Source organism: Streptomyces sp. NPDC054786 (assembly GCF_053611685.1).
Genome location: NZ_JBSHAW010000008.1, coordinates 1 through 57,671 on the forward strand (window position 1 = coordinate 1; position 57,671 = coordinate 57,671).

Annotated in this window: 33 protein-coding genes, 4 tRNA genes and 1 riboswitch (1 of these 38 running past the window's edge); of the genes, 21 read left to right on the forward strand and 16 right to left on the reverse strand. The window is 70.6% G+C overall.

Annotation, left to right across the window (positions count from 1 at the left end):
* Positions 1-564: 564 nt before the first annotated feature.
* Complete coding sequence (locus tag ACWGI6_RS09030) at positions 565-1,125, reverse strand: MarR family winged helix-turn-helix transcriptional regulator (protein WP_453266874.1); 561 nt, start codon at positions 1,123-1,125, stop codon at positions 565-567.
* Positions 1,126-1,314: 189 nt separating this feature from the next.
* Here ACWGI6_RS09030 and ACWGI6_RS09035 point away from each other — a divergent pair, with 189 nt between their 5' ends.
* Positions 1,315-2,613, forward strand: coding sequence for an MFS transporter (locus tag ACWGI6_RS09035; RefSeq protein WP_453267000.1), 1,299 nt, complete (start codon positions 1,315-1,317; stop codon positions 2,611-2,613).
* Between the two features lie 114 nt (positions 2,614-2,727).
* Here the strand turns inward: ACWGI6_RS09035 and ACWGI6_RS09040 are convergent, their stop codons facing one another.
* Positions 2,728-4,563 (reverse strand): ATP-binding SpoIIE family protein phosphatase, encoded by a 1,836-nt coding sequence (locus tag ACWGI6_RS09040; RefSeq protein WP_453266875.1) that lies wholly within the window; start codon positions 4,561-4,563, stop codon positions 2,728-2,730.
* A gap of 308 nt (positions 4,564-4,871) precedes the next feature.
* Positions 4,872-6,251: an NAD(P)/FAD-dependent oxidoreductase gene (locus ACWGI6_RS09045; protein ID WP_453267001.1), complete on the reverse strand. Its 1,380-nt coding sequence runs from the start codon at positions 6,249-6,251 to the stop codon at positions 4,872-4,874.
* A 446-nt stretch (positions 6,252-6,697) separates the two neighbouring features.
* On the opposite strand from ACWGI6_RS09045, the gene ACWGI6_RS09050 reads away from it, so the two are divergent.
* A complete protein-coding gene (locus ACWGI6_RS09050; RefSeq protein WP_453266876.1) occupies positions 6,698-7,582 on the forward strand; it encodes a TetR/AcrR family transcriptional regulator in 885 nt (294 codons plus the stop codon).
* A 324-nt stretch (positions 7,583-7,906) separates the two neighbouring features.
* The gene (locus ACWGI6_RS09055) at positions 7,907-9,934 is read left to right on the forward strand and encodes a sigma-70 family RNA polymerase sigma factor (RefSeq protein WP_453266877.1); all 2,028 of its coding nucleotides are present in this window, start codon (positions 7,907-7,909) and stop codon (positions 9,932-9,934) included.
* Here ACWGI6_RS09055 and ACWGI6_RS09060 read toward each other — a convergent pair.
* On the reverse strand, positions 9,921-13,328 hold the full coding sequence (locus ACWGI6_RS09060) for an AfsR/SARP family transcriptional regulator (RefSeq protein ID WP_453266878.1): 3,408 nt from the start codon (positions 13,326-13,328) through the stop codon (positions 9,921-9,923). The genes ACWGI6_RS09055 and ACWGI6_RS09060 overlap by 14 nt on opposite strands.
* 209 nt (positions 13,329-13,537) lie before the next feature.
* Complete coding sequence (locus ACWGI6_RS09065; RefSeq protein ID WP_393909360.1) at positions 13,538-15,637, reverse strand: asparagine synthase-related protein; 2,100 nt, start codon at positions 15,635-15,637, stop codon at positions 13,538-13,540.
* Between the two features lie 824 nt (positions 15,638-16,461).
* Here ACWGI6_RS09065 and ACWGI6_RS09070 point away from each other — a divergent pair.
* The 6 genes from ACWGI6_RS09070 to ACWGI6_RS09095 all read left to right on the forward strand — a co-directional run bounded on the left by ACWGI6_RS09070 (position 16,462) and on the right by ACWGI6_RS09095 (position 24,116).
* Positions 16,462-17,910 carry an MFS transporter gene (locus ACWGI6_RS09070; protein WP_327225871.1) on the forward strand — a complete coding sequence of 483 codons (1,449 nt, stop codon included), beginning with the start codon at positions 16,462-16,464 and terminating at the stop codon, positions 17,908-17,910.
* Between the two features lie 260 nt (positions 17,911-18,170).
* Entirely contained in the window at positions 18,171-19,382 is a 1,212-nt protein-coding gene (gene lhgO, locus ACWGI6_RS09075) for an L-2-hydroxyglutarate oxidase (RefSeq protein ID WP_453266879.1), read from the forward strand.
* Between the two features lie 109 nt (positions 19,383-19,491).
* Positions 19,492-20,415 (forward strand): tRNA (guanosine(46)-N7)-methyltransferase TrmB, encoded by a 924-nt coding sequence (gene trmB / locus ACWGI6_RS09080; protein ID WP_453266880.1) that lies wholly within the window; start codon positions 19,492-19,494, stop codon positions 20,413-20,415.
* 28 nt (positions 20,416-20,443) lie between these two features.
* Positions 20,444-21,751 carry a PrsW family intramembrane metalloprotease gene (locus ACWGI6_RS09085; protein ID WP_453266881.1) on the forward strand — a complete coding sequence of 436 codons (1,308 nt, stop codon included), beginning with the start codon at positions 20,444-20,446 and terminating at the stop codon, positions 21,749-21,751.
* A 185-nt stretch (positions 21,752-21,936) separates the two neighbouring features.
* Positions 21,937-22,875, forward strand: coding sequence for a DNA cytosine methyltransferase (locus ACWGI6_RS09090; protein ID WP_453266882.1), 939 nt, complete (start codon positions 21,937-21,939; stop codon positions 22,873-22,875).
* A gap of 122 nt (positions 22,876-22,997) precedes the next feature.
* The gene (locus ACWGI6_RS09095; protein WP_453266883.1) at positions 22,998-24,116 is read left to right on the forward strand and encodes a DNA cytosine methyltransferase; all 1,119 of its coding nucleotides are present in this window, start codon (positions 22,998-23,000) and stop codon (positions 24,114-24,116) included.
* A 14-nt stretch (positions 24,117-24,130) separates the two neighbouring features.
* On the opposite strand, the gene ACWGI6_RS09100 is transcribed toward ACWGI6_RS09095, so the two are convergent.
* From ACWGI6_RS09100 to ACWGI6_RS09110, 3 genes are read right to left on the reverse strand one after another with little or no spacing between them, the layout of a single operon-like run.
* On the reverse strand, positions 24,131-25,033 hold the full coding sequence (locus tag ACWGI6_RS09100; protein ID WP_453266884.1) for a DUF6339 family protein: 903 nt from the start codon (positions 25,031-25,033) through the stop codon (positions 24,131-24,133).
* Complete coding sequence (locus tag ACWGI6_RS09105) at positions 25,030-26,004, reverse strand: hypothetical protein (protein WP_453266885.1); 975 nt, start codon at positions 26,002-26,004, stop codon at positions 25,030-25,032. Before ACWGI6_RS09105 ends, ACWGI6_RS09100 begins: the two co-directional genes overlap by 4 nt.
* Positions 26,001-28,100 (reverse strand): helix-turn-helix domain-containing protein, encoded by a 2,100-nt coding sequence (locus tag ACWGI6_RS09110; protein ID WP_453266886.1) that lies wholly within the window; start codon positions 28,098-28,100, stop codon positions 26,001-26,003. Before ACWGI6_RS09110 ends, ACWGI6_RS09105 begins: the two co-directional genes overlap by 4 nt.
* A gap of 297 nt (positions 28,101-28,397) precedes the next feature.
* On the opposite strand from ACWGI6_RS09110, the gene ACWGI6_RS09115 reads away from it, so the two are divergent.
* From ACWGI6_RS09115 to ACWGI6_RS09140, 6 genes are all read left to right on the forward strand, one after another.
* Positions 28,398-33,293, forward strand: coding sequence for a DEAD/DEAH box helicase (locus ACWGI6_RS09115; RefSeq protein ID WP_453266887.1), 4,896 nt, complete (start codon positions 28,398-28,400; stop codon positions 33,291-33,293).
* On the forward strand, positions 33,290-35,194 hold the full coding sequence (locus ACWGI6_RS09120) for a UvrD-helicase domain-containing protein (RefSeq protein WP_453266888.1): 1,905 nt from the start codon (positions 33,290-33,292) through the stop codon (positions 35,192-35,194). Before ACWGI6_RS09115 ends, ACWGI6_RS09120 begins: the two co-directional genes overlap by 4 nt.
* A gap of 5 nt (positions 35,195-35,199) precedes the next feature.
* Positions 35,200-38,448: a helicase-related protein gene (locus ACWGI6_RS09125; protein WP_453266889.1), complete on the forward strand. Its 3,249-nt coding sequence runs from the start codon at positions 35,200-35,202 to the stop codon at positions 38,446-38,448.
* Position 38,449: 1 nt separating this feature from the next.
* The gene (gene drmB, locus ACWGI6_RS09130) at positions 38,450-40,309 is read left to right on the forward strand and encodes a DrmB family protein (protein WP_453266890.1); all 1,860 of its coding nucleotides are present in this window, start codon (positions 38,450-38,452) and stop codon (positions 40,307-40,309) included.
* 24 nt (positions 40,310-40,333) lie between these two features.
* On the forward strand, positions 40,334-40,828 hold the full coding sequence (locus tag ACWGI6_RS09135) for a very short patch repair endonuclease (RefSeq protein WP_453266891.1): 495 nt from the start codon (positions 40,334-40,336) through the stop codon (positions 40,826-40,828).
* 111 nt (positions 40,829-40,939) lie between these two features.
* Positions 40,940-41,245, forward strand: a complete 306-nt coding sequence (locus ACWGI6_RS09140; RefSeq protein WP_453267002.1) for a hypothetical protein — start codon at positions 40,940-40,942, stop codon at positions 41,243-41,245.
* A gap of 139 nt (positions 41,246-41,384) precedes the next feature.
* Here the strand turns inward: ACWGI6_RS09140 and ACWGI6_RS09145 are convergent, their stop codons facing one another.
* Together ACWGI6_RS09145 and ACWGI6_RS09150 are read right to left on the reverse strand one after the other, a co-directional pair.
* The gene (locus tag ACWGI6_RS09145; RefSeq protein ID WP_453266892.1) at positions 41,385-42,341 is read right to left on the reverse strand and encodes an aldo/keto reductase; all 957 of its coding nucleotides are present in this window, start codon (positions 42,339-42,341) and stop codon (positions 41,385-41,387) included.
* A 70-nt stretch (positions 42,342-42,411) separates the two neighbouring features.
* Positions 42,412-43,527 (reverse strand): M23 family metallopeptidase, encoded by a 1,116-nt coding sequence (locus ACWGI6_RS09150; protein ID WP_453266893.1) that lies wholly within the window; start codon positions 43,525-43,527, stop codon positions 42,412-42,414.
* A gap of 11 nt (positions 43,528-43,538) precedes the next feature.
* Positions 43,539-43,685, reverse strand: a riboswitch (cyclic di-AMP (ydaO/yuaA leader).
* 292 nt (positions 43,686-43,977) lie between these two features.
* Between ACWGI6_RS09150 and ACWGI6_RS09155 the strand changes: the two genes are divergently transcribed.
* Positions 43,978-45,153, forward strand: coding sequence for a DUF2332 family protein (locus ACWGI6_RS09155; protein ID WP_453266894.1), 1,176 nt, complete (start codon positions 43,978-43,980; stop codon positions 45,151-45,153).
* Positions 45,154-45,210: 57 nt separating this feature from the next.
* Here the strand turns inward: ACWGI6_RS09155 and ACWGI6_RS09160 are convergent, their stop codons facing one another.
* The 5 genes from ACWGI6_RS09160 to ACWGI6_RS09180 all read right to left on the reverse strand — a co-directional run bounded on the left by ACWGI6_RS09160 (position 45,211) and on the right by ACWGI6_RS09180 (position 50,501).
* Positions 45,211-46,353: a PP2C family protein-serine/threonine phosphatase gene (locus ACWGI6_RS09160; RefSeq protein ID WP_453266895.1), complete on the reverse strand. Its 1,143-nt coding sequence runs from the start codon at positions 46,351-46,353 to the stop codon at positions 45,211-45,213.
* A gap of 265 nt (positions 46,354-46,618) precedes the next feature.
* A tRNA-Lys gene (locus ACWGI6_RS09165) sits at positions 46,619-46,694 on the reverse strand.
* Positions 46,695-46,872: 178 nt separating this feature from the next.
* The gene (locus tag ACWGI6_RS09170) at positions 46,873-49,023 is read right to left on the reverse strand and encodes a DEAD/DEAH box helicase (RefSeq protein ID WP_453266896.1); all 2,151 of its coding nucleotides are present in this window, start codon (positions 49,021-49,023) and stop codon (positions 46,873-46,875) included.
* Between the two features lie 271 nt (positions 49,024-49,294).
* The gene (locus ACWGI6_RS09175; protein ID WP_453266897.1) at positions 49,295-49,954 is read right to left on the reverse strand and encodes a hypothetical protein; all 660 of its coding nucleotides are present in this window, start codon (positions 49,952-49,954) and stop codon (positions 49,295-49,297) included.
* 196 nt (positions 49,955-50,150) lie between these two features.
* Complete coding sequence (locus tag ACWGI6_RS09180) at positions 50,151-50,501, reverse strand: metallopeptidase family protein (protein ID WP_453266898.1); 351 nt, start codon at positions 50,499-50,501, stop codon at positions 50,151-50,153.
* A gap of 120 nt (positions 50,502-50,621) precedes the next feature.
* Between ACWGI6_RS09180 and ACWGI6_RS09185 the strand changes: the two genes are divergently transcribed.
* The 4 genes from ACWGI6_RS09185 (at position 50,622) to ACWGI6_RS09200 (ending at position 52,702) form a co-directional block, all read left to right on the forward strand.
* Complete coding sequence (locus tag ACWGI6_RS09185) at positions 50,622-52,346, forward strand: metallophosphoesterase family protein (protein WP_453266899.1); 1,725 nt, start codon at positions 50,622-50,624, stop codon at positions 52,344-52,346.
* An 82-nt stretch (positions 52,347-52,428) separates the two neighbouring features.
* Positions 52,429-52,501, forward strand: a tRNA-Glu gene (locus ACWGI6_RS09190).
* 48 nt (positions 52,502-52,549) lie between these two features.
* A tRNA-Asp gene (locus ACWGI6_RS09195) sits at positions 52,550-52,624 on the forward strand.
* A 4-nt stretch (positions 52,625-52,628) separates the two neighbouring features.
* Positions 52,629-52,702: transfer RNA gene (locus tag ACWGI6_RS09200), tRNA-Phe, on the forward strand.
* Between the two features lie 185 nt (positions 52,703-52,887).
* On the opposite strand, the gene ACWGI6_RS09205 is transcribed toward ACWGI6_RS09200, so the two are convergent.
* Positions 52,888-54,000, reverse strand: coding sequence for an ABC transporter permease (locus ACWGI6_RS09205; RefSeq protein WP_453266900.1), 1,113 nt, complete (start codon positions 53,998-54,000; stop codon positions 52,888-52,890).
* Positions 54,001-54,135: 135 nt separating this feature from the next.
* On the opposite strand from ACWGI6_RS09205, the gene hrpA reads away from it, so the two are divergent.
* Positions 54,136-57,671: the 5' portion of an ATP-dependent RNA helicase HrpA gene (gene hrpA, locus ACWGI6_RS09210; protein WP_453266901.1), read on the forward strand. Its footprint extends 571 nt past the window's final position; only the first 3,536 of its 4,107 coding nucleotides appear in the window; the start codon lies at positions 54,136-54,138; its stop codon lies beyond the right edge, outside the window.

A 57,671-nucleotide genomic window follows, 5' to 3' on the forward strand; every position in this document is an offset into this window, starting at 1 on the left:
TCTGGCGTTGACTTTTGGCACGCTGTTGAGTTCTCAAGGAACGGACGCTTCCTTTGTGCCTGTTTCACCAGGCTCTCCGGGCGCTTCCCTTCGGTCTTGCGTTTCCGACTCTATCAGATCCTTGCGGGCCCGATTTTCGCCGGTGCGTTTCCGCCTTTCGGCTTCTTCGCGTTTCCGACTCTACCAGATCCGTTTCCGTGTCTGGCCCCTGTCGGAGCGGGGTCGGCCGTTCGGCTTTCGCTTTCCGGCCTTTCCGACTCTATCAGATCCTATTTCGTTCCGTTGCCGGTCCGAATTCGTTTCCGATTCCCCGTCGGAGGGGGTCCGCCGTGGTGCGGCTATTTGATCTGCCGCGCCTTTCGGCGTGATCACTACTTTAGCGGAATTCCTCGTTGACGCATAATCACGTCACGGTCCGAATTTCGGCATACCGAAATCAGTCCCGGTGAGGGGCCGTGCAGTAGTGGTGTGCCGCGAAGCGGCGGGATGGTCGCCTCAGAACCGTTTCGGCTCTGTGGCAACTCGGAGAACACTACGGATCGGGAAGGGCAGTGTCAACTCGCGTCAGTCAAGGTCACTCAGACGCCCGTCGGCGTCCGGCTGGGCGTCCTCGACGCGGCGCAACAGACGGGTCAGGACCTGGCCGAGGAGTTGACGGTCCTCGCCGGAGAGGTCCTGGAGGAGGTCCTCCTCGAAGACCGTCGCCAGGCGCATCGCCTCGAGCCACTTCTCGCGACCCTCGTGGGTCAGCGCGACGATGACGCGGACGCGGTTGGTCTCGTCGCGCTCTCGCGTGACCAGCCCCTCGTTCGCCATGCGGTCGATGCGGTGGGTCATGGCGGCCGGCGTGAGGCCGAGGAGCTTGGCGAGTTCGCCGGGGCCCATTTGGTAGGGGGCTCCGGAGACGACGAGGGCCTTGAGGACCTCCCACTCGGCGTTGCTCAGTCCAAGGGTGGCGGTCTGCCGCCCGTAGGCGACGTTCATCCGCCGGTTGAGGCGCTGAAGTGCGGAGACGACCTGCTCCACCTGGGGGTCGAGGTCTTGGAATTCGCGCTGGTAGGCCGCGATCTGTTCCTCGAGGCTCGGCTCGGCAGCGTCGGCGGCCGCATCTGAGGGCTCAGGCATGCGGCGCAGTATGACATGGAAGTCATTGGCGTTGAAGTTCTTCGGCGTGTACTCTTTAGCTTCGAACTTTAGAGTTGAAGTCTTCAGGGTGAGACTGTCCGGTTTCGGACGGTCCTCGCCCTGGCGTCTGTGGCAGCTCCTCGGTTCGTCCCCTTATCCCGTTCGATGACCTGACCTAGGTAGGTGAGTGTGACCACCGCGATGGGCGCCGCGTTGCGCCGGATCCAGCTCGGGAACGCGCTGAGCGCGTTCGGGAGCGGCTTCACCGTTCCGTATCTGTACGTCTACGTGGCGAAGGTGCGGGATCTCGGCGCGAGCACTGCCGGTGCGGTGCTGGCGATGCTTGCGGTGGCCGCGCTGGTCGTCCTGCCGCTGACCGGTCGTGCCATCGACCGGCGCGGGCCGCTGCCGGTGGCCATCATCGGTACGGTCTCCGCCGCCATCGGTTCGCTGGGGATCGGGCTGTCCGCCACCGAGCCGCTGGTCATCGCGTCGGCCATCGCCCTCGGCGCCGGGATAGCGGTCATCCAGCCGGCGCTCGCGACGATGATCGTGTGGTGCTCGACGACGCTGACGAGGTCGCGGGCGTTCGCCACCCAGTTCTTCATGAACAACCTGGGGCTGGGCGTCGGTGGACTCGTCGGCGGGCTGCTGGTCGACGAGACGCATGCGTCGAGCTTTGTGCGGCTGTTCGCGATCGAGGCCGTGATGTTCCTGGTGCTCGGCGCGGCGGTGGCGACCGTACGGCTGCCGCGGGTGCCGAAGGTCGAGGACGCGGTGCCGACCGAGGAGCGGGCCAAGGGTGCCTGGCGGGCGATGTTCGCCGACCGGCGGATGGTGTGGCTGTGCGTCCTGGGGTTCGTGCTGTTCTTCGCCTGCTACGGGCAGTTCGAGTCGGGGCTGGCGGCCTACGCGACCGAGGTCACCCGGATCGCGCCGTCGAGCCTGGGTATTGCGCTGGCGGCCAATACGGCGGCGATCGTGGCGGCTCAGTTCGTGGTGCTCAAGCTGGTCGAGCGGCGGCGGCGCAGCCGGGTGATGGCGCTGGTCGGGATGGTCTGGACGGTGGCGTGGACAGCCGCCGGGCTGTCCGGGCTGGTGCATGGCGCGCAGGTGGTGGCGACGACGCTGCTGATCTCGACGTATGCGCTGTTCGGTATCGGTGAGTCGATGCTGTCGCCGACGGTGGCTCCGTTGGTGGCCGATCTGGCGCCGGCTTCCCTGATCGGCCAGTACAACTCGGCATTCGCCCTGGTCAAGCAGCTGGCGCTGGCGGTCGGTCCGGCCGTGGGCGCGCTGATGGTGGGGCACGGGATGTATGTGACGTACATCGGGATGCTCGTGGTGTGTGCGCTGGGGATCACGGGGTTGTCGTTGTGGCTGGGGCGGATGCTGCGTCCGGCGCAGGACAATCCGCACCGGGCGGTGGCGCCCCTGCCCGCGGCGCGGGTGCCGGCCGAGGCGGAAGCCGTGGCCTGCGGCGCCTGAGCCTCGGGCCGTCGGGGTCGGGCCTTGAGCCCACGCGACCGGCGCCGTCCGTGGCGCCGCGTCTTCATGCCAACGGCCCCGGTCCGATCGGACCGGGGCCGTTGGCGTATGTCGCTATCCGCGAGGCAGCGCGAATTCGCACCAGACGGCCTTGCCGCCGCCCGGGGTGCGGCGGGAGCCCCAGGACGAGGCGATGGTGGCGACGATGGAGATGCCCCGGCCTGCCTCGTCGGCCGGTTCGGCGCGGCGGCGGCGCGGGAGATGGTCGTCGCCGTCGGTGACCTCGACGATCAGACGGCGGTCCGTGCGGCGCAGGCGGAGGCGCATGGGCGGGGTGCCGTGCTGGAGGGAGTTGGCGACCAGTTCACTGGCGGCCAGCACGCCGAGGTCGTGCAGCTCGGTCGGGAAGCGCCAGGAGGCGAGGACCCCGGAGGCGAAGGCGCGGGCGCGCGGGGCCGCTTCGGTGCCGCCGTGGAGTTCGAGCGCGGCGTTGTGGAACAGCTCGGCTTCATGGCCGGTCCGTTCGGGGTGCTGCAGGACCAGGATGGCGACATCGTCGTCGTGACTGGCGGTGATGCCCAGGGAGCGCAGCAGGCGGTCGCAGACGATGTCCGGGGCGCCGGCCGCACCGGCGAAGGCGCGCTCCAGGGCCTCGACGCCGTGGTCGATGTCCTTGTCGCGGCGCTCGACCAGGCCGTCGGTGTAGAGGACGGCGCTGCTGCCGGGGCTCAGGGGTACCGAACCCGAGGTGTGCAGCCAGCCGCCGGTGCCCAGGGGCGGTCCGGTCGGCTCGGCGGCGCGGCGGACCGTGCCGTCCGGGTCGCGTACGAGGATGGGCAGATGGCCGGCCGAGGCGTAGACGAGCCGGCCCTCGTTCGGGTCGTGGACGGCGTAGACGCAGGTGGCGATCTGGCTGGCGTCGATCTCGGCGGCCAGGCCGTCCAGGAGCTGCAGGACCTCGTGCGGCGGGAGGTCGAGGCGGGCGTAGGCGCGGACCGCGGTGCGCAGCTGGCCCATGACGGCGGCGGCGCGCACCCCGCGGCCCATGACATCGCCGATGACCAGGGCCGTACGGCCGGCGCCGAGGGTGATGACGTCGTACCAGTCGCCGCCGACCGCGGCGTCCGTGCCGCCGGGTTGGTACGTGGCGGCGACACAGAGGTCGTCGGGCTGCTCCAGTTCCTGGGGCAGCAGGGAGCGTTGGAGGGTGACCGCGGCCTCGCGCTGGCGGGCCTCGCTGGCCCGCAGCCGCTCGGCGGACTCGATCTGGTCGGTGACCTCGGCGCCGAATACCAGGACGCCTTTGTGCGGGGCGACGCAGGCGACCTCGGGGTCGGGTGCCGGGCCGCTCGCCGCGACCTCGATCGGGGTGCAGGTGAAGGTGTAGTAGCCGTCGCGGGAGCGGTCGCCGCCCGCGCCGCCGGAGACCTTGCGGGACTTGACCGTCCGCGGTTTGCCGCTGCGCAGGACCTGGTCCATCAGGGGGAGCAGGCCGAGCGTGTCGAGCTCGGGGAGGGCTTCGCGGGCGGTGTGGCCGGCCGGCCGGGAGCCGAAGACGCCGGCGTAGGCGCCGTTGACGTAGGCGAGGCGGTGCTCGGGGCCGTAGACGACGGCGACGAGGGCGGGGATGGTGCCGAGGATGTCGTGGACGGACAGCGCGTCGACCGTGGGCGGCAGGGCCAGGGGGGCGGCTTCCCGGGGCGGCGCCGTTTCCGCGTGCTCGGCGCGGGCCGCGGGGACGGAGCCCGTGGTCGCGGCCGTCGGGGCGGCCGGCGTGTCGTTGTCCGCCGCGGGCACGGCGGACGGCGCGGGTACGGCGGACGGGCCCGGGGACGCGGCGGGCGGGACCGCCGGCGTGCCGGACGCGGGGCGGGGTGCGGCGCGGTCGGACCGCGCGGCGGCACGCCGTTGTGTGCCGGGGAATTTGGCGCTCCAGCGCGTGAAGATCACGGAGGGGTACCTCTTACTTCGCGTCGTCGCGCGGGCTCGGGCCGTCGGCATGGCGGGACCTCCCGGCCGGGGGCCGGGGAAAGGTCGGCTGGGGACACTCTCGGCGCCCTTTTGCGGAATGCAGCAAACGTCCAGAATCCTCGTGATTGTCACTCTTTGCAGATACGAGCCCACCCATGGTCACACGTCCAGTGTGGCCGACCGGACGGACATCCGTCAGTGTCCGGGTGCCGGTGTGGAGTTCCGCACTCCGGAACCTCCGGCCGTTCCAGGCCTGACGGCACGTCAACTCTGTGCGGTACGGCGGGTCAACTGGCTTCGTTGTGCCGTCCGGTTCCCGCGGCGAGTTCGAACTCGGCGCGCGGATTCTCCAGCGAGCCGAGCGAGACGATCTCGCGTTTGAACAGGCCGGCGAGCGTCCATTCGGCGAGCACCCGCGCCTTGCGGTTGAAGGTCGGCACCCGGCTGAGGTGGTAGGCGCGGTGCATGAACCACGCCGGGTAGCCCTTCAGCTTGCGCCCGTAGATGTGCGCAACGCCCTTGTGCAGGCCGAGCGAGGCCACCGAGCCGGCGTATTTGTGCTCGTAGTCCTGGATCGGGCCGCCGCGCACCGCCGCCGCGATGTTCTCGGCGAGCACCTTGGCCTGGCGGACGGCGTGCTGTGCGTTGGGCGCGCACAGCACGCGGGGCTCGTCGGGCTTGGCGGGCGGCGGCGCCGTCAGGTCGGGGACCGCGGCCGCGTCGCCGGCGGACCAGGCGTGTTCGACGCCGTCGACCTGGAGCGCGGCGGTGCACTGCAGGCGACCGTGGGCGTTCAGCGGCAGCTTGGTCGCGGCCAGGATGGGGTGCGGTTTGACGCCCGCGGTCCACACCAGGGTCCGGGTCGGGAAGCGGGAGCCGTCGCTGAGCTGGGCGACCCGCTTCTCACAGGAGTCCAGCCGGGTCTCCAGCCGTACGTCGATATTGCGGGCGCGCAGCTCACGTACGGCGTAGCGGCCCATGTCGGGGCCCACTTCGGGCAGGATCCGGTCGGTCGCCTCGACCAGGATCCACTTCATGTCCTCGGGCTGGATGTTGTGGTAGTAGCGGACGGCGTAGCGGGCCATGTCCTCCAGTTCGGCCAGCGCCTCGACGCCCGCGTAACCGCCGCCGACGAAGACGAAGGTGAGCGCGGCGTCGCGGACCGCGGGGTCGCGGGTGGAGGAGGCGATGTCGAGCTGTGCGAGGACGTGGTTGCGCAGTCCGATGGCCTCTTCGACGGTCTTGAAGCCGATGCCGACGTCGGCCAGGCCCGGGACGGGCAGGGCGCGCGAGACCGAGCCCGGCGCCAGGACCAGCTCGTCGTACTCCACCTCGACGGCGCCGTTGCCGGTCTCCTCCGCGGCCAGGGTGGTGATGGTGGCCCTGCGGTCGCCGTGGTCGATGGCGGTGACCTCACCGATGACGACCTTGCACTGCGGCAGCACCCGGCGCAGCGGTACGACGACATGGCGCGGGGAGATCGAACCGGCCGCGGCCTCGGGCAGGAATGGCTGATAGGTCATATACGGCTCGGGGTCGACCACGATGATCTCGACGGCGCCCTGCTGCAGCTCCTGCTTCAGCTTCCGCTGCAACCGCAGGGCGGTGTACATCCCCACGTAGCCGCCGCCGACAACGAGAATGCGCGTCACGTCGTTCGAAGACACAGTCTTCACAGAGGTTCTCCTCGCGGTGTCGACCAGGCCCGGGGCGGCACCGATCCGGAGGGCGGCCGGCGGCACGGCCACCATCGGGAGCTGCACCCCCGGGAAAGCACAGCACCCTTCCATGACGCACCGCCGGAGCGCCTTTGTCCACAGGCCCGTCGAAATGTATGACCGGCCGCTGCCCTGGGGACGGAACGGCATATTCCGTGTGTGCGGGAGGAGGCGCCCTGGTCAGGGGGTGGGTGGCGACGGAAGAGCGGGGGCGTAAACCGGGCGGATCAGGCCCCTTGGTCCGATCGGGGGGCGCATTGCGCGGAACGCCCCCTTCATTCTTGACCCGGGCTCAACTATGTTCGTATCTCGTTGGGGTGCACCCTGTCATCGGTACGCCCTGACTGTCAGGGCGGGGAGTCTCCGGGGGGAGACGACATTACCGGGGGATCACTATGCACATTCAGGGCTCTCATTGGCCGACCACCGTCGCTGTGGCACATGCCTCCGACGGCGCCGGGAGCGAGAAGGAAAACGACAGAACCAACGGCAACGGCACCGGTGTGAGCAACGGTGCCCGCACGGGGGCGCGCGGCCGGAGCACGCCGCTGCGGGTGGATGCCCAGCGCAATCTGGAACATGTGCTGCGCGCCGCGCGCGAGGTGTTCGGCGAGCTGGGATACGGCGCGCCCATGGAGGACGTGGCACGACGGGCCCGGGTCGGTGTCGGCACGGTCTACCGCCGGTTCCCGAGCAAGGACGTGCTGGTGCGCCGGATAGCCGAGGAGGAGACCTCACGGCTGACGGACCAGGCACGTACGGCGCTGGGCCAGGAGGACGATCCGTGGTCGGCGCTGTCCCGCTTTCTGCGGACCTCGGTCGCCTCGGGTGCCGGACGGCTGCTGCCGCCGGGCATTCTGCGGGTGAGCGCGGACACCGACCGGCCCGCTGAGCCGGCGGCGGACGGCACCGAAGGGCCTCGGGTGCCGGACGGCCTGAGCGAGGCACGGGTGCCGCAGCAGCGGATGGCGCCCGGCACGGACGGGGTTCCCGTCGATCTCCGGCTGGTCGCCTCGCGCGACACCCCGGAGGGCGAACCGGCCGCGCCGGCCGCTGCCGAGGGGACGACCGGCGCCGACGCGCTGCTGGAGGTCGTCGGGCGGCTCGTGGAGCGGGCCAAGGAGGCGGGTGAGCTGCGCGCCGATGTGACGGTCTCCGACATCCTGTTAGTGATCGCCACGGGCGCGCCCACGCTGCCCGATCCCGGCCATCAGCAGGCCGCCTCCGCACGGCTGCTGGAGATTCTGCTGGAAGGGCTGCGTTCGCGCCCCGTCGGGTGAGACTCGGCGGCCGACCCCGTACGGGTGGACCCGATCGCCGGGTCCACCGGAGGGCCGGTCCGCCGGACGGTGTAGTACGCGACCGCGGAACCCGTAGGGGCCCCTAGGGGTGCGTACGGGTTCCGCGCATGGTGTCCCGCCCGTACGGGTCCCGCGGAGAGCATGGCCCGTATGCGTGGAATGGCTCGTAAGGGTGAACGTCCGTGCGGTCGTCCGTGCACACCCCGGATGAGTGGATGGCGCTCAGGAGCCTCAACTGCCGGGGTTCCGTATGGCACGCTGGCGCGGTATTCCGGTGTGACGGCGGCTTCGGGGGCCTCGAAGATGGGTGTTGACGGGCGGGACGGGCGGCGCGACGGCGAGGCCGGGGTGGACGGGACCGAGGGGACGCCGTCCGGACGGATCCCGGGCCAGGCCGGGCCGTTGGGGTCGAGCGCCCCGGCCGACGGGCCGGCTGAGCGGCACGATCGCGCCGACAACCCGGCGGACGAGGGGCACGGCGTGCCGCCGCAGCGGGAGCGCTCCCGCCGGGCGGGCCCGGCCGGCACCCCCGAAGGCGGCGATATTCCGCCGTCCGACGCCCAGTTGCTCGCCGATCTGCGGGCCGGGGACGACAGTGCGTACGAGGAGATGTACCGCAGGCACTCCGTGGCGGTCCGGCGCTACGCCCGGGGCTGCTGCCGGGACGTGCACACCGCGGAGGATCTGACCGGCGAGGTCTTCGCGCGCACGCTGCAGGCGGTGCGCGGCGGCGCGGGCCCTGATTCCGCGGTGCGCGCCTATCTGCTGACGACCGTCCGCCGGGTCGCCGCCTCCTGGGCGAGGACGGCGCGGCGGGAGCAACTGGTGGAGGACTTCGCGGTGTTCGCGGTGTCCGTGGCCGGTGCCCCGGGGGACAAGGACACCCTGGACCTGGGCGCGGAGGTGCGCGCCCTGCACGAGGCCGAGCAGTCGATGGCCGTGCAGGCGTTCCGCAGTCTGCCGGAGCGGTATCAGACGGTGCTGTGGCACACCGCCGTCGAGGACGAGTCGCCCAGCGAGGTCGCCCCGCTGCTCGGACTGACCGCCAACGCCACCGCCGTACTGGCGCACCGCGCCCGGGAGGGCCTCAGGCAGGCGTATCTGCAGGCGCACGTCAGCCGGTCGCTGACCGCCGGCGGCGACTGCGCCCGGTACGCCGACCGGCTCGGCGCCTATGCCCGTGGCGGGCTGCGGATGCGGGCCGAGCGGGGGCTGCGCAAGCATCTGGACGCATGTGCCCGGTGCCGGGTGGCCGCGCTGGAGGTCGAGGACGTCAATCAGCGGATCGGGGCGCTGCTGCCGGTCGCGGTCATCGGCTGGTTCGCCGGTGGGTACGCCGTCAAGGCGGCGGCCGCGGCGGTGGGTGTCGCGGGGGCGGGCGCGGCGGCCGGTGCCGGTGCGACGGCTACGAGCGGTGGTGGTTCCGGTGCGACGGCGGTCGCGGGCGGTAGCGGTTCCGGTGCGGCGGGAGGTGCCGGTGGTGCCGCGGGTGAAGGGCTGGGCGCTGCGGTGAAGGTCGGTATCGGCGTGGGGGCGACGGTGGTGGCGGGCGCGGCGCTGGCGCTGGCGCTGACCGGCTCCCCGAAGCCGGCGCCGGAGCCGCGGGCCGGGTCCGCACAGCCGGCCCCGGCCGCGCCGCGGAAGCGGGCGCCCGGGCCGTCGAGGTCGGTGCTCCCGCCGGCGGCCGGCGCGGCACCGGCCCCGAAGCAGAGCGCGAAGCCGCAGCGGACGTCGCCCCCGGCGCGCACGTCGCGCCCCGAGCCGCAGCCCGCCCCGCCGCGGACTCCACAGCGGCCCACGCCCCACCCGGACCCGCCGTCGGCTCCGGCCCCGCCATCGGCGCCGGCCCCCGGGCCCACGCCGCCGGAACCCTCACCGAAGCCGCCGCTTCCCGCCCCGACCGCCTACCGGCTCAATGCGCTCGACCACGACTTCACGGGCGACGGCAGCAAGCCGGAGGTGCGCACCGTCGGGAGCAGCTGGCTGTGGCAGCGGCAGTCGCCGAAGATCGCCGGCACGACGTATGCGGGTGGCGTGAGCATGCACGCGCAGTCCTCGGTGACCATCGACCTCAATCGCCGGTGCACCGCGTACGACGCCGTTGCGGGCATCGACGATCTCAGTCTGGGGCTGGGGTCGCTGCGCTTCTCCGTCTACGCGGACGGGGTGCGGCAGTGGCGGTCGGCGGCGGTGCGCGGCGGGGAGAGGGCGGTGCCGGTGCATGTTCCGCTGGCGGGCCGTAGGACGCTGCGGCTGGTGACCGAGTCGACGTCGCCCGTTGATGTGGTGGCGCTGGGGGACTGGGCGCAGTCGACGATCAGCTGTCGTTGAGGGGCCGGGACGGCTGCCGGCCCTGGGTGTCGGGGGGCGGGGCCGGGCCGCCGGCTTCGGGGGGCGGCGCCAGGAGCGCGACGGCCTCGGCGGGAGTGAGGCGTGCGCCCTCGGCGTGCAGGGCCTCGTAACCGTCGACACGTATGCCGTCGTATCCGCCGTCCCGTATGCCGTCACTCATGCCGCCGCGGATGCCGTCGTATCCGCCGCCGGGTAGGCCCGCGCCCGCGCCGTCCAGTTCAGCGCGGAGCGTGGCCGCCGTGTGCTGTACGTCCTCCTCTTCGGGGACGTTCCTGGGCACGTCCCCGCGCCAGGCGTCCGCGGCGCCCAGCAGTCGGGCCGCGTCGTGCGGACGGCCGGCCCGCTGCAGTGCCAGGGCCGCGGACTCCACGACGGCCGCCAGCAACGGCTCGGTGCAGTAGAGCGTCAGCCCCGCTCTCAGCGCCTGATGGCACCGGCTCAGCGCTTCCGTCAGCTCGCCCGCCTCCGCGGCTATCCGGCCCGCCAACGCGTCCAGTACCACCGTGAATCGGGGCGGCGGGGTCCCCAGCGCGGCCGCTGCGCGCGCCGCCTCACAGGCCTCGCGCGCCGCCTCGGGCATTCCGCGCCGCAGGGCGATCCGGGCGCGCAGGGAGTGGTTGAAGGCCCGCGGGTCCTGTACGCCCCACTCGGCGGCCTGCTCGTCCGCCCGCACCAGCGCCTTCTCGGTGCCGTCCACATCACCGCCGGCGAAGTGGAGTTCGGCCAGCCGGGACAGGATGAACGGCCCCTCCATGTACGCGCCCAGCTCGCAGGTCAGCGCGAGCGCCTCCTCGTAGGCCGTGCGTGCCTCGTCGTAGCGGCCGCGGATCTGGCGCATCTCGGCCGTGGCGGCGGCCACCTGGGCGAGCATCCAGCGGTCGCCGACCCGCCGGGCCAGCTCGGTGAGCTCCTGCTCGTCCGCCTCTGCCGACTCCAGTCCGCCGGGCAGATCGATCGCGAGATGCGTACGGAACATCAGCGAGACGCCCAGCTCCCAACTGCCGCCCAGTGCACGGGTGGTGGCCACCGCCCCCTCCATGAGCGGCAGGATCTGGTCGTAGCCGCCGAGGAAGTACACGGTGAACGGCCACAGCAGACCGGGGAAGCGGGCACTGCGCGGATGCGGGCGGCGGTAGGCGGTCAGCAGCCGGTCGATCAGGGCGCGGTGCTTCGGGGTGTCGTCCTTGCGGTCGAGGCGCTGGTCCTGGAGCAGGAAGAGGAGCAACAGCCGGAGGTCCGTCTGCGCCCAGAACGCCGGGTCCGTTTCGGTGAGGTGCTCCGGGCCGGGACGGAGGGCCGCGGTCCGCTCCGCCCAGGAGGCGCCCTCCTCGCGGTAGTTGCGCAGCCACCAGAACCAGCCCATGGCCATGACGGCCCGTTGTGCGGTGTCCGCGTCCCGGCCGGTGACCGCGCGGTGCAGCACCGCCCGTACGTTGTCCAGTTCGGCCTCGATACGCGCCAGCCAGGGCAGTTGCTCGGCGGAGCGGATACGCGGGTCGGCGTCCGTGACGAAGTCCAGGAAGTGATCCGTGTGCCGGGCGAGGGTGCGTTCGTGCTCCTCGGGACGGCCGGCGGCCCGCTCCCTGGCGTAGGCGTGGATGGTCTCCAGCATGCGGTAACGGGGCTCGGCGCCCCGGTGGTCGACGATCAGCAGCGACTTGTCCACCAGCGCCCCGAGCCGGTCGAGCACGTCCTCGGCCCCTTCGCCGCACACCGCCTCGGCCGCCGCGAGGGTGCAGCCGCCGGCGAACACCGACAGCCGGCGCAGCAGCGCGCGCTCGCGCTCGTCGAGCAGATCCCAGGACCAGTCGACGACCGCGCGCAGCGTCTGCTGGCGCGGCAGCGCGGTCCGGCTGCCGCTGGTCAGCAGCCGGAAACGGTCGTCGAGCCGGTCGGCGATCTGGCGCGGGGAGAGCAGCCGCAGCCGGGCCGCGGCCAGCTCGATCGCAAGCGGCAGACCGTCCAGCCGGCGGCAGATCTCGTCCACCGCCGCCGGATCGTCCGCGGTCCGGAAGTCCGGCCGCACCGCCACCGCCCGCTCGGCGAACAGCTGGTGCGCGGGCTCGGGTGGCAGCGTCTCCAGGGGCCGTACGACCTCGCCGGGTACGCCCAGGGGCTCCCGGCTCGTGGCCACCACGGTCAGCCCCGGGCAGTGCCGGAGCAGCAGATCGGCCAGTGCGGCGGCGGCGCCGACCACGTGCTCACAGTTGTCGAGGACGAGCAACAGGCGGCGCGGCGCGCAGTGGTCGACGATCCGGGCCGCCGGGTCGGTGTGCTCGGCGGCCTTACGGGCCTCCATGGCCGGCGCGAAGACGGCGGTGTCGCGTCGTCCGAGCGCGGACAGCACGGCCCCCGGCACCGCCTCGGGCGCATCCAGCGGCGCGAGCTCGGCGATCCAGACCCCGTCGGGGTGGTCCCCGGCCAGCGAACCGGCCAGCTGCTCGGCGAGCCGGGTCTTGCCGGAGCCGCCCGCTCCGGTGAGCGTGATGAGCCGGGCCCGATGGGACCGCAAGGCGTACTGGAGCGAGGAGAGTTCGGCCTCCCGTCCGACGAAGGAGTTGAGCCGGGCCCGGAGATTGCCGCAGCGGGGCCCCGCTTCCGGGGCCGGGGCCGCCGCGTCCGAGGCCGGAGCTGCCGCCTGCGGCTCCGCGTGCTGTGCGAGCAACCGGGCGTGCAGCGCGCGCAGTTCGGGCCCCGGGTCCGCACCGAGCCGGTCCACGAGCAGCTGCCGGGTCTGCTCGTACGCGGCCAGCGCATCGGCGCCCCGTCCCGCGCCGTGCAGAGCCCGCATCAGCTGGGCCCGGAACGGTTCGTCCAGGGGATGGTCCGCGGTCAGCTGCCGCAACTCGGGCAGCAGCTCCTCGGCACGGCCGAGCGCCAGATCCGCGTCGATCCGGCGGTGCAGCGCCGCCAGCCGCAACGCCTCCGGGCCGTGGGCGGCCGCCGCCGCGTCGGGCAGATCCGCCAGCGCCGGACCCCGCCACAGCGCGAGCCCCGCGCGCAAGGTCTCGGCCGCCGCGGCCGCATCTCCCTCCTGCAGCTGGCGCGTACCGTCGGCAACCAGCCGCTCGAAGCGCTGCAGATCGACTTCGTCCGGCCCCGTGACCAGCCGATACGCGCCCGGCAGCGACTCCACCGCGCCCTTGCCCAGCGTCCGCCGCAACCGCCCGACCAGCGCCTGCAACGCACCCGGCGCATCCTGCGGCGGCGCATCGACCGCCCACACCTCGTCGATCAGCGTCTCCACGGCCACCGGCCGCCCGCCCCGCAAGGCCAGCGCGACCACCAGCGCCCGCACCCGCGCGCCGCCCAGCGGCATCGGCTGCCCCCGCGCGTCCAGGACCTCCGTCGCACCCAGAATCCGAAATCTCACCCGGTCATTGTCCCGACCCACGCCGCTCCCCCGATTTTTATCCACAACCCGGACTCGCCCGGCCCCTCGTTATCCACAGCCCCGCACAGGTGGCTGCCCACTTTCCGCCCACGCAGGGTCGGCCGCGCCGCAACGGGCGGGCGTGGGCCGGAGGCGGGCAACGGAACCCACCCCCGTCAGGTCACCCGCCGACGACAGCGCCTCCGGGCTCAAGCCAGGCGGGCACGGGGCACCACGCCACCCGCGACCGCCTTCTGGCGCGGCGCCCCCGCCCCCGTCCAGCACGTCCCCCGTCGCGCCACCAGCCGCCGCAGCCACAGCTCCGTGGAGACCAGCTCGGCCAGCCCGTCCAACGGCAGCGCCGCCCCCTCCGCCGCCGACCGCAGCGCCTTGCGGACCACCCGGGCCTCCACCAGCCCCGCATCGGCCAGCAGCGGCGTGTCGAAGAGCTGCACCAGGTCACCGACGGCGCCTCGCAGCCCGGCGCGCACCGCTGCCGCGTGGGTGAGGTGCGAGGTGGCGCCCCACCCGGGCGGCAGATCCCGTACGCCGGCCCCGGCCAGTACGGAGCGCAGCACGGCGGCCCGCGCACCCGGCTGCACCCGCAGGGTGTCCGGCAGGGCACGGCAGGCGAGCACCACCTGGTTGTCGAGGAACGGGGCGTGCAGCCGCTGGTTGCGGACCTCGGCGGCCTGCTCGAAGACGCGGTGGTCAGCGGCCTGGCGGGCCAGCGCGGCGCGGGCCCGCCGCTCCCCGGGGCGGCCCACGGCGGGCGAACGGGTCGCCGCATCGCTGAGCCGAACCGATACTTCGGCCAGCGCCTCCCCCGTGAGCCAGCGCGCCGCGGGCCCCGGTCCGCACCAGGCGAGCGCGGCCAGCGAGGCGTCCACGGCCCCGCCGGCCACCGGCTCGTCGGCGAACTGCCGCTCCAGGAGGCGCCGCGCCGTATCGGTGAGGCCGGCGGAGTACGGCGTACGGGCGAGCCTGCGGGCCGCGCGGTAGACGGTGAAGGGCACGAGGACGGACTGTGCGGAGGTGCCGTCGGCCTTGGCCAGCGCGGTGACCGGGCGCAGCAGATGGCGCCGGCGGCGGTCCATGAGGAGGTCGGCGAGGCGGGCCGGGTGGGCGTCGAGGACCTGGCGGGCGCCGTGTCCGACGAAGTGGTCGGCGCTGCCGGCCAGCAGCCGTCGGCGGTGGCGGCTCGCGCTGGTGAGGGAGGGGCCCGGCTCGTCCGTGAGCGGGCCGATGTCGAGGTCCGTATACGGGAGGGCCTCTTCGCCGGCCGCGACGACGACATGGTGCAGCCGCGGGTTGTCGGCGAGGCTGCGGGCGCGCTCCAACTCGGCGTCGTGGTAGGCCTGTCCGCCGCTCGTGGCGCGGTCGTTGAAGGTGACGGCCAGGAGGCGTTCGCCGTGGCCGTTGAGCCGTCCGGGCTGGCCGGGGAGGCCGGCGGCCAGCAGGGCGAGGGTTCCGGAGGCGCTGCCTCCGGAGAGGTCGGCGCCGATGCCGGGGGCCGGCGCCCCGCGCGCCGCGCGCCGTTCGGCGGGCCCCATGCCGGGCACCGGTCCGGGGTCGAGACCGTCGAGGCCGTCCGGATCAGGGGCGTGCCGGGGCCCGGCCAGCCGGGCCCGGACGGCTTCGACCAGGGCGTCGCGGACGCCGTCCACGGCTTGTTCCGGGGCGAGTTGGGGGGCGGCCACGGCGAGCGAGGCGGTCGGCTCGAAGGAGGTGATGTCGCGGGCGCCGCCGCGCAGCACCAGGGCGTGGCCGGGCGGGATGCGGCGGACCCCTTCGTACGGCGTGCCGGCGCCGAGGGCCTCGGGGATGTCCGGGCAGGCCAGCAGCGCGGCCAGGTGGCCGACGTCGAGGCTGGCCTCGACGAGGTCGGCGAGCGGGAGGGCGGCGGTGGCGTAGGCGGTGCCGCCGGCCCAGGGGGTGTGGAAGACGGGGCGGGCGCCGGCCAGGTCGCCGGTGACGGTGATCCGCCGTCCTACCTGGACGACGGCGGTGTAGCTGCCGGGCCAGGCGGTGAGATGGCGCAGTGCGCCCCCGCGCGCCGCGAACAGGCCCACCCGCAGCTGGTCGTTGGTGGCTCCGCAGGCGCCGAAGACGGCGAGCCGGGTCTCGGGGTCGGCCTGTACGACGCGCACCTCGTCCGGCCGCCAGTCGCCGACGGCCCAGAGGGGATCCGGTTCGGCCCAGAGGAGCTGGGCACCTACAGGGAGAACCGCACGGCTCTCCTCGCCGGCCGTCGGCCCCGTGGCGGCCTGACCCGTGGCGGCACTGCTCCACCCCACCAACCAGCGCATCGCCGCCTCCACCCGATTCCCCGTGCGCCGGGGCCAACGGCCGCCCCGTACAGCGGATTGCCCAGCCGTCGCCGGGCTGTTGTGGCGACCATGCTGCCATGACAAGGGCACGGGGGAGGCGCCGGAGCGGCCCTGTATACGGGCGGTTCGCGGTACGCGCGGCCGCCGAGGGGCCGTCGGCGGGCCCACGGGGGCGTCACGGGGGCGTCACGGGCCACCGCCGACGGGCCGCGAACGGCGGAGCGGAGGCGGCACGGAGCGCCTGCGGGACGGCCATGCGAGCGGGCCCGCGGAGCGCCCTCGCACCGTGCGCGAGCGCTCCGCCGCGCCGGCCCCGGAAGGCCCCCCGTGTGGCCCCCGGGGCGACCCCCGAGCGGGCGACGGCGTGAAATCATCACCCGTCGATTTTCGGCCAAAGTCCGTTCCCTACAGCCCAGTTGACGTATTGGGGCGTTGCGTCAACCGGTGGCACGGCCGGCCGGCGACCGGTCCGCGCGACGGTCCGGGAGGCGGGCTGCGCCCCCCGGACCGGACCGTCACCCGCGGGGAATGAGGTGACGGTATCCCCCAGCCCACTGGATCCAGTGCAGCGGGCCGACCCACGCAGAAGCCATGGAAGCGCTCCCGATAAGAGGGGGCCAGCGCGCACGGACGGGCGCACGGGCACACGTACCCGGAGCACATGCCAATTCCCGTACCCCTGTTTGAACACGAATCTCGCCATCCGGGACACCGACTCTTAACGGTCGGGATCCGGCGAACTACTCTGGGTGGACGCATGCCCCGGGGTACCGGGGCGGCCGTCGCTGTGTCGAGGGGTGCGCATGTCCAGGGATATACGCGGGCCGAACGAAAAGCTCGGCACTGTTCTCGCCCTCGCGGGTATCAGCAATGCCGGACTGGCACGCCGGGTCAACGACCTAGGTGCGCAGCGCGGACTGACGCTTCGCTATGACAAGACGTCGGTGGCGCGATGGGTCTCCAAGGGCATGGTGCCCCAAGGCGCCGCGCCGCATCTGATCGCGTCCGCGATCGGCAGCAAGCTCGGCCGGCCGGTCCCGCTGCACGAGATCGGGCTGGCCGACGCGGACCCGGCGCCCGAGGTCGGCCTGGCATTTCCCCGCGATGTGGGCGCCGCGGTGCGTTCCGCCACCGAGCTGTACCGTCTCGATCTGGCCGGACGGCGGGCGGGCGGCGGCGGCATCTGGCAGAGCCTGGCCGGATCCTTCGCCGTCAGCGCGTACGCCACCCCCGCCTCGCGCTGGCTGATATCCCCGGCCGACAGTTCGGTGGCGCGGGAGGCGGCCGAGGCGCGCGACAAGGACGCCGCGGCGGCCGGCGACGGCGGGATTCCGCAGCACGTCGGCCACAGCGACGTCAGCAAGCTGCGCGAGGCGGCGGAGGACGCGCGCCGCTGGGACTCCAAGTACGGCGGCGGGGACTGGCGTTCCTCCATGGTGCCGGAGTGCCTCCGGGTGGATGCGGCACCGTTACTTCTGGCCTCGTACAGCGACGAGGTCGGCCGCGCGCTGTTCGGGGCGACCTCCGAACTCACGCGGCTCGCGGGGTGGATGGCCTTCGACACGGGCCAGCAGGAGGCCGCGCAGCGGTACTACATCCAGGCGCTGCGGCTGGCCCGCGCGGCCGCCGACGTCCCCCTGGGCGGCTATGTCCTCGCCTCGATGTCCCTCCAGGCGACCTACCGCGGCTTCGCCGACGAAGGCGTCGACCTCGCCCAGGCCGCCCTGGAACGCAACCGCGGTCTGGCCACCGCCCGCACCATGAGCTTCTTCCGCCTGGTGGAGGCGCGGGCGCAGGCCAAGGCCGGCGAGGCGCGCGCCTGCGAGGTGGCGCTGAAGGCCTCCGAGGGCTGGCTGGAGCGCTCCCGCGGCGGCGACCCCGACCCGTCGTGGCTGGACTTCTACTCGTACGAACGCTTCGCCGCCGACGCCGCCGAGTGCTACCGCGATCTGCGGCTGCCGCGTCAGGTCCGCCGCTTCACCGAGCAGGCGCTGTCCCGCCCGACCGAGGAGTTCGTCCGCTCGCACGGTCTGCGCCTGGTCGTGTCCGCGGTCGCCGAACTGGAGTCCGGCAATCTGGACGCGGCGTGCGCGGCGGGCACCCGCGCGGTCGAGGTGGCCGGCCGGATCTCCTCCGCCCGCACCACCGAGTACGTCCGTGATCTGCTGCACCGCCTGGAGCCGTACGGCGATGAGCCCCGGGTGGTCGAGCTGCGGGAGCGGGCGAGACCACTGCTGGCGGCGCCGGCTTAGGGGCCGGTACGGGGCGGGCCGTGCAGAGACGGGCCGTGCGGGGACGGGCCGTGCGGGGGCCGGCCAGGCGCACCACCACCGCGGCGGACTGCCACCTCGGCAGACCGGCGCCCCGGCAGACCGGCCCCGGCGCCCCGGCATCCCGGGCCTGTCCGATCGGCATTGTCAGTGCCGGCCGTCATGATGGGATACGTCGTCGGCGATGATGCGCAGGTCCGCGGCGACGGGCGAGCCTGTGATCATGCGGTTGGGGAGGTGTAGTGGCGGCGTACGACTGCGATGTGCTGGTGATCGGTGCCGGCATCGTCGGACTCTCTACGGCCTACGCGATCACGCGTGCCGCGCCCGGCACGCGCGTCGTGGTCCTGGAGAAGGAGTCCGGTCCGGCCCGCCATCAGACCGGACGCAACAGCGGCGTGATCCACAGCGGCATCTACTACCCACCCGGTTCGCTCAAGGCCCGCTTCGCCCTCCAGGGCTCGGCGGAAATGGTGAAATTCTGCACCGAACACGACATCCCGCATGAGGTCACCGGCAAGCTGATCGTCGCCACGGACCGCAGCGAGCTGCCGCGGCTGCACGGCCTGATCCAGCGCGGCCGCGAACACGGCCTGCCGGTGCGCGAGCTGGGCCCGGCCCAGATAGCCGAGTACGAACCCGAGGTGCGCGGCGTGGCCGCCATCCGTGTCGGCACGACCGGCGTCTGCGACTTCGGCGCGGTCGCCCGCCGGTTCGCCCACCTCGCCGAGGACGCCGGCACCCGCATCGTCTACGGCACCGAGGTGACGACCATCGGCCGCCGCCCCGGCCGGGTCGCGGTCCGTACCGCCGACGGCACGGTCCACCGCGCCCGCGCCCTGGTCAACTGCGCCGGTCTGCACTGCGACCGGATCGCCCGGCTGGCCGGCGACGCCCCGGGCATGCGGATCGTCCCGTTCCGCGGGGAGTACTTCACCCTCGCTCCGGAGCGCGCCTCGCTCGTCCGCGGCCTGGTCTATCCGGTCCCCGACCCGGCCTTCCCCTTCCTCGGCGTCCACCTGACCCGCGGCATCGACGGCGCCGTCCACATCGGCCCGAACGCCGTCCCCGCCCTGGCCCGCGAGGGCTACGACTGGCGCACGATCCGCCCCGCCGAGCTGGCCGGCACCCTCGCCTACCCCGGCTCCTGGCGGATAGCCCGCCGCCACTGGCGCTACGGCGCCGGCGAACTGCACCGCTCCCTGTCCCGGCACGCCTTCGCCGACGCGGTCCGCCGCCTGCTCCCGGCCGCCCGCGAGGAGGACCTGGTCCCCTCCCCGGCCGGCGTCCGCGCCCAGGCCGTCCTCCCCGACGGCACCCTCGTCGACGACTTCCTCTTCGCCGAATCCCCCGGCATGATCCACGTCCTCAACGCCCCGTCCCCGGCCGCCACGGCCTCACTCCCCATCGGGCGGGAGGTGGCACGGCGGGTGCTGGGGGTGGTGGGGGACTGACGGGACGGGAAGCCGGACCGGCCAGGTTCGGGCGGAGCCGCCGGCCGCTGACCACCACCCACCATCAGCCGGCCCCTCCCCCGCCGGCCATCCGTAGAATCAACTCACTGTGTCCGAGAATCCCGCCACCCCCGAAACCGACGCCCCGGAAGCGAACGCCCTGGAAGCCGACGCTCCGGCCGCCGCCCCCCAGGCATCCCCCACCCGGGAACCCGCCCCCCGAGAAGCCGACGCGCGCGAAGCCGACCCGCAGGAGGCCCGCAGCCTTGGCGCCACCGCCGTCTCGGCCGCCACTCCGCGCCGCGGTGAGCCCATGTTCCCCGACGGGACCGGCCCCGCGGCCGACCCCGCGGGTTCGCATCACGAGCGGCGGATCCGTTCCTTCCAGCCGCGCCGCAGCCGTGTCTCGCCCACCCAGGCGGATGCGCTGCGCCGTCTGTGGCCCACGTGGGGGCTGGACATCGACGGGCTCTCCCGCATCGATCTCGACGCGTTCTTCGACGGGCTGCCCGTCGTCCTGGAGATCGGCTTCGGCATGGGCGAGGCCACGGCGCAGATGGCCGCCGCGGACCCGGACACCGGCATCCTCGGCTGCGACGTCCACACCCCGGGGCAGGGCAATCTTTTCGCTCTCGCGGAGCGGAACGGCCTGTCCAACATCCGGGTTGCCAACGGCGACGCGATCATCCTGCTGCGCGAAATGCTGGCCCCTGGCTCCCTCGCCGGCCTGCGCGTCTACTTCCCCGACCCCTGGCCGAAGAAGCGCCACCACAAGCGCCGCCTCGTCCAGCCGGAGTTCATCGCGCTGGCGACCACCCGGCTCGCGCCCGGTGCCCTCGTCCACTGTGCGACCGACTGGGAACCGTATGCCGAGCAGATGCTCGAGGTCCTCTCCGCCGAGCCGACGCTGGAGAACCTCTACCCCGGCTATGCGCCGCGCCCGGACTTCCGCCCGCTCACCAAGTTCGAGGGCCAGGGCCTGGACAAGGGGCATGTCGTCCACGACCTCCTCTTCCGCCGCCGCGACGCGTAGGGCGCACGCCGCTCGTTAGGGTCGATGGGTGTACCCGTTCCAGCCGCCCCCGCACCCGCCGTCCGCACCTGCCCCTCCCCCGTACACACCCCACCCGCACGCGGACGCGGCCGCTCGCCGCCGGCGGGCGGCCCCCTGGCACAGCACCACCCTCCGCGCCCTCGCCCTGATCTCGATGCTCGCGCTCTCCGGCGTGATCATCATCGGCATGGTCCGCCAGGAGACCGGCACCGAGGGCTTCCTGGTCGGCCTCGGCCTGGCCGTCTTCCCGGTGCCGCTCCTCCTGGCGGCGTTCTGCTGGCTCGACCGCGTCGAGCCCGAGCCCTGGCGCAACCTCGCGTTCGCCTTCACCTGGGGTGCCTGCGCCGCCGCCCTGGTCGCGCTCCTCGCCAACGGCTTCGCGACCGACTGGCTGGCCGCCAACATCGCCTCGACGTCGCCCTCCGAGGCCGAGGCCTGGGGCGCCACGGTCATCGCCCCCGTCGTCGAGGAGGTGGTCAAGGCCGCCGCCGTGCTCTTCCTTTACCGCTTCCGGCGCGGCAACTTCGACGGCATCACGGACGGCATCGTCATCGCCGGCATCACGGCCACCGGCTTCGCCTTCACCGAGAACGTCCTCCACCTGGGCAACGCCTTCGGCGAGGACCAGTCGATGGGCCACTCCGGCCTGAACTCCCTCACCGCCGGCACCTTCTTCCTCCGCATCGTCGTCTCCCCCTTCGCCCACCCGCTCTTCACGATCCTCACGGGTCTCGCGTTCGGCATTGCCGCCACCCGCTACCCCCGCCGCCGCACCGCCCGCATCGCGCTCACCCTCCTCGGCCTGCTCACCGCCGTCCTCCTGCACGCCATCTGGAATGGCGCCTCCACCCTCGGCGACCCCGGCTTCCTCACCGTCTACGGCCTCTTCATGGTCCCCGTCCTCCTCGCCCTCACCTGGCTCGCCGTCTGGGCCCGCAACCAAGAACTGCTCTCCCTGCGCGGCTACCTCGCCCCCTACATCACCGCCGGCTGGCTCACCCCCACCGAACCCGCCGCCCTCTCCTCCCTCAAAACCCGCGCCCTGGCCCGCGACATCGCCCACGACACCCACGGCCCGGCGGCCGCCCGCGCCGTCACCGAATACGCCACCACCGCCACGGCCCTGTCATTCCATCGGCGGCGGGCTCATCTCTTGGGACCTTCGCCCAACTTCTTGAACCGGGAGCAGCACTTGCTGCAGCATTTGCGGCATTACCAACAGTGGGGGCGGGAGGCATTGGTGGATGCGTGGGTGGCCAAAGAGCAGAAGTTTGCCCCTGCCTCACCGTCCGACCCTCCCAATGGCCCCGGTTAGTCCGACAGCCCCTGAACTGCAAGATGGGTACAGCACGTTCAGTGGTGGCCGGGAGTGAGGAGCCCAGGACCAGGGGAAACCGCGGAGGGCCTTGGCCATCGACGTCATGAGAAGAGGGACCCACCGCCTTGGCCGCTGTCCGCTACACATCCTTGGAAGTCTGCGCAGGAGCCGGGGGGCTCGCCATGGGGCTGGAGACCGCCGGCTTCGCCCCGGTCGCATTGATCGAACGGAACCAGCACGCCTGCGCCACTCTTCGGGCCAACCGGCTCGGGTGGCGAGTGCTGGAGATGGATCTGCGGGACTTCGTGGCGCAGGAGCATCCATACGCGCAGGACGTGGACCTGATCGCGGCGGGGCTTCCGCGGGTGAAATCGCCCGCAGCGGTCAAGCGCACCGAGGACCGTTACGAGCGCGAGCTGTTCGAGGCGACCGTGTGGCTGGTGGCCGAGGTGCGACCGCGTGCCGTGCTGATCGAGAACGTGCCGGCGCTGGTCGACAGCGAAGCCTTTGTCGACATAAGGGAGTTCGCCCGCCTGGAGCTGGAGCATCTCGGATACGACCTTCACTGGCACATCCTCAATGCCGGCGGCTTCGGGCTCGCCCAAGATCGTAAGCTCGGTCTGATGGTTGCGCTGCAGTCGGAGGCATCCGAGCGATTCCGCTGGCCGGAGCCCCCCACCGCTCCCACCCCGACAGTGGGCGCAGCGTTGTGGAAATCCATGGCTGGACGCGGGTGGCGTCAGGCCGCAGCCTGGGCCGCGCAGGCGGATCGGCCCGCCCCGGCCATCGTGGGCGGCTCCGAGCGTCGGGGTGGTGCCGATCTCGGGCCGACCGGGACCAAGAAGGCTTGGGCACGCATGAGCATCAACGGCGGCAGCATCGGAGACGATGTCCCCGGGGCCGACTACCGCTGGCATCCGGACGGGGACGTCAAGCTGATGCCGAAGCTCACGGTTGAGCAGGTCGCGATCCTCCAGGGCTTTCCGCCCCAGTGGCGGATGCTGGGCGGCAAGACCGCCCGCTACCGACAGTTGGGGCATGCATCGCCGCCTCCCGTCGCACGGGCCCTGGGGGAACAGATTGCCGCCGCCTTGGAGCCGAACGCCGAGCCGGCCTCATGAATGGTCACCGGCCGATCTTGACGAGTCGCTCTGTCCGGCTGGAACGCCTCCCACGGCTCCCGATAGAATGGCCTGGGCCATCCCGCCTGATCACCTCTCCAACCCGACAGCCGGGAGACCACGTGCACGACGCCGAGATTGTGGACTTGTTCGCCGGGCCGGGCGGGTTGGACGTGGCTGCGCGCAAATTGTCGCTCTCTGCGGTCGGCATCGAGTGGGACGAGGACGCGTGTGCAACTCGCACCGCTGCCCAACTGCCCACTGAGGCAGGTGATGTGCGTGACTTCGGGCCCGCGCACTTCCCGAAGGCCACCGTCCTCGCCGGTGGGCCACCGTGCCAGACATACACCGTGGCCGGCGCCGGCGCCGGACGCCGAGCCTTGGACAATGTGCGTGCTCTCGCCAAGCGCATGGCCATTCGCGACAAGTCCGTCGCTGCGGACCTGACCGACCTGGCCAACCTGAACGACCCGCGCACGGGCCTGGTACTCGAGCCCTTGCGGTGGGCCCTCGACGCAATCGACGCGGGCAACCCTTACGAAGCGATCGTGCTGGAGCAGGTGCGCGCGGCGCTGCCGGTATGGCAGGCGGTGGGCGAAGTACTCGAGGGCGAGGGTTACTCGGTGGCCTGTGGCGTGCTGCGTACGGAGGAATTCGGCGTGCCGCAAACTCGGCGTCGCGCCATCTTGATCGCCCGTCGCAACGGCAAGGCTGCCCTGCCCGAGCCGACTCACCGCCATTTTCAAAAGGGCAAGTCCCGCAGCGAGGGGGCCCCGGATCTACTGCCGTGGGTGACTATGGGAGATGCGCTCGATCGGCCGGAGCCGTTCGTCGTGATCTCCAACTACGGCACCGGCGGAAACCCCAAGGCCCGCGGCCGACGTACATCCGACGAGCCGGCTGCCACCGTCACCGGAAAAATCTTCCGTAACCGCGTGGTGACGCCGACCGATGTCGAACTTGGCCGCTTCACTCCTGCCGAGGCAGGGCAGCTGCAAACCTTTCCGGCCGACCATAAATGGACCGGCCGCGATATTGGGCAGCAGATCGGTAACGCAATTCCGCCGCGGCTCGCCATTCACGTTCTCGCCGCCGCGCTGGACATCGGTGGCGAAACTCTCACCAAGGCCTTGGACTCGCTGACCAAGATTTCCGCCACCGCCCGCGCCGATCGCGAGCCCCAAGAATCCCTCGTCACTGTGGGGGCAGCCACCACGGCCAAGGCGCTCACGACGCGATAGCCCGATCGCGGGCATCAATCACCGTGCGGCGCTTCCGCCGTACCCATGTGCTCCTTGCCGCGTACCGGTGCTTCGGCAAAGAGCTTCTCGAACTGCTTCGTCATGACGTCTACCGCCCCACGCGGGACATCTCCGTCGTTGGGGCCGTCCGGGAGTGCGTCCCGGGGCACGGGCGGCGCCAAGTCGCACTCGTCGATCCAGTGACGGAGGGCTTCGGTGTCGGCCCCCTCGTCGGGGGCCAGCACGTCGTACATCAGCGTGCTGGCAGCAGTGTTGATGGCAGTGGCGAGGGCGTTGACCTCACGGCCCGTCCGGACGGACTTCTCCTCGAGGAGTCGTGTCACAGCTCGGGCGCTGGGGCGGTGGTCGATCACGTCCAATCGCAGCACGGTATTGAGGATGTCCTGGTTGCGGCAGGCCGTGACAGCGGGCCGATAGTCCTCACCGTCACGGAAGAGTTCGGCAGCCCACCACAGGCGGGCGAAGGCGTGCTTGTAGTGCGGACCACAGAATCGGTCCGCCGTTACTGCCGGCCCCTTCGTCCCGTCACCCTTCGAGAGGTGTCGCCAGACCACGTAGTCGGGGGCGACCACCATGGCGACGAAGTTCCAGAGAGCAGAGTCCGCCGCCTCCGCGCGTGTGAGGCGCAGCGTGGAGTGCAACCTGGGCGCAAGCCAGGCATCCGCGTGGGTACGGCCCGACTCGGTGTGCAGCCGCATGGTGTCGTCGACGAGCTCTCGAAGGGGTCTGACATTCCAGCGGGAGCCGGATTTCCCCAAAGACTCGGAAGCGCGCACAAGAGCCACCAGCGGCGGGACCTCCTGCCCCATGAGAACGCCCCGGGTCAGATTCTTCGCCGCCACGGCATCGCGCAGCCGCCCGAGCTGCTCCGGGAGATCTTCGATGTCTCGGCTCATGGCTGGTTCCCCTCACCGGAGCGGTCGAGTACTCGGATCGCCGACCCGAGGTTCTTGGCGACGCGGGAGCGGCGGGAGGCCGCGTACTGGATACGCGGCTGAATTTCGCTCCAGCCAGTGCTCTCCGAGCGCCGGGAATGGATCTCCAACAGGGCATCGGCGGAAGACAGTTCGGGCAGCACGTCGGGAAGCATGCTGCGCAGCACCCAGTCGCGCCAGCCGGCGGGCCATTGTGGGGTACCGTCGTCTCCGACCTCGAGATCGCTCACGGCCGAGTGGAACATCGCGGTCCAGGCATCGGTGGCGATCTGTGCCGCGAGCATGCCTCGTACCGCCTTTTCCATCGGGGTGACACCCGAGTTGAGCAGCGCCGCGATCCCCTCGAACCCCGTGTTGAGGTGCACTGTGGGCATGTCGCCGGAGGTCTCGACGAGCCACGGGGCGTCCTTGAAGGTGCGTAGCCACTCCTGTCCGCCGTCCCGGAAGTCGATCTCGTTGATGTTGAGTTGGCGCTGCCGCTCCGGCCTGCGGGCCTCCAGGTCGAGGACCCAGTTGTCGTGGGAGCTTCCGATGACTCGCCCTTCGACGCCGTCGACCGTGGCGACGACACTCGCCGAGAGTTCGGGCCGGCTACGGTAGCTGCCACGGGCCAGAGTGATACTGCCGGTCCAGGTGCCGTCGGGCGCACGACGAAGTCGGCTGGTTGTACGGGAGTTGGTCGCACCTTCTGCGAGGACGGCCACACATGTCACATCGCCCCATCTGCCGGAGACCAGTTCGGCGTCCGGGAGCTCGGCCCGTAGCTCGAAGCGTGCCTCCGTCCACTCGTCGCGCTCAACCTGATGGACGGCGACGACACGGTCCTGCTGGGAGATCATCTCCAGAGGAAGATTCCGGCCGTCCAACTTCGCCGCCGCGACCTTGAGGGTGATCGCGCCGGCAAGTGTGGCGTACGGCATCAAAGCCTTCATGTGGCCGCACCCCTCGCCTTCTGAAGGTCGATGATCAGTCGCGCCATCGTGGCCACCACCGGGTGGCTGCCAACGTCGGTGACACCGCTGAAGGAGGCGGCGCGCACTCCGGGATCGAAGCGGAGGTGGCCGTTCTCCACCTGGCAGTTTTCCTCGGCGATGAGCTCCGCCCACCGTACGGCTGGTTTGCTGCCGGAGCGGACATCGAATTTCGCCACTGGTGCCATCAACCACGAGTCCTCACGTACTGGAAGCTTGACCTCGACCCGGACCCGCCAGGCACCGGAAGGCTCCAGCCCTCCATCGACGTTGCGCACGGTCGGGTGTCCGTCGATACGACGTCCGCCGCCCACCCCTCCGCCTTCGTCGAGCCGAAGGAGCTCGCAGAGTACGGCCGGCCCGCCCTCCGTCTTCTCCTCGCGATGGGCGACCAGTTGGCGGACCGCGACATTCATCTCACGGCGGAAGTCCCTGATCCGGGTGAGCGCGCCGCGGGCATAGGTGGCCGCCAGTTCCTCCGTCCTGCTCCAGTCGTCGTGCTCGGGCGGCTCGGCCGCTCGCAGGAATCCCTCGGCGGCATCGACGTCGTCGGACTCCTTTCCGGTGGCCCTACCGGCCAGCAGCACAGCCTGGAACGGGTTGGTGCCCATCGGCAGGTCGGGGACGCGCCGCGCGCTGACCGTCATGCGGTTGCCGCGCACGCACTCCAGCTGGTTGGGCTGCGCGTCCGCGTCGTCGGCGGGAGTCACGAGTACTACGGCGTGATGCTCCACTGCCGCGCCCGTACCGCCGCGCAACGGAGGTACGGTCAGGGACACATGGGCCATTGCCACTTGATCGAGGCCGGTGAGCCGATCGACGGTGGCCCCGTCCAAGTAGGCCTTGAGCGCCCGCGAGCGCGCAGGTTCGTGCACATGCGGATCGACACGCTCTTCCTTGATCAACACCTGGCCGTTGCGGAGTGTGGTGACCGACGCCTCCACCAGCGGAGCAGCGGCGCCATGGGTCATGGCCGCCCAGAAGTTCTCCGCAAGCGAGCGGACGAGCTTCTCGTGCATCTCTTGGACGGTCCCGGCATCACCGGCCGCATCATGGGCACCGACGACAAGGAACGACGTGCCGGGGTCGGAACCGGCACGCGTCAGGTGCAGCCGGTCCACTGTCGCGTCGTCCGCCCACCAGGAGCGGGTGACCCCCTTGTCCCCGTACTCTGGATCCGCATCCTCCTCGCCCAACCAGGCCGGGCCGGCGTACGCCTCACCGTTCACCTCGCGCCAGGGCAGGTCCAGTCGGCCGATCACGCGGCGCTCGGTGCGCCCTTCATGGTGCTCCGAAAGCGTGCTGTTGATCAGTACGAGTCCGAGGCGGCTCGTCGCCCAAAGAGTGGCCTTACCCAGGCCGTACGAACCCCCCGCGCTTCCACTGCTCTTATGGCTGTCGAGCTGCCGTCGGACGACGGCAGCGAACCGCCCGTCGTCGTATTCGGGTCCGGTGAGTCCGGAAGCGTTGTAGTCGTCGACGCGCAGCAACAGCAGGGTGTCCGTCTCGCGGAGCCGGCGAAGGCCCTCCGCAATGACCCGGCCGACCTTCTGCTTCTGGGCCGCTGCCGCTTCATAGTGCGGCAGCAGCTCGTCCCACTGCAGAGCCTGCAGGAACTGTTGCCGGTGCTCGCCGCTCAACTCGTGCAACACGTACCGGACGCGCACCGGCATCGTCTCGTCGTCGCGCTCGTCGAGGCTGTTCTGGGTGGCCTCCCGGGCCAGGACGGAGACGTCCGCGTCGAAAGCGAAGGCTGCGGCGTTGCCGTACTCCCTGCCGCCATCGGAATGTGCACGCCGGTGGTACCAGGTGACCGGTCGAACAGCGGGCGCGTCAGTGGTCCGGAGATGAACGGTCGCCTCGTCCGTCCCAAGGATCTCCGCTATGGCGCGCTTCTTGTCCTCACGTGGCTCGGCCCGGCCGGTGATCCATGCCGAGACGCCGGCACGAGTGATGCCGAGGGCCGCGGCAAGCTCGGCCTGCGTCATTTTCTGGCGCTTCAACTGACGTGCCAGCCATACGCCGAAGCTCTCGCCGCGCTCGTTGTCCATGTCCATCGCCCCTCCCTCACCGACAACAACGAGGGTACATCGCCTATTTGACAAACAACCAGGGGGACAATTCCGTTGCCATACCCTTGAGCTCCTCTCCTATGAAGCGCGCGGGTTCATGCGACGCGCAGGGCGGGCCGATCCCCATGAGTCATCAATTTCCTTGTGCAGGACGCTTGTTCACCTGTAGCGTCCCGGGACCGCAATCGGCAATTTGTTCGACACGCAAGCCGGTTCAGGGGTGAAGTGTGTCCACACCCATGGATGCGCCCCGGCAGCCCACCTCTTCGCCTTCTGTCTCTGATGGCGAATCACGGCCCGCACGGCCGAGGTCTTCGATTCCGGGCGCGTTGTCAGTGCCACGCCCTAACGTTCTCTCCGGGGGACGCTCGATTCACTCGTTGCCCTGCTCCGCCAGTCCTGCCAGACCAGCCCCAGGGAGCCCTTCACATCATGAACAGCCCTATTTCCGATGCCACTGACGTCATCGGAACGGTCCTCGATCAGTCCCGCCGTATCCTGGACGTGTATCGGGCCGACCCCGGCCACGTGCAGGAGCATGCGAACAACGAACGTCGCATCACCCAGGGCGGGTACGGCGAGCGCCAGATCTACGAGCTGGTGCAGAACGGCGCCGACGAGAGCCAGGACCGACCCGGGCGCGGTCGCATCCACGTCCTTCTCACCGATACGCACCTGTACTGCGCCAACACCGGTGCCCCCGTGACATCCGGCGGCGCGGACACCATCCTGCGCATGGCCGTGTCCCGAAAGCGTGGTGGGCAGATCGGGCGCTTCGGCGTCGGTGTGAAGTCCGTGTTGAGCGTCTCGGACACACCGCGCTTCTACAGCACTTCGGGCTGCTTCGGCTTCGACAAGGACTGGTCCGCGCGACGCATCCGCGAGGTCGTGCCCGGCCTCTCCGCACTCGAGGAGACGCCGGTCCTGCGCATGGCCCAGCCCTTGGACCTTGCCCATGACCGCGCCCAGGACCCAGTGCTCCACGAGCTGATGGCATGGGCGAGCACCACGGTCGTGCTTCCTCTGCACCATGGCGCGGCCCACCGCCTGGGGCGGGACCTGCGGAATTTCCCGCCCCACTTCATGTTGTTCTCCTCCCACATGGAATCGGTCGTGCTCGAGGATCGCCGCGATCGCCACCAACTGCACCGGGCCCTGTGGCAGACGACACAGGACACCGAGAAGCCCTCTGCCGAGGAGACCGATGCCAAGCTCACCCACACGAGGCACCTCGTCGTCGAGGAGAGCAACGGCAGACCGGTGCGCAACGAGCGATGGGATGTCTTCCATGTCGACCACTCGCCGTCCGACGAAGCCCGGAAGACGGCGGGCGAGCTTCACGAGCGTTTGCTGATCCGGCTTTCCTGGGCGGTTCCCGGTGAGAGCGTCGACGCCCGCAAGAAGCGGGGGAGCTTCTGGGCCTTCTTCCCCACGCACTACGACACCACGCTCACCGGAATCCTCAACGCGCCGTGGAAGACCCCCGAAGACCGGCAGAACCTCACGAAGAGCGATTTCAACACCGAACTCTTGGCAGAAGCAGCGGAGTTGGTCATCTCCTCGTTGCCCCGCCTGTTGAAAACGAGCGACCCCGGCTCGTACCTGACCCTGCTCACGGCCCGTGGCCGCGAGGCCTCCCAATGGGGTGACGAGATGCTCAGCAAGAAGGTGCTGGAAGCCGCCGCCCGTCTGCCCTCGCTCCCTGACCAGCGCGGCACCCTGCGCAAGCCCGAGGCCCTCCGGCTCCATCCGGAGGACCTCCAGGAGAAGTGGCTGGAGCTGTGGGCTCAACACCCGGGCCGTCCGGTCGGCTGGTGCCACCGTTCCGTGGAGAGCCGAGAACGGCGTTCCCGGGCCCGCGACATCATGGAGCTGGCCAGCGTGCGCCCGGCCTCGGTGACCGAGTGGCTCGAGGCTCTGGTGGCGGACCGTACGCCCGCTGCATCCGCCCTGGCACTGCGCATCGTCGCCGACATGGAGTCGGCCCACTTCGACCGGGCCGCCCCGGCGGCCGCCGCTCGTGTCCTGCTCACGGAGCAGGGCGACCTCATCGCCCCCGCACGCGGGCGCGGGCGGGTCTACCGTCGGAGCCCCGTCGGCGGCAGCGGGCTGCAGGACGACATGACGTACGTACACCCTGACGTCGTCGCTGACGACAATGCCCGCCACGCGCTGGAGGCGCTCGGCATACCGGAGGCGGACGCCGAAGGGCGCTTCAAGGCCATCCTGGACCTCGGTTTCGATCGCTACGGCCCCAAGGAGTGGGAGGACTTCTGGGCGCTACTGCGTCAGGCCGGCACCGGGCGGGCCGCTGTGGCGATCCGAGCGAAGATCCAGGCCCCCTCGCTCGCAATCATGGTCCGCACCGCCGACGGCACGTTCCGGCCCCTCCGCGATGCCTTCCTCGCCGGTCCGGTGGTACCGGCGGACGGCAGCCGGGATGCCGAACTGCTCGTCGATCCCGACTTCCACAGCCCGGACATCACCGTGCTACGCGAGCTCGGCGCCACTGACCGCCCCGTGGTCGGCTGCGACCCGCGCGCAGACGAGTGGTTCCAGGAATACCTCGACAAGGTCCACAAGCTTTACTACAAGAGCCTGCCGAGCAGTGCTCGTCGCCCCAGCCCCAAGACCCTGCTGGTGAGTGGCGCCAACCCCGCCGGACCACTCCATCTGCTGCCCCGGCTGTCCCAGGAAGGCCGCGCCGCATTCGTCAAGCACCTGCCCCAGCACGGTCTGGTACAGAACTGGACGCTGCAGGTCGGCTCCAACCGCAACCCCCCGCAGCAGGTGCACTCCCCGATCATGTGGATGCTGTGGCAGAAGGGCGTTGTACCCACCTCGCTCGGCGACCGAAGGCCGAGCGCCTGCCTCTCCCCCGCAGCCGACGTGAATCCGCAGCTGCTGCCGGTAGCTTCGATCGACGCGGACACGGCCCGCGTGCTCCGCCTCACGTCGGACCTGGGCTCCGTGCCCGAGGCGCTGTGGGAGGAACTCTTCCAGCGCATTCACGACAGTGCGGACGCCGAATTCGTCGGCAGCGCCTATGCACTGCTGACCAGCCGCGACGTCGAGGACATTCCATGGCCGGAAGACACTCTCACTCGCTGCCAGGTGGGCGGGGAGTGGACGACGCGGACCGACGAGGAGATCGCGGTCACCGCCGATCAGGAGCAGTACCGCATTCTCGTGCGGGAGAGCGTACCCGCGCTGTTGGTTCCTACGGCCGAGGACGCGGAGCGGATGATCGCGGACTGGCCGTTGAAAGCCCCGTCCGAGCTACTCCAGGAAGAACTGGACAGCGTAGTGCTGGGAGATCCAGTACAGCTGACCGACCTCTATCCCCGGCTACGCCAACGTCTGCCCCGCGGAACGGTGTGGCAGCTGTCTCACTGTTCCCACCTCGCCAGGGTCGTCCGCACTCCTGAGGGAAAACGCGAGGAACCGCTCACCGAGGCACGTGACGCCGAAACCGTGCTGCTGTGCGGGCCGGACGACGAACTCGAAGTGCTGTGCGCTGTCGACCGGATGCTGGGGCTCAGACTGGGGGAGCCCGGCTGCCGCGCCATGCTGGCCCAGCAGCAGAAGGATAGGGAGAACGAGCATTTCCTGAAGGTCCGCCAGGAGCCTGATGCCGCCCGCAAGCTGCTTCTCGCGCTCGGTGGTGAACGACTTCGGGAGGAGTTGCCGCCCGGTCTTCTGTTGGCCGACGAGGAGTTGAACGGACAGGCTCCGGATGAACTGCGCATCGCGCAGCTGGTGATCGCCACCCACGGCGAAGAGGTGCTGCGCCAACTTTCCCTTGCGCTGACCAAGGCCGGTTTCGACGCTCCGCAGCGCTGGACGGGTGGGCATGCGGCGCGTTCGTTCGTGAAGACGTACGGATTCCCGGCCGAGTGGGCAGGTGATCAGGAGGCGAGCCAGGCCCCGCCGCCGTTCGAGACTGTTCAGGGACCGCGCAAGCCCCGCCCTCTGCACCAGTATCAGATGCGCCTGGTCGCCAACATGTACCAGCACTTGGTGCAGAGCGACGAGAAACGATCGATGCTGCAGATCCCGACCGGGGCGGGCAAGACCCGCATCGCCGTCGAGGCAACCGTCCAAGCCATCGCCGACGGTGTCCTGAAAGGCCCGATCCTGTGGATCGCGCAGAGCACGGAGCTGTGCGAGCAGGCCATCGAAACCTGGAAGTTCGTCTGGTCCCAAGCGGGGCCCGAGCAGAATCTTCGTATCAGCCGTATGTGGGGCGGCGTCGCCGCGGAACCGGCCACGGCCGGCCCTCAGGTCGTGGTGGCCATCGACGACACCCTTTCCCGCCACTTGGACACCGAGCCGTACGCTTGGCTACGCGAAGCCGCTCTGGTCATCGTCGACGAAGCACACTTCGCCATCCCGAAGACGTACACCAAGATCTTGGACGCCCTCGGCATCGACCAGCACCGCACTTCGCGCCATCTCGTGGGGCTGACCGCCACTGCGTTCAGGGGCAGCAGCGAGGACGAGACGCGACGACTGGCGGCCCGGTTCGGTCGCAAGCGTCTGGACCGCGACGTCTTCGACGGCGACGACCCCTATCCACACTTGCAGGAGCTCGGCGTGCTCTCCCAGGTGGAGCAGCGCGAGCTCGCCGGCGGTAGTTACTCCCTCAGCCCCGATCAGATCGCACAGGTCATGAGCAGCAACAGCATGACGCTGCCCGCCGCTGTGACTGCACGCATGGCGCGGGACGTGGGCCGCACGAAACGCATCGTCGAGGAGATCGAGCGACTGCCACAGCACTGGCCCGTGCTGGTCTTCGGCACCTCGGTCGAGCATGCCCAGGTCCTGGCCGCGCTGCTCAACGAGAGTGGGATCACTGCTGCTTCAGTCGATGCCACGACGCCCACGGGGGTGCGTAACCGTCGCATCGAGTCGTTCCGCAACGGGAAGATCCAGGTGCTGACCAACTACAACGTGCTCACCCAGGGCTTCGACGCCCCTGCGGTACGCGCGGTGGTCGTGGCACGGCCGACCTACAGCCCGAACACATACGTGCAGATGATCGGCCGGGGTCTGCGGGGCCCACTCAACGGCGGCAAGGACAGCTGCTTGATCCTCAACGTTCGCGACAACATCGAGAACTTTGGCCGTGACCTCGCCTACACCGAGTTCGAGCACCTGTGGGAGGGGAACGGATGAGCACCGGCCCTTACGAGGGGTCCCCGCCGCTCACCGACGAACAACTCGCTGTCGTAGGCCTGCCCGCCGACGCGCCGCTACTGCTCACCGCCGGGGCAGGTGCGGGGAAGACGCACACCCTGGTGCGTCGTGTCGAGGCCTTGGTTTCCGACGAAGGCCTGACGACAGGGGACATCCTCGTCCTGACCTTCTCCCGCGCCGCCGTCCGCGAGCTCCGGGCGCGGCTGTCGCTGTACGGCGGCCGCGCCCGCCATGTGCGGGTGACGACCTTCGATTCCTGGGCCCTGGAGATCCTCATCGAGGTCGCGGCGGATGTCGATTGGCGCTCACGTCCGTTCGATGAGCGGATCCGTGAGGCCACGAAGGTGATCGCCGACGAACAGACCGCCCCCGATTGGCTGGACGAACTCCGCCATATCGTGATCGACGAGGTGCAGGACCTTGTCGGCGACCGACGCGAGTTGGTGGAAGTGCTGCTGGAGGCGTACGACTGCGGCTTCACCATCGTCGGTGACCCGGCGCAGGCGATCTACGGCTTCCAGGTCGCCGACCCAGGGGAGCGGGATATCGAGACGAACCGCTTCTTCGACTGGCTGCGCAACTTCTTCGTCGACGACCTGATCGAGCTTTCCCTCAGCCGCAACTTCCGCGCCCGTACGGACGAGGCCCGCGCCGCCCTCCGTTTCGAAGGGACAATGCGAGGATGCGTAACCTTCGCCGAGGCCGATCGGATCCACGACGAGCTGCGGACGGAGCTCGCGGCTCGGCTGGACTTCGGTGACATCACTGTTCCGTTCATCCGGGAATCGCTCCTCGACACCGAGATCACCACGGCCGTCCTCTGCCGTACGAACGGTGAGGCACTCCTGATTTCCGAGTGGTTGCACGGCCTCGACATCCCGCATCAGTTGCGCCGCGCCGCACAGGACCGGGTCGCCCCGGCCTGGCTGCACGACCTCGCGCACGCCGACCGGGGAGCGCTGACCCTTACCCGACAGCGTTTCGACGATCTTCATCCGTCACTGCACGGTGTCACCGATAAGTGGGACCGCGAACGCATGTGGCGCATCCTGCTCATCTGCGCCCGGGACCGTGCAGGGCAGTCCATCGACCTCCCGCGGCTGCGCGACGCGCTGTCCGTCGGCAGGCTGCCCGACGAGTTGACGGCCCAGCCCCCGCATCCGCTGGTGATCTCCACCTTCCACCGGGCCAAGGGGCTGGAGTTCGACCGTGTCCTGGTGGTCGACCCAGGTCGGATCGACGCCACAGATGTTGCCCTCGGCGTCGATGCGGCCGACCGGGTGCGCGCGTTGTATGTGGCCATGACCCGATCTCGCGAGGAGATCTACCGGCTCGACCTGCCCAGGCAGGCCCGCCCCGATCACAACGGGCTCTGGCTGATCCGCAAGGACAAGCAGACCGGCCGATGGGCACGCTTCGGCTTCCAGCACTGGAAACGCTCGGGCATGGAGATCCTCGGCGGTGACATCCACGTAGGCCATCCAGCGGCGGGTTGTGAAGGCGAGGACGATGCCGTCACGCTCCAGAAATACCTCCGTTCCCAGGTGGCCCCCGGTGACCCGGTCGAGCTTGTGCGGGTCGATGAACTGCCCGCGGACCATGACGGTCGGATAAGTCCTGGCTATGTCCTTCGACATGAGCAGCGGGAGATAGGCGTCGCCTCGGAGGCGTTCCGACTTGACCTGTACCGACACCTGCAGCAGTCGCGCACGTTCATGCCCCGGAACTGGCCCCGGCGCCTCACAGGTATCCGCATCGATGTGATCGAGACCGTCGCCGGGGAGCGCGCAGCCGGCCGGCAGGTCGACCCCGGGTTGTGGCTTGCCCCCCGCCCGACCGGTCTCGGGCACTTCGAGTACGACCCCACGGACAAGGACTGACGACCATGCCTGATCACAAGGAGCACTACCGCTTCCGTACCGAGCTGGTGGACCGGCTCAAGGCCGACCTGCTGGGCCCGACCGGTATGGCCTCGGACTCCACCGAAGAGTTGGACGACTGGCCCGTCACCACCTACGCCACGGGCGTCCTGTTCCCGCGCGCCGAGGACGAGCTCGCCCGCGAGGAGGCGGACGAGAGCGACTACGACGAAGCCGACTCGACGCTCACTGTCGACGAGGTTCCGGACACGGGCATCACCCTGGCGAACGTGCCGCGCCCGTCGGCGATGGGCATCACCTTCGCCGTGGACCCGTCACGCAGTCGCACCATCCGGATCAGCCCCACCGCTGCGGTGTACGACCCGGTGGACGGCCGAGGCCGGCCGACCGTGCCGCAGCGGGCCGAGCGCCGCACCACTCGGACACAAGACCTCCGTTGGCGTCGCCGCCGTCTTGAGCTCTGCGCCCCGACCATCGACGTCACTCGCCCCGGTCACGACCCGATCAAGTTGGCAGACGGCCTGGAGCTCCGCATACGAGTGCGTCGGCCGAGCGAAACTCGGGGCACAGTGGCCGTGACCGCCACGCTGGTGAACACACACCGCGTGGGGACGCGTGACATCAAGGACACCCACTGCTTCTTTCAGTTCGGTCTGCGGATCGATGTACCCGACGGAGCACCTGCCCTGGTGGAACGCCCGGCGGCGGGCGGCGTCGACGCCGAGGTCCGGCTGAATCGACTGCTTCACCGACATGCCCCCGCCTTCGCCACCGGCCACGGCTGCGCCGCCGACTGGACCTGGACTCCGCCCACCCCCGGTTACGCTGCTGCGCCCGAACCTGCCGGAGTTGCCTCCGTCTGGACCGAGTCCGTTCCGACTCACGAGGTGCTGCTCACGGACTCCAATCCAGACATCGACGTACGTCATCTGGGAATGCAGACCCTGGCCGATGCCACTGCGGACGAGGTCATCGCCTCGCTCCGAGAACTGGTCCACGCCTATGGACAGTGGATCATCGCACGCGAAGGCGACATCGAGGGCTTGCGCGGGGGTCCGTACGGGGACACCGAGTACCTACAACTGGCCGAGGAGCAGCTGCGCCACTGCCACGAGGCCCGGCAGCGCATGGCAGCAGGCATCGTGCTGTTGGCAGGTGACGAACCGGCCGGCAAGCGGGCAATGAATGCCTTTCGGAAGGCGAACGAAGTCATGGCGCTGCAGCTCGGCCGCAGCCTGTGGATCAAGAACGGTCGAAGGGGACACCCGCGGCCGCAGGGGACCTGGCGCCCGTTCCAAATCGGCTTTCTGCTCCTTTGCCTGAACGGCATCGTGGATCCCGAGCACAAGGACCGCGGCACCGTCGATCTGCTGTGGTTCCCGACCGGTGGCGGCAAGACCGAGGCATATCTCGGCCTGATCGCCTTCACGGTGTTCCACCGTCGACTGCGCCAGCACGAGAACGGGGACGGCGAGTCCGGAGCCGGCGTCACTGTGCTCATGCGCTACACCCTCCGGTTGCTCACACTGCAGCAGTTCGAGCGCGCAGCCCGGTTGATGTGTGCCATGGACCGGATCCGCGCCGAGGATCCCGACCGCCTGGGGCACGAGCCGATCTCCATCGGCATGTGGGTGGGTAAGGCAGCCACCCCCAACACACTCGAGGAGGCCAAGACCGCCCTCCGCAAATTGCAGAAGGGCGCAACCCTCCAAGAGCAGAACCCGGTCCAGCTCAGCGCTTGCCCATGGTGCGGCACCGCCCTCCAGGTGGATAACTACACGGTCGATATGGACCGCGGGCACATGGCGATCAGCTGCCCCGATGGCGAGTGCGCCTATCGGGAGGGCCTGCCGGTGCACGTGGTGGATTCAGAGCTGTACCGGATACGCCCCACCCTGGTCATCGCCACTGCCGACAAGTTTGCCCGGGTGGCCTGGCGGGACGATGTGGCCGCCCTGTTCAACCGCAGCACGGGTCCCCGTGGCACTCCGCCGCCCGAGCTGATCGTCCAGGACGAATTGCACCTCATCTCGGGCCCTCTGGGCACGCTCGCCGGCCTGTACGAGGCAGCGATCGACCTGGCAGCGGACAAACCCAAGATCATCGCCTCGACGGCCACCATCCGCCGCGCCCAACAGCAGGGCACAGCCCTCTTCAACCGGAATGTCGCGCAGTTCCCCCCAGCCGGTCTGGACGCCCGTGACTCCTGGTTCGCAGTGCAGGCATCGGCCGAGCGGAAGGCCTCGCGCCGCTACGTCGGCCTACTGGCACCCGGCGTCTCCCAGGCCAGTTTGTTGATCCGCGCGTACGCTTCATTGCTGCACAACGGCCAGCAGGTCGAGGGCGACGAAGCGGTGCGCGACGCCTACTGGACCGTGATCGGGTACTTCAACAGCCTCCGTCTGCTCGCCGCCGCCGAACTGCAAGTGCACGCCGATGTGAACGAGCGACTGAAGACCCACGCCGAATGGGACGACTGTGGGTCGGCCCGGCAGGTCGTCCCAGGAGAGCTGACGAGCCGGGTGCCGTCCAGCGAGATCCGGGGCCGCCTGGATGCACTTGAGCGAACCTTCGCGTCCGGATCGGCACAGGACGTCGTGCTCGCCACCAACATGATCTCCGTCGGGGTCGACGTCGACCGTCTCGGACTGATGGCCGTGATGGGCCAGCCGCAGACCACCGCCGAGTACATCCAGGCGACCAGTCGTGTCGGCCGAAAGTACCCCGGCCTCGTCATCACCCTCTTCAACGCCGCCCGTTCGCGCGACGTGTCCCACTACGAGAATTTCGTCGCCTACCACTCGGCCCTCTACAAGCAGGTCGAGTCGACCAGTGTCACTCCGTACTCCGCCCGCGCCCGCGACCGTGCCCTGCACGCGGTCTTCGTCGGCCTGGCCCGGCTGATGTTGCCCCTAGCCCGGTCCAACTCCGCCGCCGCGCGTGTGGCTGGCTTCGTGGAGGACCTACACGAACTGCGTCGACAGCTGGTGGACCGAGTACACAAGATCGCGGCGGACGAGGCGGACGCCACCGACGCCCAGCTCCGGGACTACATCGCCCACTGGCTCCGACTCGCCGGGGAGAACGACAGGCTCGTCTACGAAGCGCCGTACACCTTCAGCCCGAATCCGGACCGCGACCCCGACACCGCATTGCTCCGTACCCACTCCGACCTCGACCTCGAGCACGCCCACGACACACTGTGGAGCCTCCGTGACGTCGATGCCGAGTCCGATCTCTACCTGGAGAGCTGAAATGGCACGTCGATCGCCGTCCGGCACCCCTGGCACCGCAGCGCATCGAGAGAACAAACGAAGGACTCCGCTGGGTTCGGTCCGACGCGCCCAGCAGATCACCACGTACGGCGTCGGCTCGCTGATCGCCATCGGCGACCAGTCGTACATCGTCAGCGGCCTGGACACCTGGGGGACCCGGGACGACGACGCGATATATGAGCCTCGCCTGCAACAGCGTCTCGGTGTCAAAGGCTTCCGCCTGCCCCCTGCCGCCCAGGCACCCACGGGTAACGGCGTAAAAGTACGCCGCTTCCCGGAAACTTACGCCTGCCCCGACTGCCATGCGCTGAAGCCTTTCCGGGATTTCGGCAACCGGCGCACCGACAACACCTGCGGTGACTGCAACGTACCGCTCACCCCCTCCCGCTTCGTCGTCGCCTGCCCGCACGGCCACCTGGACGAGTTCCCCTACTGGCGCTGGCTGCACTCCCGCCGTAGCGAAGAGCGCAGGTCACGCAATCAGTGCGACCCAGGCAAAGCCGACCTGAAGCTGCGCAGCGAGGGGCGTACGGCCAGTCTGCGCGGCATCGTGATCGAATGCGGATGCGGTGAGAGCGGTTCGTTGGAGGGCGCGTTCAGCCGGGATTCCATGGCTGCACTGGGCATCGCCTGTCGAGGAGGACGCCCATGGCTCGGCCGGGAAGCCCGCGAGGACAACTGCAGCAGCTCCCTGCGGGTTCTGCAGCGTGGCGCCTCCGCCGCCTGGTTCCCAACGGTGGCATCCGCTTTGTCCATCCCACCCTGGCACAACAAACTGATCCAGCTCGTGGAGCGGAAACAGCGCCATCTGGTCGGCAAAAGCGACGACCGGATCGGCGAATTCGCCCGGGACGAGGGGTGGCTCGACAAGGGCCGTTACACCACAGAGGAGGTCGTCAAGGCCGTACGGACGATGGAGGACGTGACACAGGAGGGCTCGGAGGATCCCGAGGAGATCACTGGGTTCGAGGCATCCTCTGCTCTCCGTCAGGAGGAATACCGACAGCTGTGCACCGTCACGGAGGAGCTGCCGGAGAACGAGCACTTCGTCTGCGTCGAGCCGGAAGCAGAAGGATCGACGAACGCGAAAATACCGGGCGTCGACCGCACCATGCTCGTCAAGCGTCTGCGTGAGGTTCGGGCCCTGCAGAGCTTCACCCGGATCGAACCGCTCCTACCGACAGAGGCCGATCGACAGCGCGCGGTCAGGCTCGCCCGGGGCGAGGAGATCGACTGGCTGCCGGCCATCGAAGTCATCGGCGAAGGTGTCTTCCTCAGCCTCGACCCGGAGAAGTTGGGTGCCTGGGAAGCCCTCTCGGGCACGGACACCCCCGCCGCCCGCGCGGAGGCCCTGCGCCGCAACCACGAACGCCGGTTGCGCCAACGTGCCGAGGACGGGGCGCCGGTCCACTCCCCCGTGACCACCCGCTTCGTCCTCCTCCACACCCTCGCCCACGCCCTGATCAACGAATGGAGTCTGGACTGTGGATATCCCGCGTCCTCTCTGCGGGAGCGCCTCTACGTCGACGACGACATGGCGGGTGTCCTCCTCTACACCGCCACCAGCGACTCGGCGGGAAGCCTCGGCGGCATCGTCGCCCAAGGCGAACCGAACCGCCTGGCGGAGTCCCTACGGTCGGCCCTCGTTCGGATCTCTTGGTGCTCCGCGGACCCCCTGTGCATGGAGTCCGACAGCAGCGGCGTGCATGGCCTCAATCGCGCGGCCTGCCACGCCTGCATACTCCTCCCCGAAACCAGTTGCGAGATGAACAACACCTTTCTCGACCGTGCGCTCCTCGTGGGCACACCCGATGAGAAGGTGACCGGCTTCTTCTGCTGATCGGTGATGAGCCATTCTTGGCTCATGGCACGCCCACCCGTCTCCCCGTCGTCCCCCGGCGTCTCCGCGCGCATGAGACGGCAGGGCAGGCTCGACACGAAGCCGGAGCTCGCCGTACGACGACTGCTGCACGCCTCCGGCCTGCGCTACCGGCTGCAGCGCCGCGTGCCGGGGATGGCCCGTCGCACCATCGACATCGCCTTCCCCGGCCTGCACATCGCCGTGTTCCTCGACGGTTGCTTCTGGCACGGCTGCCCCGAGCACGCAACCAGCCCCAAGGCCAATGCCCAGTGGTGGCGCACGAAGCTCGAGGGCAACATGGCCCGCGACGCCGAAACCACCAGTCATCTCGAATCGGCAGGATGGACGGTACTGCGCTTCTGGGAGCACGAGACCCCGGAGAGCGTGGCCGAGCAGGTGACCCAAGCAGTGCAAGCAGCCAAGAGCCACGCACAAGGGGGTCGCCACCGACATCCCCCTACGCAAGCCCTTGGCCGAGAAGGAGAGCGCCGCTCCTAGCTGCACGGCGACACCGCTTCCGTAGCTCCGGGGAGCCGGGTTATCGCAAGCAGCCGCAGTGCCGAACGTAGGGTTCTAAGGAAATTGCCCGATGAAGCGGAGTTTATGGTGATGGCTGAAGTTCCCACCGCAGTAGTTGCAGCAACCGGCCTCGTCGGCGGCTACGCCGTAGCCCGCTGGACCAAGAAGCGGCCGCTTGGTGGGGTGGCGCTCGCCGCGGGCGGAGTGGTGGCGGCCAGGGGATGGCAGCAGAAGGCGGGGAATGCGACGGCGGCGGTGCTGGGTGGGGCGTACGTGGCCGCCTTTGCCGGGTCGCATCCGTTGGCCAAGAAGATCGGGGCCTGGCCTGCGGTGTGCGCGGTGGCGGGTGGGGTTGCCGTGACGTCGTGGGTGGTGGTTGACCGCCGTCAGGTGTGACGGCACGGGTATGACGGACCGCGCCACCCGGGTGTGACGGCACAGGTATGACGTTCCGCGCCACCCGGGTGTGACGGCAGCAAGTGGGGGTGGCGCGCCACCACAACCGCCCCACCCCACCACCCTGTTGAGGTGTCGGTTACGCCGACGCCTCGCTCAGCAGTGTCAGTTCCGTCTCCGTCAGGGTCAGGTCCCCCACCGCCAGCAGCGCCGGCAGCTGGGCCACCGTCCGGGCGCTGGCGAGGGGAGCCACGACGGTGGGCTGGGCGGCGAGCCAGGCGAGGGCGACGGTGGCCACCTCGGCCTCGTGGGCGGTGGCGACGGTGTCGAGGGCCTGGAGGACGCGCAGGCCGCGGTCGGTGGTCAGATGCCGGGCGGCGGCGCCGGAGCGGGCGCTTTCGGTGGCGGTGCCCGGACGATACTTGCCGGTCAGGAAGCCGGAGGCGAGGGCGTAGTACGGGACAGCGGCGACGCCGTGGCGGGCGGCGACGTCGGCGAGTTCGCCCTCGTAGGTGTCGCGGGAGACCAGGTTGTAGTGGGGCTGGAGGGCGACGTAGCGGGCCAGACCCTCGCGGGCGGAGAAGGCCAGGGACTCCTCCAGGCGCGTCGCTGAGATGTTGGACGCGGCGATCTCGCGGACCTTGCCGGCCCGCACGAGGTCGTCGAGCGCGGTGAGCAACTCCCCGACCTCGACCGATTCGTCGTCGTAGTGGGTGTAGTAGAGGTCGATGTAGTCGGTGCGGAGACGGGTGAGGGACTCGTCGACCGCGGACTTGATGGTGGCGGCGGACAGGCCCTTGTAGTCCGGGTGGGCACCGACCTTGGTGGCGATGACGACATCGGAGCGATTGCCGCGGGAGGACAGCCAGTTGCCGAGGACCGTCTCGGATTCGCCGCCCTTGTTGCCGGGGACCCAGGCCGAGTAGACGTCGGCGGTGTCGATGAAGTTGCCACCGCCCGCCAGGTAGGCGTCGAGCACGGCGAAGGATTCGGCTTCGTCGGCCGTCCAGCCGAAGACATTGCCGCCGAGGGACAGCGAGGAGACGGAGAGCGAGCCGAGGGGCCTGCGGTTTCGGGGGGTGTGTGTGGCGGTCATGCGTGGTTGCAGCGTTGGGGGGCGGGGAGTTATTCCTCCCGCTCCCCCCAACAGCAACCCCGTCAGAAGTTCACACGTTGATGCCGTGGTCGCGCAGCCACGGCATGGGGTCGATCGGGTCGCCGGCGGGGCGCACCTCCAGGTGGAGGTGGGGGCCGGTGACATTGCCGGTGGCGCCGACCCGGCCGATGACATCGCCCGTGGTGACCTTGCCGGAGGTCTTCACCATCGAGGACAGATGGCAGAACCAGAGTTCGGTGCCGTCGTCGAGGGTGAGGACGATGCGGTAGCCGTACGAGCCGGCCCAGCCGGCCTGGGTGATGGTGCCGGAGTGCACTGCCTTGATGGGAGTGCCGGTCGGCGCGGCGAAGTCCTGTCCGGTGTGGTCCGCGGCCCAGCGGTCGCCGGCCTGGCCGAAGCCGGCGGTGAGGGTGAACGAGGAGACCGGGGCGATGAAGTTCTTCGCCAGCTTGGCGAGGCGGGCGGCCTCCGCCTTTTGCCGGGCCGCTTCTTCGGCCTCGCGCTTGGCCTCCATCTCGGCCGCCTTCTTGGCTGCTGCGGCCTTTTCGGCCGACTTCTGGTGAGCGGCGGCTTCGTTCTCGGCCTTCTGGAATGCGGAGTGTTCGGCGGCCTCGCGGGACTCCTGATCGGCTGCGCCCTGCTGCGCGTCGGCCTGCTGGAGGATGCGGCTGCGCAGCGCCTCGGCGGCGCCCGTGTCCGAGTCCGTCCCGGCGGCCCGGGTGAGGGGCCCGGAGGCCGCCGCGGCCGCATCGCCCGTGGCGGCGCCCTCGGCCGCGGTGGAGTCCGCGCCCGAGTCGGATATGAGGTCACCGATGCCGGGGAGCGACTTGGCGTCCGGCAGCTTGCCGGCGAGCTCGTCGGCCATGCCGCCGACGTCGGGCATCGAGATCGGCACCGCGGGGCGGCCCTCGGCCGACGCCATTCCGCCGGCACCGACGGCCGCGATGACGCCGACGCCCAGGACCGTGCCGCCGCGGGCGAGTCCGCCGCGCTGCTTGGCCACCCGGTGCTTGCCGCGGACGGAGCGGACGGAATCCTCGGTGGGATTCCATTCCTCCCACGGTCCGTCGTTGATGGTGTCCGCATCACCGGGGCCCGGGAAGGCACCTCGGTCATCGAGGTCGTAGGCGGACGGACCCTCGGGGGCAGGCCTGTTGGACGCCACGGGGGCGCTCTCCTTTCCTTCCTTCTCGCCTACCGGGTTAGCTGACGGGTTCGGAGCAGGAAGGTCTCCTACGGGCGCCCCCTGGCGGAGGGCGTCCGATTCACCCCAAGGAAGTGGTTCCCCGGTTCCCTTGGTGCAGTTCGAGGTGCTGGAGGTGCGTGAAAAGCGCGTGCGGGATTCGGCGTCGGCGCGCGGTGCCGCCTCTTGCGACGGCTGGGACGACCGCGCTGCGTTATCGGACAGTAATAGAGATCGCAGCCGGATTCCAAGCCTTCCCGGGAATTCATCACGGCCCCACAACAGCTTTGGCGTGGACTTTTTCGGCCACCACGGCCACAAATCGGGCGAGTTGGCCGCCCACGCCTAAACGATCTCGCGTGGATTGTGTGCCAGTTGTTATGCGGAGGGGTGCCCCTCGGTTACGGAACGTGAGAGCAGTAACGTCGGATCATGGCCGTCAACGTCGGGAACACCGGGAACGTCGAGAGCGCTGCCGCCGGCGCCTGGGAGGTGGCGGAGCGGTACGGGGACTTCTCCTGGCGTCGGGCACGGGGGTGGTCCGCGGCGCACGAGGAGCTGAGCGCGCGGATCAGCCAGGACCAGGAGCTCTGCGATCTGCTGTCGGGGTCGCTGCCGGCCGGCGGCAAACAGCAGCCGGACCTTCTGCTCGCCGCCGTCCGCTATCTCGACGGCCCGCACGCCGAGCTGGGGCCGCGCGGTGAAATGGCGTACGGCCGCTGGCGCGAGTGGACGATCCGGCACTGGGACGAGGTGCGCGCGGTGATCATGCAGCGCTCGCCCCGGACCGATGAGCCGGCCCACTGCGCGACGCTGCTGCCGCTGCTCGCCCGCCTGCCGCAGCCGCTGGCGCTGCTGGAGGTCGGCGCGTCGGCGGGGCTGGGTCTGCATCCCGACCGCTATCGCTACCGGTACGAGGACGAGGACAACGAAGCGGAGGGCGCGGGCAGGGGTGACCTCCCGGGAGACGCCCTCCGGGGCGACACCCTCCGGGCCGAGGCAGGGGCACCGGAGAGCCCGCTCGTATTGAGGTGCCGTACGGGATGGACGGCCGACGAGCTGCCCGGCCCGATGCCCCGGATCGTCTGGCGGGCCGGTATCGGCCTCGATCCGCTCGACCCGGTTGCCGAACCGGACGATCTGCGCTGGCTGCAGGCGCTCGTATGGCCGGGCGACGCGGAGCGGGCGGCCCGGCTGTCCGCGGCCGTCGAGGCGGTGCGGCCGGCGCCGCGGCCGCGGATGGTGCGCGGCGATCTGCTCGACGAGCTGCCCGCGCTCGCCGCCGAGGCGCCGCCCGGGGCGACGCTGGTCATCTTCCACAGCGCCGTGCTGAGCGGCCTCCCGCCCGTCCGCCGCGAGGAGTTCGCGCGTCTCGTACGGTCGCTGCTGCGCGGACGGCCCGGCGGCGGGCACTGGCTCTCCCACGAGCACCACTCCGTCCTGCCCTGGATCACCGCGCCGGCGCATCGCTCACCGCACCCGGACGATGCGCTGATGCTGACCCTCGCCCTGGACGAGCGCCCGGTCGCGCTCACCGGTCCGCACGGGGAGAGCCTGCACCGGCTGCCGGGGACGGAGGGCGCGGCGGGAGGCGTGGCAGGGGGCTGAGCGGACGCCCGCGCGCTCCCGGGCTCCCCGTCCCCCGGCGCCCTGCGCGTCCCTCCCCTACGCCCCCATCGGCCGCTGCACCGCCAACAGCGCCATATCGTCGGCCGGTGCGCCGCCGGTATGCCGTGCGACATCCTCGACGAGGGCGTCCAGGAGGGCGTCCGGGCCCGGGAAACGACGGCCGCGCAGTCTGCCCGACGGGTGGTAGAAGCGGCCCAGCAGGTCCCTGGCCTCGGTCACCCCGTCGGTGAAGAACAGCAGCAGGGCGCCGGCCGGGAAGAACGTCTCGTCCGACCGGTCCGGCCAGCTCGCCACCTCGCTCATTCCCAGGGGCAGCGCCGGCACCGCGGGCACCAGCTCGCGCAGCCCGCCGTCCGGGGTGAGCAGCAGCGGGGACGGGTGGCCGCGGTTGAGCACCCGCAGAACGGACTGCCCGTTGGCGGGGATTTCGGCGAGGACGGCAGTGGTGAACCCCTCGAACTCGTCGAGCCCCGCGCGCCGTCCGCCCTCCCGTTGCAGCGCCCGCTCCAGCCGGCCCGCCACCGCCTCCAGCGTCGTCTCCTGCTCCGCCGCCTCGCGGAAGGCACCGATGACGATCACCGCGGCCTCCACCGCCTCCAGCCCCTTTCCGCGAACGTCGCCGACGATCAGCCGTACGCCGTGCGGGGTGTCCTGCACCGCATAGAGGTCGCCGCCGATCCGGGCATCCGCCAGCGCACCCACGTAGCGGGCGGCGACGGCGAGGCCGGCGAGCCGTTCGGGCGGTGTGGGCAGTACGGCGCGCTGGGCGGCCTCCGAGATGTCCCGTACGGATGCCAGGTGGGCATCGCTCACCCGGACGAACCGGTTGATGCCGAGGGCCAGCAGGGCGACCACGAAGACCATGGCGATCTCCGCCACCGACTCGTAGGTGTCCTCGGCGACACCGCGGTAGGTGACGACCCAGGTCTCGCCGAGCACGGCGGCCAGGGCCGTGAGGGCGGTGGTGCGCAGGGAGGAGAGCGACGCGGCGATCAGCGGGGCGGCGCAGAAGAAGGGGGCGGCGGTGTAGCCGGCCGACGTCCCGATGCCGAAGGCGAGGCCGCCGACGAGCAGGAGGGCGGGGAGCCGGCGCACCAGGCGGCGGCCGGAGCGGGCCGGCCGGCCGCGGCCCACCCGCCGCTCCCCGTCGTCCCTGGAGGGCGCTTCGTCCTGGAGCATCCGCACCGGCCTCTTCCCACTCCTGCCCGTCCGTACGAGCACCGTGGTGGCGGCCGCGTCGGCCTCCCCAGCGTTTCGGCTACGGCGCCGGGCGGCGAATCGTCGGGGTCCGGATGGGTCACGCGGCCGGAGGCGTCACAAGCCCGCTCCCCGCAGGCCCACTTGAGAGCCGCCTGCGACCCGGCCGACGCCGAGGGCCCGGACCGCATCGGTCCGGGCCCTCGGGGCGCTGCTCAGCAGGCCGGACGGCGCTCCCGTCCGCTTCTGGTGGGCCATCAGGGGCTCGAACCCTGAACCAATGGATTAAAAGTCCACTGCTCTGCCAATTGAGCTAATGGCCCGCACCGAGCAGCATAGCCCGAGGAGCTGCCACAGCCCGAAGCCATTAGGGATCAGGCTGCCCGGCCGGGCGCCGCGGGACCCGCCGGCGGGCCGGACGGGACGCGCCGCCCGCCCCTCAACGCGCAGGGCCCGTACGGCACTTGAGTGCGTACGGGCCCTGCGGATCAGCGTCGGTGATCAGCCGTTGCGCTTCCAGCGCGGCTTGTCGTCGCGGCGGCCGTAGGAGCCGGTCGTGGCGCCACGGTGGTCGTCACGGCGGCCGTACGGACGGTCGCCGCCGGAGCGGTGGCCACCGGAGGACGGACGGCCACCGGAGCGGTCGTCACGGTTGAACGGGCGGTCGCCGCCACCGGAGCGGTAGCCGCCGGAGGACGGACGGCCACCGGAGCGGTCGTCACGGTTGAACGGGCGGCTCGGACGGTCGCCACGGTCGCGGTTGAAGCCGCCACCGGAACGGTCGTCACGGTTGAAACCGCCGCCGGAACGGTCGTCACGACGGTCGCGGTTGAAGCCGCCGCCGGAACGGTCGTCACGGTTGAAGGAACGACCACCGGAACGGTCATCGCGACGGTCACGGTTGAAGCCACCACCGGAACGGTCGTCACGACGGTCGCGGTTGAAGCCGCCGCCGGAACGGTCGTCACGACGGTCGAAGGAACGACCACCGGAACGGTCATCGCGACGGTCACGGTTGAAACCGCCACCGGAACGGTCGTCACGACGGTCGAAGGAACGACCACCGGAACGGTCGTCACGACGCTCACGGCGCTCGAAGTTGCCCCGGTCGTCGCGGCGCTCGTCCGACGCACCGGCCTGGGCCGGTACGGCGGCTGCGGCGGCGACCTCGGCCTCGGCGGTCTCGGCGGCGGCGGCAAGCGCCTCGGCCGGGTCCTCGCCACGCTCACGGGCGGCGCGGGCGGTCAGCCGGTCGGCCTCCTCGCGCAGCTCGGTGGCGCGGCGCTGCAGGCGCTCCAGCTCGCGGGTGAGCTCGCTCACCTCACGCTCGACCTGCTTGGCGGTGTTGTTGGCCGACTCGGCCTGGACCTCGGTGAGCGAACGCGCACCGGTGATCCGGGCGACGTCCTCGTCGAAGGCACCGGAGCCGCCGACGATGTGGCGCGAGGCGTCCACGCCCGCGTCCTCCATCAGGCGGAAGATCTGCCGGCGCTGGTGCGGCAGCGACAGCGAGACGACGGTGCCGGACTGGCCGGCGCGGGCGGTACGGCCCGAGCGGTGCAGGTAGTCCTTGTGGTCACCGGCGGGGTCGACGTTCAGGACCAGGTCGATGCCGTCGACGTGGATACCGCGGGCGGCGACGTCGGTGGCGACCAGCGCGTTGACGTAGCCGTCCTTGAAGTCCGCGAGCACCCGGGTCCGCGCGCCCTGCGTCATGCCGCCGTGCAGCGCGTCGGCCTTCACACCGGACTCGACGAGCTGCTCGGCGATGCGGTCGGCGCCCAGCTGGGTGCGGACGAAGATGATGGTGCGGCCCTTGCGGGCGGCGATGGCGGCGGTGACCGGCGCCTTGTCCTTCGGCTTCACGACGAGGACGTGGTGGGTCATGGTCGTGACATTGCCCTGGGCGCTGTCGACCTCGTGGGTGACCGGGTTGGTCAGGTAGCGCTTGACCAGGGTGCCGATCTCGTTCTCCATGGTGGCGGAGAAGAGCATCCGCTGGCCGCCGCCGGGGATCTGGTCGAGCAGCTCGGTGACCTCGGGCAGGAAGCCCAGGTCGGACATCTGGTCGGCCTCGTCGAGGACCGCGACCTGGACGTTCTCCAGGGAGCAGGCGCCACGGTTGATGATGTCGCGCAGCCGGCCCGGGGTGGCGACGAGGACGTCGACGCCGCGCTCCAGGGCGTAGATCTGGTTGCCCATGGACGTACCGCCGCAGACGACCTTCATCTTCAGGCCGAGCACGTCGCCGTACGGCTGGAGCGCGTCCGCGACCTGCATCGCGAGCTCACGGGTCGGGGTGAGGATGATCGCGCGGGGCTTCTTCTTCTCGGTGCTGCCGCCGGCGAGCTGGGCCAGGGTCGGCAGACCGAAGGAGAGCGTCTTGCCGGATCCGGTGCGGCCGCGGCCGAGGATGTCCTTGCCGGCCAGCGCGTCCGGAATGGTCGCGGCCTGGATCGGGAAGGGGGTGGTGACCCCGTTCTGTGCGAGCTTGCGGACGACGCCCTCGGGCAGTCCGAGGTCGGCGAAGGTGACGGTGTCGGTGGCGGCTTCCGCCGCGTCGGTCTCGGGCGCCTCGTCGGCCGCCGTCACCTCGGGAACCGTCTGCTCGTCGGATGCGGGCATGACGGACTGCTCAGTGGAAATGGACATGCGAAATGCGAAACCTTCCGGAGTCTCGGCACGCGCCCAAACTCCGTGTGTTTCACACGACCGCCTCTATGCGGTCAGCCACGGCAAGGGAGAGAACGCGCCACGCGGCGCGCTTCTTTTCTGGCGCCGGGCAAATGGGATCAAACGATCTACCACCATACGCACTCCGGCCCCCGGATGGCAAATGACCTTCCGGCCCCTGCCATCCGCCCCTGACGCCACCTGTCCGCACGAGGCCGTGCGCCCTTCCGCCGCGCCCCTCCTTGATCCGCTATGCGTCGTCCTCGTACAGGTACGAGGACGACGGCGACATCGGTGCGACGGGGGACGGTCCGGAGGCCTGGGAGCTCGGCGGCGGGGGGTTGCTCGGCGGCGGGGTCGGCTGCGCGGGGGGCGTACTGGGCGGGGGTGAGGCCGGCGGGGTGACGGGGTGGTCGGGGCGGGACGGCGTCGGCTTCGGGTGCCCGGGGCGGCCGTGACCGTCGGAGCCGCCGTGGACACCGCCCGCGCCCGGCTCGGGGCCCGACGGCTGCACGGGCTGGGACGGCGTACCGGGCTCGGACGGCGTCGGCTTTGCACTCCCCGACGACTTCTCCGCCTTGTCGTCGCCGCCGGCCGGGTGCCCGGCGCCGTTGTGGCCCATCCGCCGCGGTCCGCCGCCACGGCCGTCCACGGTCACCCCGCCGGGGCCGGACAGCCCGCCCCTCCCGTCGTGGCGCGCCGTACTGCCGGACGGTCTCGGTTTCTCCGGATCGCTCACGCTCATACAGCCGGCCAGCGAAGCGGCCAGCGCGGAGACGGCCACGGCCGCGGCGACGGCCCGGGAGGACGTACGGCGCGCAGGCGGGCGCGACGAGGGGGCAGGGGTGGCGGACGGCGACAGGGACGGTGTCGGCGTCAGGGACGAGTGGTGGCAGGGGCTCGGGCGCACGGCGGGACCTCCGGATCCGGAGCGCAGGGACAGCGGCACGGACGCCCTGCCCAACTCCCGCTCCCCACCTGAGGACACGCACACGGCCCGGCCGATCGCCCCGGCCGCGCCTTCCGGCCGGACCCGGACTCGCGCCGCCCCGTAAGACCCGGCCCCGCGGACCTGGCCGATAAGCGCCGGCCGCGGGGGACCCGCCCTAGCCGTAGCCGAGCGCGTGCAGCCGCTCGTCGTCGATCCCGAAGTGGTGCGCGATCTCATGAACGACCGTCACTTCGGTCTCCGCGACCACGTCCTCGCGCGTGTCGCACATCCGCAGCGTCGGCCCCCGGTAGACGGTGATCCGGTCCGGCAGCACCCCCGCGTACCACTCCCCACGGTCGGTCAGCGGCGTCCCCTCGTACAGCCCGAGCAGCTCGGGATCGTCGGACGAGGGCTCGTCCTCGACGAAAATTGCCACGTTGTCCATCAGCCGGGTCAGCTCCGGCGGAATCCGGTCCAGCGCCTCGGCGACCAGTTCCTCGAACTCCTCGCGCATCATTTCCAGCACACCACCATTCTCCGCCACCCGGCCCCACGACCGATCGTCGCGGCCCGCACGCCATACCGCACCCCAACCGGAAGCCACCGCTCCCCGCTTAACGGCACCACGGCAGGGCATACGGGACCAATGGCCCGCGCCGCGCGCTCCCGGATACCGAACCCCGACACACCGCACCACCCGCTGCACCGGCTGCTCCGTACCTGGCTCGACGGCGTACCCGCACTGCCCGCAGCCGTCCGCCGCGCCTACCGCTCCCGCCGTACGTCCTCCGCTGCCACCCGCACCGAGCCGCCACCCCTTGGCCACCCGTCACCCCCCACCCCCCTGCTCGATGACGCCCCGCGCCGCCCCCTGCGCTCCGCCCTCGGCCTGATGGCCGTCGCCGCCCTCGGTGCCTGGCTGGGGCTGGCCCTGATCGGCGGCGTCCACGCCCCCGTCGGCCCGATGGACACCAGCATGGCGCTGCGCCCCTCGCTGACCGGCGGCACCAGGATCAATGTCCCGCCCCTCGGCGACCTGGAACTGAGCAGCCACTACGCACCCGTACGGCTCGATGTCGATGTCGACCGGCTGGATCCGGTCCGCTCCCGGACGCTGGTCGACCACCCCGAGAGGTTCGCCGGCCTGCAGGACGAGGTCACCCACGACGTCACCCGCGGCACCCTGGGGCTCGCGCTGCACTCCTGCGTCGCCGTGGCGTCCGGCGCAGCGGCGCTGGGGCTGGCCGTCTACCGCCGCCCGCGCCGCGCGCTGGCCGCCGGGGGTCTGGCGCTCGCCCTGCTCGCCGCCTCCGCGGGGACCGCGTACGCCACCTGGAACCCCAAGTCCGTACTGGAGCCGAAGTTCTCCGGACTGCTCTCCTCGGCCCCGTCCGTGGTCGGCAACGCCCGCAACATCGTCAGCGAATTCAACGTCTACCAGAAGGAGTTGGCGCGCCTGGTCACCAACGTGACCAAGCTCTACGACGCCACCTCGACGCTGCCGGTGTACCAGCCGGACCCCACCACCATCCGGGTTCTGCATGTCTCCGACATCCACCTCAACCCGGGCAGCTGGCGGATCATCGCCTCCCTGGTGAAGCAGTACCGGATCAACGTGATCATCGACACCGGCGACACCATGGACCACGGCTCGGCCGCCGAGAACCACTTCCTGGACCCGGTCTCCGCCCTCGGCGCCCCGTACGTCTGGGTGCGCGGCAACCACGACTCGCGTAGCACGCAGAAGTACCTGACCGGCCGCACCCACGTCACCGTCCTCGACCACGGCAAGGTCGCCCGGGTCGCCGGCGTACGCATCGCGGGTGTCGGCGACCCGCAGTTCACTCCGGACCGCTCCGTGGTGGCGGCCGGCGACCCCGCCGAGCGCACCGCCGGCGGCCGGCTCGCCGACTCCCTGCGCACCGAGCGGCTGGCCGGCACCCCCGTCGATATCGCGCTGGCCCACAACCCCACCGCGGCGACCGAGGCGGACGGCCTGGCCCCGCTGGCGCTGGCCGGCCATATCCACCACCGCGAGAACACCACGCTCCCCCAGGGCACCCGGCTGATGGTCGAGGGCTCCACGGGCGGCGGCGGGCTGCGCGCGGTGCAGAACAAGAAGCCCGCACCGGTCGAGGCATCGGTGCTCTATCTGGACCGGACGACGAAACGGCTGCAGGCGTGGGACGAGATCACCCTCGGCGGACTGGGCCTGTCGCGGGCCGAGGTCAGCCGCCACCTCCCCCGCGAGAACCAACCCGGCGCCACGCCCTCGCCGTCCGGCTCTCCGCACTCGGCCAGGCCCTCGTCCGGCACGCCGTCCGGCCCCCCTTCCCACCCGGCCAGGAGCCCTTCCGGCAGCCCCCGGTAAACCGTTTTGGCGAACGGTCCTCCCATCCCATATGCTTCTCACGTCCCCGACGGCGCCGGTAACGACGCCAAGGTGGCCACCAGCCCTCATCGTCTAGTGGCCCAGGACGCCGCCCTTTCAAGGCGGTAGCACGGGTTCGAATCCCGTTGGGGGCACGCATCACCGTGTGCGAGACTGGTTCACGCCGCTTTCGCACAATGCAAGGTCCTGTGGAGCAGTTTGGAGTGCTCGCCACCCTGTCAAGGTGGAGGCCGCGGGTTCAAATCCCGTCAGGACCGCTGCGGCTGGGTAGCTCAGTTGGTACGAGCGATCGCCTGAAAAGCGATAGGTCGCCGGTTCGACCCCGGCCCCAGCCACACCCATTGGAAAAAGGCCCCGATTCCTCGAATCGGGGCCTTTTTCCTATCCGGTCGGCGACAGCTTCCCGGCGCGCTCGCTCTCCGGCTTCCGGAAGATCAGCCGGGCGCCGCCGCTGATCACCCCCGTGGCCCCGAGGCCCATCGCTTTTTCGCCCGGTGCCCTCGCCCGCGGGCCCGCCGTCTCACGCGTCCGCGGCAGGCGCCGACGTCGTGTCGCGGCCACCCGGGTGGCGGTGCCGCCAGACCCAGAAGACCGTGCACGAGAGCACCGACCAGCCGGCCAGCACCAGGAAGGGGAAGGCGTGCTGGTGGCCGCCGAAGTAGACGGCGGTGTGCTGGGCGTTGACCGAGCCGCCCGGAGGCAGCCAGCGGCCGACGAGGCCGAGGGCGGAGGGCAGCAGCGGCCAGGAAACCGCGCCGCCCGAGGAGGGGTTGCCCAGCAGCACCATCAGTCCCCAGGTGGGGATCATCGCCCAGCGCCCCATGAGGGCGTTGAACATCGAGAAGACCATGCCGGACGTGAACATCGTCAGCGCGAGGATCAGCCAGGACTCCACGAACGGCAGCCGCAGCGCACCCAGCCACCAGTCGACCACCGCCGCAATGGAGAAGCCCCCCAGCAGTGCATAGACCGCGGTGCAGGCGATCCGCTCGGCCGGTTCCAGGGCGCTGGCGTGCACGCTGAGCTGGATCGCGCCGACGAAGCCGATGATCACCGCGGCCAGCGAGATGTAGAACAGCGCGAGCCCGCGCGGATCGCCCTTCTGCAGCGGCTTGATGTCCCGGATCCGGACGTCGACGCCGATCGCCTTGCCGACCTTCGCGCCGGACTGGGCGAGCAGCTGCGCCACCGTGGCGCCCGAGGCGCCGGACACATCCAGCTCCACGCCCTTGCCGCGGGCGCGCAGAATCGCGAACTCCTCCTGCTCGTCGACGGCCCGCCGGGCCCGGCCGTACGTGGCGTAGCCGGTCAACTGGAGCGAAGCGCTCAGCGCCTTCTCCATCCCCTGGGTGAACGCTTTCACCGGCGGGGTGTCGGGGGAGCCGACCACGGCGGTGGGGATGGACCGCGGGGTCGGATTGGCCATGGCGTAGGTGTACGAGCCGGCGAACAGCCCGGCCGCCGCGGCGACGATGAAGATCAGCACGACCGCGGGGAAGTAGGGCGACTTCTTGAAGGCCGTCCACTTCTCCGCCAGGGTCCGCGGCCCGCCGTGTGCGCCGTCCGCAGCGGGTCCGCCGTCGGGCGGGCCGGAATCGTCGGGCGGGCCGGAATCGCCGCGATGATCAGACATAGGAACACGCTAAAGCAGCGATGCCGGACATACCTGGGCAGATACCCCGTGTGCGGCGGCCTCGGTGCCCGCGATCCGGCCGTGCGGGCAAATGGTTCGCCAGTCGATTACGTGAGGTGAGATCCTGGGGGACGTATGTCCAGTCAGCCTGCCTCCGCCCTGCCCGACGGCAATGCTCCCGCCGTGTCCGGCACCTCCGCTCCCACCCTCCCCGCACTGCTGGAACGTCTGCCCGAGCTGATGCTGCGGGACCAGCAGCGGCTGGGGCGACGGCTCGACGGCGCGCGCCGGATCCGTAAGCCCGACGCCCGGACGGCCGTACTCGCCGAGATCGCCGACGGTATCGACGAGGCGGAGCTGCGGGTCGCCCAGCGGCGCGCCGCGGTGCCCAGGATCAGGTATCCGGAAGAGCTGCCGGTCAGCCAGAAGAAGGACGCGATCCTCGCCGCGATCCGCGACCACCAGGTCGTGATCGTCGCCGGTGAGACCGGCTCCGGCAAGACGACGCAGATCCCCAAGATCTGTCTGGAGCTCGGCCGCGGCATCCGGGGGCTGATCGGGCACACCCAGCCCCGCCGGATCGCGGCCCGTACGGTCGCCGAGCGGGTGGCCGAGGAGCTCGCGACCCCGCTGGGCGAGGCGGTCGGCTGGAAGGTCCGCTTCACCGACCAGGTCGGCGGCGACACCCTCGTCAAGCTGATGACGGACGGCATTCTGCTCGCCGAGATCCAGACGGACCGCGAGCTGCGCCAGTACGACACGATCATCATCGACGAGGCGCACGAGCGCAGCCTCAACATCGACTTCATCCTCGGCTATCTGGCCCAGCTGCTGCCCCGGCGCCCGGACCTGAAGGTCGTGATCACGTCCGCGACCATCGACCCGGAGCGGTTCGCACGGCACTTCGGTGCCTTCGCCGCCGTGGAGGCGACGGACGACGAGGGTGCTCCGGGTCCGGCGGGTGCATCCGGGAGCGAGGACGGGGCGAAGCCGAGTGCCCCGATCGTCGAGGTCTCCGGCCGCACGTACCCGGTGGAGGTGCGCTATCGCCCGCTGCTGGAAGAGGGCGGCCAGGACGCCGACCGCGACCAGATCACCGCGATCTGCGACGCCGTGGACGAGCTGCAGTCGGCAGGCCCCGGCGACATCCTGGTCTTCCTCTCCGGCGAGCGGGAGATCCGTGACACCGCTGACGCACTCAACAAGAAGGCCTTGCCGTTCACCGAGGTCCTCCCCCTGTACGCGCGGCTCTCGCACGCCGAGCAGCACCGCGTCTTCCAGCGGCATACGGGCAGACGGATCGTGCTGGCCACGAACGTCGCCGAGACCTCGCTGACCGTCCCGGGCATCCGGTACGTCATCGACCCGGGCATGGCCCGTATCTCCCGCTACAGCTACCGCACCAAGGTCCAGCGGCTGCCCATCGAGCCGGTCTCGCAGGCCAGCGCCAATCAGCGCAAGGGGCGCTGCGGCCGTACCAGCGACGGCATCTGCATCCGCCTCTACTCCGAGGACGACTTCCTCTCCCGTCCCGAGTTCACGGACGCCGAGATCCTCCGTACGAACCTCGCCTCCGTCATCCTGCAGATGACCGCGGCCGGCCTGGGCGACATCGAGAAGTTCCCGTTCATCGACCCGCCGGACCGCCGCAACATCAAGGACGGCGTCGATCTGCTGAGCGAGCTCGGCGCGCTCGACGCCCGGCAGAAGGACCCCAAGAAACGCCTGACCCCGCTCGGCCGCAAGCTCTCCCAGCTGCCGGTCGACCCGCGGCTGGCACGGATGGTGCTGGAGGCCGACCGCAACGGCTGTGTCCGCGAGGTCATGGTCATCGCGGCGGCGCTGTCCATCCAGGACCCGCGCGAGCGGCCCGCCGACAAGCAGCAGCAGGCCGACCAGCAGCACGCCCGCTTCAGGGACGAGACCTCCGACTTCCTCGCCTTCCTCAACCTCTGGCGCTACATCCGCGAGCAGCAGAAGGAGCTGTCCTCCTCCGCCTTCCGCCGGATGTGCCGGAGCGAGTTCCTGAATTACCTGCGGATACGTGAGTGGCAGGACATCTACTCCCAGCTGCGTTCGGTCGCCAAGACCATGGGCATTCACCTCAGCGAGGAGGATGCGGCGCCGGACCATATCCACACCTCCTTGCTTTCCGGTTTGCTCTCGCACATCGGCATCAAGGACACGGACGCCAAGAACGAATATCTGGGCGCCCGCAGCGCCAAGTTCGCGGTGTTCCCCGGCTCCGCGCTCTTCAAGAAGCCACCGCGCTGGGTGATGTCCGCCGAGCTGGTCGAGACGTCCCGCCTGTGGGCGCGGGTGAATGCGAAGATCGAGCCGGAGTGGATCGAGCCGCTCGCCCAGCATCTGGTGAAGCGGACGTACAGCGAGCCGCACTGGGAACAGAAGATGGCCGCGGTGATGGCGTACGAGCGGGTGACGCTCTACGGCGTCCCGATCGTCGCCCAGCGCAAGATCGCCTACGGCCGTATCGACCCGGAGACCTCGCGGGATCTGTTCATCCGCAACGCCCTGGTCGAGGGCGACTGGCGCACCCATCACCAGTTCTTCCATGACAACCGCAAACTTCTCGGCGAGGTCGAGGAGTTGGAGCACCGCGCCCGGCGCCGCGACATTCTCGTGGACGACGAGACCCTCTTCGACTTCTACGACCAGCGCATTCCGGCCGATGTGGTCTCCGGTGCGCATTTCGACGCCTGGTGGAAGAAGCAGCACCGGGAAGAGCCGGAGCTGCTGAACTTCGAGCACTCGATGCTCATCAATGAATCCGCCGAGGCCGTCACGAAGGACGACTATCCGGATTCCTGGCGGCAGGGAAAGCTGAAGTTCAAGGTCACCTACCAGTTCGAGCCGGGCGCCGACGCGGACGGCGTGACCGTCCACATCCCCCTCCAGGTCCTCAACCAGGTCTCCTCCGAGGGCTTCGACTGGCAGATCCCCGGCCTGCGCGAACAGCTGGTGACGGAGCTGATCCGGTCGCTTCCCAAGCCGATCCGCCGTAACTACGTCCCCGCGCCGAACTTCGCGGCCCGCTTCCTGGACTCCACGGTCCCCCTGCAGGGCGCCCTGACGACGTCTCTGGCCGCGGGGCTGCAGCGGATGGTGGGCGTACCGGTCGACGCCGCCGACTTCGACCCGGGCAAGATCCCCGACCACCTCAGGATCACCTTCCGGGTGGTCGACGAGCGCCGTCACAAGCTCGCCGAGGACAAGGACCTGGAGGCGCTGCGGCTGAAGCTCAAGCCGAAGACCAGGGCGGCCATCTCCAAGGCCTTCGAGCAGGCCGCCGACCGGCCCGCCGGGGACCGCAAGGGCGGCGCGGGCGACGGACGGGCGCCGGCCGGCCCGGAGCAGCGGACCGGGCTGACGTCCTGGACGATCGGCACCCTGGCGCGCACCTTCGAGACCCGGCGCGGGGGCCAGCCGCTGAAGGCCTACCCGGCGCTGGTCGACGAGGGCAGCAGCGTCGCCGTACGCCTCTTCGACACCGAGGCCGAGCAGCTCACGGCGATGTGGGCGGGCACCCGCCGGCTCATCCTGCTCAACATCCCGTCCAATCCGGCCAAGTTCGCGCAGGGCAAGCTCAGCAATCAGCAGAAGCTGGCGCTGTCCCGTAATCCGCACGGCTCCATCACGGCGCTCTTCGAGGA

Excerpts from the sequence above, each read along its gene's own strand:
- ACWGI6_RS09125 (WP_453266889.1), top strand. The coding sequence starts at position 35,200 with ATGCCTGATCACAAGGAGCACTACCGCTTCCGTACCGAGCTGGTGGAC.
- ACWGI6_RS09090 (WP_453266882.1), top strand. The coding sequence starts at position 21,937 with ATGGGGCTGGAGACCGCCGGCTTCGCCCCGGTCGCATTGATCGAACGG.
- ACWGI6_RS09120 (WP_453266888.1), top strand. The coding sequence starts at position 33,290 with ATGAGCACCGGCCCTTACGAGGGGTCCCCGCCGCTCACCGACGAACAA.
- ACWGI6_RS09105 (WP_453266885.1), bottom strand. The coding sequence starts at position 26,004 with ATGAAGGCTTTGATGCCGTACGCCACACTTGCCGGCGCGATCACCCTC.
- ACWGI6_RS09055 (WP_453266877.1), top strand. The coding sequence starts at position 7,907 with ATGGGTGTTGACGGGCGGGACGGGCGGCGCGACGGCGAGGCCGGGGTG.
- ACWGI6_RS09185 (WP_453266899.1), top strand. The coding sequence starts at position 50,622 with ATGGCCCGCGCCGCGCGCTCCCGGATACCGAACCCCGACACACCGCAC.
- ACWGI6_RS09065 (WP_393909360.1), bottom strand. The coding sequence starts at position 15,637 with ATGCGCTGGTTGGTGGGGTGGAGCAGTGCCGCCACGGGTCAGGCCGCC.
- ACWGI6_RS09205 (WP_453266900.1), bottom strand. The coding sequence starts at position 54,000 with ATGTCTGATCATCGCGGCGATTCCGGCCCGCCCGACGATTCCGGCCCG.
- ACWGI6_RS09140 (WP_453267002.1), top strand. The coding sequence starts at position 40,940 with ATGGCTGAAGTTCCCACCGCAGTAGTTGCAGCAACCGGCCTCGTCGGC.
- drmB (WP_453266890.1), top strand. The coding sequence starts at position 38,450 with ATGGCACGTCGATCGCCGTCCGGCACCCCTGGCACCGCAGCGCATCGA.
- ACWGI6_RS09155 (WP_453266894.1), top strand. The coding sequence starts at position 43,978 with ATGGCCGTCAACGTCGGGAACACCGGGAACGTCGAGAGCGCTGCCGCC.
- ACWGI6_RS09170 (WP_453266896.1), bottom strand. The coding sequence starts at position 49,023 with ATGTCCATTTCCACTGAGCAGTCCGTCATGCCCGCATCCGACGAGCAG.
- ACWGI6_RS09030 (WP_453266874.1), bottom strand. The coding sequence starts at position 1,125 with ATGCCTGAGCCCTCAGATGCGGCCGCCGACGCTGCCGAGCCGAGCCTC.
- ACWGI6_RS09070 (WP_327225871.1), top strand. The coding sequence starts at position 16,462 with ATGTCCAGGGATATACGCGGGCCGAACGAAAAGCTCGGCACTGTTCTC.
- ACWGI6_RS09160 (WP_453266895.1), bottom strand. The coding sequence starts at position 46,353 with ATGCTCCAGGACGAAGCGCCCTCCAGGGACGACGGGGAGCGGCGGGTG.
- ACWGI6_RS09135 (WP_453266891.1), top strand. The coding sequence starts at position 40,334 with ATGGCACGCCCACCCGTCTCCCCGTCGTCCCCCGGCGTCTCCGCGCGC.
- ACWGI6_RS09145 (WP_453266892.1), bottom strand. The coding sequence starts at position 42,341 with ATGACCGCCACACACACCCCCCGAAACCGCAGGCCCCTCGGCTCGCTC.
- ACWGI6_RS09050 (WP_453266876.1), top strand. The coding sequence starts at position 6,698 with ATGCACATTCAGGGCTCTCATTGGCCGACCACCGTCGCTGTGGCACAT.
- ACWGI6_RS09115 (WP_453266887.1), top strand. The coding sequence starts at position 28,398 with ATGGCGAATCACGGCCCGCACGGCCGAGGTCTTCGATTCCGGGCGCGT.
- ACWGI6_RS09100 (WP_453266884.1), bottom strand. The coding sequence starts at position 25,033 with ATGAGCCGAGACATCGAAGATCTCCCGGAGCAGCTCGGGCGGCTGCGC.
- ACWGI6_RS09110 (WP_453266886.1), bottom strand. The coding sequence starts at position 28,100 with ATGGACATGGACAACGAGCGCGGCGAGAGCTTCGGCGTATGGCTGGCA.